Annotated in this window: 52 protein-coding genes, 2 pseudogenes, 1 riboswitch and 2 other annotated features (2 of these 57 only partly in view); of the genes and pseudogenes, 11 read left to right on the top strand and 43 right to left on the bottom strand. The window is 34.4% G+C overall.

The genetic code is table 11. The annotated features are described in order from the left end of the window. The 6 genes from thrS to B5P40_RS16810 all read right to left on the bottom strand — a co-directional run. Positions 1–702, bottom strand: partial view of a threonine--tRNA ligase gene (gene thrS / locus B5P40_RS16780; RefSeq protein WP_113709495.1) — the 5' end (the start) only. Its footprint begins 1,218 nt before the window's first position; 702 of the gene's 1,920 nt are visible here — the first part of the coding sequence; the start codon lies at positions 700–702; the stop codon falls past the left edge of the window. A gap of 44 nt (positions 703–746) precedes the next feature. Beyond that, positions 747–969: a binding site (T-box leader), on the bottom strand. A 37-nt stretch (positions 970–1,006) separates the two neighbouring features. Further along, positions 1,007–1,230, bottom strand: a binding site (T-box leader). 121 nt (positions 1,231–1,351) lie between these two features. After that, complete coding sequence (locus tag B5P40_RS16785; RefSeq protein WP_002085707.1) at positions 1,352–2,059, bottom strand: pseudouridine synthase; 708 nt, start codon at positions 2,057–2,059, stop codon at positions 1,352–1,354. A 444-nt stretch (positions 2,060–2,503) separates the two neighbouring features. Then, positions 2,504–2,869, bottom strand: a complete 366-nt coding sequence (locus B5P40_RS16795; RefSeq protein ID WP_002031902.1) for a VOC family protein — start codon at positions 2,867–2,869, stop codon at positions 2,504–2,506. 99 nt (positions 2,870–2,968) lie between these two features. Beyond that, a complete protein-coding gene (locus B5P40_RS16800) occupies positions 2,969–3,598 on the bottom strand; it encodes a YdbC family protein (protein WP_002127296.1) in 630 nt (209 codons plus the stop codon). A 12-nt stretch (positions 3,599–3,610) separates the two neighbouring features. Continuing rightward, on the bottom strand, positions 3,611–3,880 hold the full coding sequence (locus tag B5P40_RS16805) for a PhzF family phenazine biosynthesis protein (RefSeq protein ID WP_113709496.1): 270 nt from the start codon (positions 3,878–3,880) through the stop codon (positions 3,611–3,613). Between the two features lie 156 nt (positions 3,881–4,036). Continuing rightward, positions 4,037–4,855, bottom strand: a complete 819-nt coding sequence (locus B5P40_RS16810) for a nucleotidyltransferase (protein WP_113709497.1) — start codon at positions 4,853–4,855, stop codon at positions 4,037–4,039. Positions 4,856–5,290: 435 nt separating this feature from the next. Beyond that, a riboswitch (glycine riboswitch) is annotated at positions 5,291–5,410 on the top strand. A 107-nt stretch (positions 5,411–5,517) separates the two neighbouring features. On the opposite strand from B5P40_RS16810, the gene B5P40_RS16815 reads away from it, so the two are divergent. Next, positions 5,518–6,885 (top strand): alanine/glycine:cation symporter family protein, encoded by a 1,368-nt coding sequence (locus B5P40_RS16815; protein ID WP_002012784.1) that lies wholly within the window; start codon positions 5,518–5,520, stop codon positions 6,883–6,885. 49 nt (positions 6,886–6,934) lie between these two features. Here the strand turns inward: B5P40_RS16815 and B5P40_RS16820 are convergent, their stop codons facing one another. Both B5P40_RS16820 and B5P40_RS16825 read right to left on the bottom strand, forming a co-directional pair. Then, on the bottom strand, positions 6,935–7,465 hold the full coding sequence (locus B5P40_RS16820; protein WP_002085719.1) for a DinB family protein: 531 nt from the start codon (positions 7,463–7,465) through the stop codon (positions 6,935–6,937). 14 nt (positions 7,466–7,479) lie between these two features. Next, complete coding sequence (locus B5P40_RS16825) at positions 7,480–8,247, bottom strand: DUF3891 family protein (RefSeq protein WP_002031912.1); 768 nt, start codon at positions 8,245–8,247, stop codon at positions 7,480–7,482. Positions 8,248–8,451: 204 nt separating this feature from the next. Between B5P40_RS16825 and B5P40_RS16830 the strand changes: the two genes are divergently transcribed. Then, entirely contained in the window at positions 8,452–8,724 is a 273-nt protein-coding gene (locus B5P40_RS16830) for an HU family DNA-binding protein (RefSeq protein ID WP_002012780.1), read from the top strand. A 43-nt stretch (positions 8,725–8,767) separates the two neighbouring features. On the opposite strand, the gene B5P40_RS16835 is transcribed toward B5P40_RS16830, so the two are convergent. From B5P40_RS16835 to B5P40_RS16885, 10 genes are all read right to left on the bottom strand, one after another. Next, positions 8,768–9,310, bottom strand: a complete 543-nt coding sequence (locus B5P40_RS16835) for a hypothetical protein (RefSeq protein WP_002012778.1) — start codon at positions 9,308–9,310, stop codon at positions 8,768–8,770. A 36-nt stretch (positions 9,311–9,346) separates the two neighbouring features. After that, on the bottom strand, positions 9,347–10,096 hold the full coding sequence (sfp, locus tag B5P40_RS16840; protein ID WP_078176585.1) for a 4'-phosphopantetheinyl transferase Sfp: 750 nt from the start codon (positions 10,094–10,096) through the stop codon (positions 9,347–9,349). Between the two features lie 64 nt (positions 10,097–10,160). Next, entirely contained in the window at positions 10,161–11,603 is a 1,443-nt protein-coding gene (locus tag B5P40_RS16845; protein WP_078176584.1) for an MDR family MFS transporter, read from the bottom strand. Beyond that, complete coding sequence (locus B5P40_RS16850) at positions 11,603–11,827, bottom strand: MbtH family protein (RefSeq protein WP_000184075.1); 225 nt, start codon at positions 11,825–11,827, stop codon at positions 11,603–11,605. Before B5P40_RS16850 ends, B5P40_RS16845 begins: the two co-directional genes overlap by 1 nt. Next, positions 11,824–18,984 (bottom strand): amino acid adenylation domain-containing protein, encoded by a 7,161-nt coding sequence (locus B5P40_RS16855; RefSeq protein ID WP_113709498.1) that lies wholly within the window; start codon positions 18,982–18,984, stop codon positions 11,824–11,826. Before B5P40_RS16855 ends, B5P40_RS16850 begins: the two co-directional genes overlap by 4 nt. Positions 18,985–19,017: 33 nt before the next feature. Continuing rightward, entirely contained in the window at positions 19,018–19,911 is an 894-nt protein-coding gene (locus B5P40_RS16860; RefSeq protein ID WP_002012770.1) for an isochorismatase family protein, read from the bottom strand. A 24-nt stretch (positions 19,912–19,935) separates the two neighbouring features. Next, positions 19,936–21,552: a (2,3-dihydroxybenzoyl)adenylate synthase gene (locus tag B5P40_RS16865; protein ID WP_113709499.1), complete on the bottom strand. Its 1,617-nt coding sequence runs from the start codon at positions 21,550–21,552 to the stop codon at positions 19,936–19,938. A gap of 12 nt (positions 21,553–21,564) precedes the next feature. Further along, the gene (gene dhbC / locus B5P40_RS16870) at positions 21,565–22,764 is read right to left on the bottom strand and encodes an isochorismate synthase DhbC (protein ID WP_113709500.1); all 1,200 of its coding nucleotides are present in this window, start codon (positions 22,762–22,764) and stop codon (positions 21,565–21,567) included. A gap of 26 nt (positions 22,765–22,790) precedes the next feature. Next, positions 22,791–23,576 carry a 2,3-dihydro-2,3-dihydroxybenzoate dehydrogenase gene (gene dhbA, locus B5P40_RS16875; protein WP_002031923.1) on the bottom strand — a complete coding sequence of 262 codons (786 nt, stop codon included), beginning with the start codon at positions 23,574–23,576 and terminating at the stop codon, positions 22,791–22,793. Positions 23,577–24,205: 629 nt separating this feature from the next. Beyond that, positions 24,206–25,408: an L-lactate MFS transporter gene (locus B5P40_RS16885; protein WP_113709501.1), complete on the bottom strand. Its 1,203-nt coding sequence runs from the start codon at positions 25,406–25,408 to the stop codon at positions 24,206–24,208. A 693-nt stretch (positions 25,409–26,101) separates the two neighbouring features. On the opposite strand from B5P40_RS16885, the gene B5P40_RS16890 reads away from it, so the two are divergent. Next, positions 26,102–26,287, top strand: coding sequence for a YkvS family protein (locus B5P40_RS16890; RefSeq protein ID WP_002012762.1), 186 nt, complete (start codon positions 26,102–26,104; stop codon positions 26,285–26,287). Positions 26,288–26,350: 63 nt separating this feature from the next. Here the strand turns inward: B5P40_RS16890 and B5P40_RS16895 are convergent, their stop codons facing one another. Next, a complete protein-coding gene (locus B5P40_RS16895) occupies positions 26,351–26,650 on the bottom strand; it encodes an ArsR/SmtB family transcription factor (protein WP_002012759.1) in 300 nt (99 codons plus the stop codon). 336 nt (positions 26,651–26,986) lie between these two features. On the opposite strand from B5P40_RS16895, the gene B5P40_RS32825 reads away from it, so the two are divergent. Further along, entirely contained in the window at positions 26,987–27,160 is a 174-nt protein-coding gene (locus B5P40_RS32825; protein ID WP_002031929.1) for a hypothetical protein, read from the top strand. 160 nt (positions 27,161–27,320) lie between these two features. Here B5P40_RS32825 and B5P40_RS16900 read toward each other — a convergent pair whose 3' ends face one another. The 4 genes from B5P40_RS16900 to B5P40_RS16915 all read right to left on the bottom strand — a co-directional run bounded on the left by B5P40_RS16900 (position 27,321) and on the right by B5P40_RS16915 (position 32,261). Continuing rightward, positions 27,321–30,410: an AAA family ATPase gene (locus B5P40_RS16900; RefSeq protein ID WP_113709502.1), complete on the bottom strand. Its 3,090-nt coding sequence runs from the start codon at positions 30,408–30,410 to the stop codon at positions 27,321–27,323. After that, positions 30,407–31,564 carry an exonuclease SbcCD subunit D gene (locus B5P40_RS16905; RefSeq protein ID WP_002012752.1) on the bottom strand — a complete coding sequence of 386 codons (1,158 nt, stop codon included), beginning with the start codon at positions 31,562–31,564 and terminating at the stop codon, positions 30,407–30,409. Before B5P40_RS16905 ends, B5P40_RS16900 begins: the two co-directional genes overlap by 4 nt. Positions 31,565–31,579: 15 nt before the next feature. Continuing rightward, positions 31,580–31,819 (bottom strand): DUF2584 family protein, encoded by a 240-nt coding sequence (locus B5P40_RS16910; RefSeq protein WP_002085739.1) that lies wholly within the window; start codon positions 31,817–31,819, stop codon positions 31,580–31,582. Between the two features lie 184 nt (positions 31,820–32,003). Further along, positions 32,004–32,261 carry a hypothetical protein gene (locus B5P40_RS16915; RefSeq protein ID WP_002012747.1) on the bottom strand — a complete coding sequence of 86 codons (258 nt, stop codon included), beginning with the start codon at positions 32,259–32,261 and terminating at the stop codon, positions 32,004–32,006. Positions 32,262–32,611: 350 nt separating this feature from the next. On the opposite strand from B5P40_RS16915, the gene B5P40_RS16920 reads away from it, so the two are divergent. Together B5P40_RS16920 and B5P40_RS16925 are read left to right on the top strand one after the other, a co-directional pair. Further along, the gene (locus B5P40_RS16920) at positions 32,612–33,664 is read left to right on the top strand and encodes an enoyl-CoA hydratase/isomerase family protein (protein WP_002065275.1); all 1,053 of its coding nucleotides are present in this window, start codon (positions 32,612–32,614) and stop codon (positions 33,662–33,664) included. Between the two features lie 159 nt (positions 33,665–33,823). Then, complete coding sequence (locus B5P40_RS16925; RefSeq protein ID WP_100248442.1) at positions 33,824–34,456, top strand: LysE family translocator; 633 nt, start codon at positions 33,824–33,826, stop codon at positions 34,454–34,456. Positions 34,457–34,550: 94 nt separating this feature from the next. On the opposite strand, the gene B5P40_RS16930 is transcribed toward B5P40_RS16925, so the two are convergent. The 8 genes and pseudogenes from B5P40_RS16930 to B5P40_RS16965 all read right to left on the bottom strand — a co-directional run bounded on the left by B5P40_RS16930 (position 34,551) and on the right by B5P40_RS16965 (position 44,183). Further along, positions 34,551–36,011, bottom strand: coding sequence for a CoA-acylating methylmalonate-semialdehyde dehydrogenase (locus tag B5P40_RS16930; protein WP_016126890.1), 1,461 nt, complete (start codon positions 36,009–36,011; stop codon positions 34,551–34,553). 39 nt (positions 36,012–36,050) lie between these two features. Next, positions 36,051–36,941 (bottom strand): NAD(P)-dependent oxidoreductase, encoded by an 891-nt coding sequence (locus tag B5P40_RS16935; RefSeq protein ID WP_002012741.1) that lies wholly within the window; start codon positions 36,939–36,941, stop codon positions 36,051–36,053. A 16-nt stretch (positions 36,942–36,957) separates the two neighbouring features. After that, positions 36,958–38,667, bottom strand: a complete 1,710-nt coding sequence (locus tag B5P40_RS16940; protein ID WP_044439787.1) for an acyl-CoA dehydrogenase family protein — start codon at positions 38,665–38,667, stop codon at positions 36,958–36,960. Between the two features lie 155 nt (positions 38,668–38,822). Further along, positions 38,823–39,731, bottom strand: coding sequence for a methylisocitrate lyase (prpB, locus tag B5P40_RS16945; protein ID WP_078176577.1), 909 nt, complete (start codon positions 39,729–39,731; stop codon positions 38,823–38,825). A gap of 18 nt (positions 39,732–39,749) precedes the next feature. After that, positions 39,750–41,186, bottom strand: coding sequence for a 2-methylcitrate dehydratase (gene prpD, locus B5P40_RS16950; RefSeq protein ID WP_002085755.1), 1,437 nt, complete (start codon positions 41,184–41,186; stop codon positions 39,750–39,752). A 98-nt stretch (positions 41,187–41,284) separates the two neighbouring features. Next, entirely contained in the window at positions 41,285–42,406 is a 1,122-nt protein-coding gene (gene mmgD, locus B5P40_RS16955; protein ID WP_078176576.1) for a citrate synthase, read from the bottom strand. Between the two features lie 415 nt (positions 42,407–42,821). After that, positions 42,822–43,048, bottom strand: a pseudogene (locus B5P40_RS16960) (HesB/YadR/YfhF family protein). Further along, a complete protein-coding gene (locus tag B5P40_RS16965; RefSeq protein ID WP_002031843.1) occupies positions 43,029–44,183 on the bottom strand; it encodes an MFS transporter in 1,155 nt (384 codons plus the stop codon). The pseudogene B5P40_RS16960 and the gene B5P40_RS16965 overlap by 20 nt, the downstream one beginning before the upstream one ends. A 235-nt stretch (positions 44,184–44,418) precedes the next feature. Between B5P40_RS16965 and B5P40_RS16970 the strand changes: the two genes are divergently transcribed. Beyond that, on the top strand, positions 44,419–44,697 hold the full coding sequence (locus B5P40_RS16970; protein WP_078176575.1) for a hypothetical protein: 279 nt from the start codon (positions 44,419–44,421) through the stop codon (positions 44,695–44,697). 82 nt (positions 44,698–44,779) lie between these two features. Here B5P40_RS16970 and B5P40_RS16975 read toward each other — a convergent pair whose 3' ends face one another. Next, positions 44,780–47,299, bottom strand: a complete 2,520-nt coding sequence (locus B5P40_RS16975) for a PBP1A family penicillin-binding protein (RefSeq protein ID WP_113709503.1) — start codon at positions 47,297–47,299, stop codon at positions 44,780–44,782. A 466-nt stretch (positions 47,300–47,765) separates the two neighbouring features. Between B5P40_RS16975 and B5P40_RS16980 the strand changes: the two genes are divergently transcribed. Beyond that, complete coding sequence (locus B5P40_RS16980; protein WP_002085762.1) at positions 47,766–47,975, top strand: KTSC domain-containing protein; 210 nt, start codon at positions 47,766–47,768, stop codon at positions 47,973–47,975. Between the two features lie 67 nt (positions 47,976–48,042). Here the strand turns inward: B5P40_RS16980 and B5P40_RS16985 are convergent, their stop codons facing one another. The 4 genes from B5P40_RS16985 to B5P40_RS17000 all read right to left on the bottom strand — a co-directional run bounded on the left by B5P40_RS16985 (position 48,043) and on the right by B5P40_RS17000 (position 50,748). Then, on the bottom strand, positions 48,043–48,255 hold the full coding sequence (locus B5P40_RS16985) for a YqaE/Pmp3 family membrane protein (RefSeq protein ID WP_002085763.1): 213 nt from the start codon (positions 48,253–48,255) through the stop codon (positions 48,043–48,045). Positions 48,256–48,555: 300 nt separating this feature from the next. Next, complete coding sequence (locus tag B5P40_RS16990; RefSeq protein ID WP_002035373.1) at positions 48,556–49,215, bottom strand: DUF6944 family repetitive protein; 660 nt, start codon at positions 49,213–49,215, stop codon at positions 48,556–48,558. Positions 49,216–49,373: 158 nt separating this feature from the next. Then, entirely contained in the window at positions 49,374–50,084 is a 711-nt protein-coding gene (locus tag B5P40_RS16995) for an SDR family oxidoreductase (RefSeq protein WP_002085764.1), read from the bottom strand. Between the two features lie 325 nt (positions 50,085–50,409). Next, on the bottom strand, positions 50,410–50,748 hold the full coding sequence (locus tag B5P40_RS17000) for a hypothetical protein (protein WP_113709504.1): 339 nt from the start codon (positions 50,746–50,748) through the stop codon (positions 50,410–50,412). A gap of 212 nt (positions 50,749–50,960) precedes the next feature. Between B5P40_RS17000 and gerPF the strand changes: the two genes are divergently transcribed. Next, positions 50,961–51,176 (top strand): spore germination protein GerPF, encoded by a 216-nt coding sequence (gene gerPF, locus B5P40_RS17005; RefSeq protein ID WP_001141569.1) that lies wholly within the window; start codon positions 50,961–50,963, stop codon positions 51,174–51,176. A 285-nt stretch (positions 51,177–51,461) separates the two neighbouring features. On the opposite strand, the gene B5P40_RS17010 is transcribed toward gerPF, so the two are convergent. The 5 genes and pseudogenes from B5P40_RS17010 to B5P40_RS17030 all read right to left on the bottom strand — a co-directional run bounded on the left by B5P40_RS17010 (position 51,462) and on the right by B5P40_RS17030 (position 55,474). Next, positions 51,462–51,797, bottom strand: a complete 336-nt coding sequence (locus tag B5P40_RS17010; RefSeq protein ID WP_002085766.1) for a YolD-like family protein — start codon at positions 51,795–51,797, stop codon at positions 51,462–51,464. Between the two features lie 93 nt (positions 51,798–51,890). Then, positions 51,891–52,163 (bottom strand): annotated as a pseudogene (locus tag B5P40_RS17015) (zinc ribbon domain-containing protein); the annotation flags it as partial. A gap of 565 nt (positions 52,164–52,728) precedes the next feature. Beyond that, positions 52,729–52,950: a hypothetical protein gene (locus tag B5P40_RS17020; protein ID WP_002012623.1), complete on the bottom strand. Its 222-nt coding sequence runs from the start codon at positions 52,948–52,950 to the stop codon at positions 52,729–52,731. Between the two features lie 532 nt (positions 52,951–53,482). Next, positions 53,483–54,334: a peptidylprolyl isomerase PrsA gene (locus B5P40_RS17025; protein ID WP_078176573.1), complete on the bottom strand. Its 852-nt coding sequence runs from the start codon at positions 54,332–54,334 to the stop codon at positions 53,483–53,485. Positions 54,335–54,478: 144 nt separating this feature from the next. Next, entirely contained in the window at positions 54,479–55,474 is a 996-nt protein-coding gene (locus B5P40_RS17030) for a glycoside hydrolase family 25 protein (protein WP_044441169.1), read from the bottom strand. A gap of 567 nt (positions 55,475–56,041) precedes the next feature. Here B5P40_RS17030 and B5P40_RS17035 point away from each other — a divergent pair. After that, positions 56,042–56,236 (top strand): hypothetical protein, encoded by a 195-nt coding sequence (locus tag B5P40_RS17035; RefSeq protein WP_002085768.1) that lies wholly within the window; start codon positions 56,042–56,044, stop codon positions 56,234–56,236. 352 nt (positions 56,237–56,588) lie between these two features. Here B5P40_RS17035 and B5P40_RS17040 read toward each other — a convergent pair whose 3' ends face one another. Further along, complete coding sequence (locus B5P40_RS17040) at positions 56,589–57,092, bottom strand: MepB family protein (protein ID WP_078176572.1); 504 nt, start codon at positions 57,090–57,092, stop codon at positions 56,589–56,591. Positions 57,093–57,312: 220 nt separating this feature from the next. Between B5P40_RS17040 and B5P40_RS17045 the strand changes: the two genes are divergently transcribed. Further along, positions 57,313–57,525, top strand: coding sequence for a hypothetical protein (locus B5P40_RS17045; RefSeq protein WP_002012629.1), 213 nt, complete (start codon positions 57,313–57,315; stop codon positions 57,523–57,525). A 92-nt stretch (positions 57,526–57,617) separates the two neighbouring features. On the opposite strand, the gene B5P40_RS17050 is transcribed toward B5P40_RS17045, so the two are convergent. Further along, positions 57,618–57,671 carry the end of an ABC transporter permease gene (locus B5P40_RS17050; RefSeq protein WP_063219592.1) on the bottom strand. Its footprint extends 504 nt past the window's final position, so only the last 54 of its 558 coding nucleotides appear in the window; the start codon falls outside the window, past its right edge — the gene reads right to left on this strand; its stop codon occupies positions 57,618–57,620.

The raw sequence follows: 57,671 nt of genomic DNA on the forward strand, positions 1-57,671 counted from the left end.
CTCTTCTAATTTTTGTTGAGAAGAGAAAGCAACACCATATATACGCTGAAGCACTTGATTGTTACTATCGCCTCGCCAATATGCACCAGAAACATGAGTTAATTGAAATGCTTTCAAATAACCAGTAGATGGCAAATGTGGTCCTCTACATAAATCTACAAATTCACCTTGTTTATACAGTGTTACACTTTCCCCATTAGGAATTGCTTCTAAAAGCTCTAATTTCAAACTATCATTCATTTCTTGAAACAATTCTTTTGCTTCTTCTCGAGAAACCTCAACTCGCTCTATCTTTACATTTTCATTTATAATATTTTTCATTTCTTTTTCTATTTTCGGTAAATCTTCTACGTTTACACTACTTTGAAGATCCATGTCATAATAGAATCCATTTTCAATGACTGGCCCTACACCAAGGTTTACATCACCATAAATTCTTTTTACAGCTTGCGCTAATATATGTGCCGCAGAGTGTCTTGCAATTTTTACCCCTTCATCTGAATCCATAGTAATGATTTCAACTTTCGCACTTTCTTCAATGTTTCGTCGTAAATCAAAAGACTTATCATTAACTTTTCCTGCGACTGCTTTCTTTTTCAAACTACTACTAATTGCCCCAGCAATTTCTTCTAAAGTAATGCCTTTCACAAATTCTTTAACGCTACCATCTGGAAATTTAATTTCGATCATCTGTTCTTTCATTTTTCATCTCTCCATTTCATAATAAAAAGCACACTCATCCCTAAAATAGGGACGAGTGTGCTTTTACCCGTGGTTCCACCCAGATTCCCATCGCAAATATACAATGGCTTCTTTTACGGTAACGTCGTTTACACGGCACTAGATACTTGATTTCCCCAGTGCAGCTCTAAGGTGGTAAGTTATTTTACTGCGTTAGGAAGTTCTCAGCTTTTCTTCCTTCTCTGTATAACCGTTTAAAATAACTCGTGTCCTTTTCTTCGCTTATTATGAAATAAAATATAAAAAAGCATATTCATCCCTAGTAAATAGGGACGAATATGCTTATATTCGTGGTTCCACCCAGATTCCCATCACAAAAAACATAATGGCTTCTTTTGCGATAACGTCGCTTACACGGCACTAGATACTTGATTTCCCCAGTGCAGCTCTAAGGTGGTAAGTTATTTTACTGCGTTAGGAAGTTCTCAGCTTTCCTTCCTTCTCTGTATAACCGTTTAAAATAACTCGTGTCCTTTTCTTTGCTTTTGTAACAATTACATTTATTGTTATTTAATATATCCTATTCATTTTATTTTTACAAGTGTTAAAAATATATTTTTTATTCAAAAAAAAGAAACCAAAAACATTTTTTGGTCTCCCCTTCTCTTTTTTACCAATCTTGTGGTTCGTAATTTAAGTCTGAAAATAGGCGTTTTTTCTCTTTTTTCGATAAATCTCTCCACTGTCCGACTGGTAAATTATTCAACTCAATATTCATAATTCTCGTACGTTTTAACGTGTATACTTGATAACCCAAAGCTTCACACATACGGCGAATTTGACGATTTAGCCCCTGTGTTAAAATAATTTGGAACTCATATTTTGATAACTGTGTTACTTCACAAGGAAGTGTTTTTGTATCTAAAATTTTAACACCTGCTGCCATTTTTTCTAAAAACTCCGGTGTAATCGGCTTATCTACTGAAACGATATATTCTTTCTCATGTTTGTTTTCAGCACGTAAAATCTCATTAACGATATCGCCATCATTCGTTAACAAAATTAAACCGTCTGAGTCTTTGTCGAGACGTCCGATGTGATTAATTCGTAAAGGATGATTCACTAAATCGATAATATTACCTTTTACTGCTTTTTCACTTGTACATGTAATACCTACTGGTTTATTTAAAGCGATATACACATGGTCTCGAGCAATACGAAGTTGCTCTCCATTTACTCGTACGTCATCACCTGGATTTACTTGGTCACCAATTTTTGCAACCTTACCGTTAATAATTACTTTTCTCTCGTTAATTAACTTATCTGCTCCACGTCGAGACGCTTTTCCAGCTTCACTAATAAATTTATTGATACGCAAGTTAGGCACATCCTTTTCATAAAAAATTTCAAGCTCACACTGCTTCTACCGTACAATACAAAAGGGTAAGCCTCCTATTATAACTTAAATATATTAACATGAAAGGGTATATGACGTCTTCACTTAATTACATGTTTACACGAAAATAATTGGTCCTCTTTTCCTTTTCACCTCAAACTGTTTAGCAGTCAATAGATCAACCCTTGAATATAACATCATTTATTTACTTTTTTCATAGATAATATACCGATATAAGTTTGATTAATCATGCCTAAATAACTCACAATATGTGAAAAATAAAAAAGAACCCTTTTGAAAATAATCAAAATGGATCCTTCTTCAACTAAACGAATACTAGTTTTTATACAAAAGTGTTCAATAATTATAATCTTTGATAGAAAACATCGTTCAACAAACAAAATAATCTCGAACTCCCCTAATTTTTTACGCTTCACTATTTTCTTCACATACTCCAAAAAGTAGCCCTTGATTATCTATACAATAAGCAAAGTAACCCATATTAGGAATAGCAGTTTTAGGTACAACTACTTGTCCACCATTTTCAATAACTTTATTTATGTACTCATCAACTGAAGGTACTTCAATCGAATTAGTTGTCCTAGTAGCACCATCAGGTGATTTCATTAATCCACCATCGATACCAGGTCTATCACTCTCACCTGTAATTATGAACCAATAGTCATGTGGCCCAGGCATTTTTTCAAACTTCCATCCAAAACTATTTGTATAAAATTGAATAGCTTCTTCAGGGTTTGGGACTTGCAATTCAAATCTTAAAACTCTACTCATTTAAATATCTCCCCTCTTATTCTTGTACAAAGTAATTGCACAAGGACTAATGTTCTGTATTGAATTTTTCGAAACTAGCTACTTTAATAAGTTCTAACTTTATTTAGAAGCGGCAACAGACCATTCTTCCTTCCGAATAACTCTCTTCCCATTTATATTTTCAACATACTCATTTACATTTGCTGACTGATATAACTCTGGGAAAATTTCTTTCATATAGAGTTCGTGTGCTATTTCATCTTGCCAATACGTTAATACTATGTAACGATTTTCAGTCTTTAAAGACTTCCCAACAACTCCACCTAACATTCCTTTTGCATTTTCCATTCCTTTATTCCAAATTGTTTCTTGCGTATGTAAAAAATACTTTTCTTTTCCTTCTTTCACATCGCAAATTGCAACTCTTACAAATGACCCTTGTGCAGTTACGTCTTTCAAAGGAGTTTCTGTTATATCATACAACGTTTGAAACATTTCAATATTACAGGAAATATATGTGCCTTCTTGATTACTATTTAAAAAAATTGTATCATGAGCATCATTCATGAATGATTGATATGCATTTCTATCTTCCCATAAAGTATATACACACGCTTCCCCTTCATTCCACCCACCAAATTGTCCATAGAATCCGTCTAAATACTGTAAATCACGCCATTTTTCTTGCGCATCAGAAAACAATTCCCTTTTCTCTTCTTCCACCTTGCAAAATATTGTTTTTAATAGCATTTCTAATCCCCCTTATGATACGGTCCATTTCCCACTTGCAATACTTTCTATTTTTCCACCAACGCAAACATTAATTTTACTCTCAATCACCTCTGCTTCTATATGTATTAGAGAATGGCGATTTATCTCATCCCCTTGTCCAACATGCATATTTATCTTTTTCGTTCCAAGATAACGATATTTTATAAGATACGCCGCTAAACATCCATTTGAGCTTCCTGTTGCCACATCCTCTGTGATTCCATAATAATCTGCAAAATCACGGACATTAAGATCATTGATTTCCCAACTAGAAAATCCCTAATTTTCCATAAATAACGCAAGTTGATTACCTGAATACTTGCCTTGCGAGAATACATCCACAATGTAAAAATCCCAATATCTCTCCTCTCTTCTATTCTTCAACACAATCTGTTTACATAATGAAATTATAGTTTATTAAATTTGTATATTTTTCAAAGAATCCTCTGCTTTTTCTATCAACCAATCACCAAACGTATCTAAAAATGATAAGATTTCTTCTATATCTTTTATCGGTTCAATTACATATTGTAGTGCTTTCCTCATATTTTTTTCTTGTTCGGGAAAATGCTTACTAAATAACTCATATGCTGGATATAAATCCCTGGAATACAGCCCTTCTCTATCAATTGTTAATGCTAGACCTGCCCTGACTACAATCTTCATGATCCAACGACAACAATCCTCTATATCATCCACGTCCTTATTATGAATTAACTCTTCGTGTGTTTGTTCAATTTGTTTCCGCAAATGAATGAGATGTTCATACGCTATCTCCTGACTTACTTTATATTTAGGTAAATATAATTTTACGTCTTCACCTAATATACATACACTATGTGTCTGAATCATAAATCCTATAAAAGAAAAATCCTCTGAGTTTATTACTTCTTTTTCACTATAAAAACTTAACTCCACTCCTGATATACAATTAAACTGCTGTGTAATTTGGACTTCTAGCTCCTTTCTCCAGCTTAAGTCAATTACTTGAGGATTCTTTCGAACTAATATAATCATATCTACATCTGCAACCCCTTCTATCCCAATCCCTCTTGGAATAGAACCCCTTATATAAACACTGTGCAAATCATCCCGCAAAAATTGACAACAAGTATCCTTTATTTCTTGTATTACCTCCAAAAACACAGGCTGAATTTTATTAAAATGTGCATCGTTTATAATAAATCCTTCATCATCCACAGAACAAAAACGCCCTATTTTTTTTATTCTTGGCAATTTATCAACTCATTTCCCTATAAAATATTGGTTTATTCCACACATACAACAATTATAATTCAAATAATTCAGAATTGAAAATTTGAAAGTAAGACATAAATAATCCTACATTGTTACGTCCTATCTCTTTTATCACCATTCATTTTTCGAATATATAATAAGTAATCTCTCCTGAGATCATAAAATAGAAGATAAATTAGGAATACCAAAAAAATAAGTTTATTTACTATTTCAAAATAAAAAATGATTGCATTTCACTAATTGTATATCTATAATGTTTTTATTGATTCTATACAGAATCAATGCGTTTAAGTTTTTAATTTTATAATTCGGATGAACCATTCAGGAGAAGGTCTATTGATCTACCGACGGGGCAAAAAGTTGCTGAACCAACTTTGAAACTCTCAGGTCTTGTTTACAAGTAGAACTGCATGGGGACGAATCTCTGGAGAGACTCCCTCTCGCTTAATATAGCGCGGAGGAAAACGAGCACCGAAGGAGCAAATCCGCTAATCTAGCGGATAATCTCTCAGGTAAAAGGACAGAGACAAGCGAAAGAAAATGCCGATTTGTATCGGTTTATTTTTCTATCCCTTGTTTCTCCAGAGACCATTTCATTTCCTTGAAGTGGTTTTTATTTTTTCTAAAAAAGGAGAATACAGATGGAGACAGTAAGTAAAGTATTAGAACAAATTAATCAGTATGTGTGGGGGTTACCAACTTTGTTGCTACTTGTTGGAACTGGTATCATTCTCACAGTGCGCTTAAAAGGTTTACAATTTAGTAAACTAATATACGCTCACAAACTAGCTTTTAAAAAATCAGAGGATACATCATCTTCTGGAGATATTAGTCACTTCCAAGCACTGATGACAGCTATGGCTGCAACGATTGGTATGGGAAATATAGCAGGTGTCGCAACTGCTGTGACAATCGGTGGACCCGGCGCAATCTTTTGGATGTGGATTACTGCTTTATTTGGAATGGCAACAAAGTATGCCGAAGCAATCCTTGCGGTGAAATACCGTGTTAGTAATGAAAATGGTGAATACTCCGGTGGACCAATGTATTATTTAGAACGTGGTTTAGGGAAAAAATGGCTGGCTGTTTTATTCGCTATATTCGGCACAGCTGCTTCTTTCGGTATCGGTAATATGGTTCAATCTAATTCGGTTGCAGAGGCAATGCGAATCAATTTTTCTTTCCCTCCTGCATTAACTGGTATACTCATGTCATTCTTAATCGCTATCGTTATTTTGGGCGGTGTAAAAAAGATTGGTAGAGTTACTGGATATATCGTTCCTATTAAAGCATTCTTTTATATAATCGCTGGCCTTATTATTATTTTCTATCACTTTGATCAAATTCCAGAAGCATTTTCACTTATTTTTTCTGGTGCATTTCAAGGTACTGCAGCTGCTGGTGGTTTTATCGGAGCAACAGTTGCATCTGCAATTCAAATAGGAATGGCACGTGGTGTATTTGCTAACGAGGCTGGTTTAGGAAGTGCTCCTATTGCTGCGGCTGCTGCCAAAACAGATTCACCTGCAAAACAAGCTTTAGTTTCTATGACTGGTACTTTTCTAGATACATTTATTGTATGTACAATTACGGGGCTAGTATTAATTACTACAGGCGCATGGAAATCAGGTAAAACTGGTGTTGAAGCTACAACATTAGCATTCCAATCCGTATTCGGTACTGCTGGTAGTATGATTCTCGGTATCGCCATTATATTATTCGCCTACTCTACTATTTTAGGTTGGTCGTATTACGGAGAGAAGTGTGTAGCTTATTTATTCGGACAAGGTGCTGTACGATATTATAAAGCAATCTTTATCGTTATGATTGCAATAGGTGCTAATTTAAAGCTAGGTGTCGTATGGACATTTGCCGATATTGCAAATGGACTTATGGCGATTCCAAACTTAATTGGTCTAATCGGATTAAGTGGTATTGTTGTCGCTGAAACGAATCGCTTTTTACAAGCAGAGAAATTGAAAGAAAGTCATAAAAAACAGGCAAGTTAATCACTAAAAAAAGGAATGGCTCATTTATAATAAGCCATTCCTTTTTTCTCTATTTCAATTCCTTTCCCTCCTGAACCATATGTAAATAAAGTACAAAATCCATCATTGTAGATGAATAACCAAGTTGACGGATCATTGCTGTTATATTCCCTCTATGATATGTACCATGATTTACGACGTGTTGCACTAACTCTAAAATGGAAGTGTCTAATGCACCTGCATATGGGTTCTCAATAACAAATACAGTATTTACGTCTTGTATTCTACTTAAAAATTCTTTATATTGATTTGCCATGTTTTCAAACATTTTTTCTAATTCATGTAACGATTTAGTTTCGATTTGTTTTCGTAATTTTTCTCGGTCTTGTATTACTTCACTCATACTTTTACCATGCAATATGTGTAACCACACTTGATCTGTAATATAAATATGTACAAAAGTATCCTTAATTGATGGGAATACACTCTGTATCTGTTCATTAAAAATTGTCTCATAGTTTGGTAACTCTTTTAGTCGGTTGAATAATCGTGTATTAGCCCAAGCATGGTAATCAAACTGTTTTAACATGTAATCTTTCAATCTAAATCTCCTCCTTATTGTATGAAACGAATGTTTTGCTTCTTCATTTCCGATTCTCTATCAGCTTTTACAATCCCTTTTTCTTTAACTTCATGTTTATTTATAGTTTTATATTTTACATATGTATAAAATTCCGTTTTAAATGGAAACGATGTAATTTGAATTGTTTCTTCATCCACCCATTCAGCTTGAATAGGCTTCTCCCCCTTACTATTAAACATTTCTGTTCCTTCAAAACCCTCTTTAAATAAATCAATTTCATCTTTCTTTTTTACACCAGGTTTATTCATACATACATATAAAGAAAGTTCATCACAAAACTTTAATAATCTATAATGTTTATCAAACATCGCATATTGTTCTTTTGTTAACGTTTTCAAAATTCTTTTTTGTCGTTCCAATTCATTTTTATAAAAAGACACCATCTCTTCATCTTCCTCATTTAATGAAAATGATAAAAAGTGCTTACTACAAAGTAGCGCCCCGTATGGATTTGACTCTTCAATTGCATTCAAACCAATCGTATAAAAAACAAAGCGTAATGAACTTGGACAATCCATAAATGTATATGGAATATTTTTAGTATCATTCAAAATTGGTACTTTATCAAGCTCTATCCATCCTCTATCATGCTCATATATAGCATCAATTGTCTCTTTTAAGTATATTTTATCTTCAAAAAAATCTTCTATTATATGTCTTGCAATTTCACCAGCTAAAAAACCATGATCATGTTGACGAATTAATATACTTTCTTTCTCATTCTTTTCACGAAAAATCATCCGTATATTCCCCCTCATCCTCATATTACAGCTTGTTGTATGCATCAATTCTTAATTAATCCCTAAATATTAGCAGGGATTCAGTTTCTTTCAACGAAATTAACATAAATATACAGCATTCTTTCTAATCACAAAGTTAGCTTTATCTTTACTAACCATTATACTAAAACATTCATTCTAAAAAATTTTTTATGAGGTGAAAACATGAACAAAACAGAATTAGTTAAAAATGTAGCACAATCAGCTGATATTTCTCAAAAGGATGCTTCTGCAGCTGTACAATCCGTATTTGACACAATTGCTAATGCATTACAATCTGGCGATAAAGTGCAACTAATCGGCTTTGGAACTTTTGAAGTGCGTGAAAGATCTGCTCGTACAGGGCGTAATCCGCAAACTGGAGAAGAAATTCAGATTGCTGCTGGTAAAGTTCCAGCATTTAAAGCAGGAAAAGAATTAAAAGAAGCTGTTAAATAAACAAGAAACCAGCCATTTTATAGGCTGGTTTCTTGTTTATTGTTTATTTAAGCAGTTCCTTTATATTCTCTGCATGATACACTTCACAAATATAAAATACACATTTGCAGTTACTTACAATTTGATATTTTCTAGTTGGATAAACATTCGCCGCAACAGAACATCCATCAAACAATTCGATAATATTTCCAGATGGCTGATATCCTTCATATAATACGTTTCTTCTTACTTCCATCTTTTCTATAAGGTTTTCAACAGGAATATTTCCACTCTCTAATTCACTCTTTATTGTATCCGGTAAAAACGAAGTGTCTGCAAAAATTAGATTTTCAGATAACACCTTACCTTTATAACTAACATTAGATACGCGATAAAGAAATGTTCCGTTTTTATCAAAGAAATTCTTTGCTTCTTTCGGAATGTATTGTCTATCAAGCGCTTCCTGTTCAAGTACATCAAACTGAACTGTATCTTTTACAAGTTTTTCTAAAGCTAGAATAGATGACGTATTTCTAGAAAACAACATATCTTTAATTGCCTGTACATTATAAGTTAATTCAGTTTTTCTATTTTCCGCTACTAACATGAGGAACACCTCTTCTATAAGAAATTTTATTAAAAATTAACGATGATTTAATAGCAATCCCGCGTCTAACTGCGTAATTTCAGTTACTTCTTTACTAAATATTGCAATGGAAGCCATATAATCTAAACTAGGTCTTACATCTTCCATCATTGTATTTTCTGCTAACTCTTGTCTATCTTTAAAAATCAACAATTTTGGAGGGTCATTTGGAGCTGATACTGTAATTTCTACTGGTGGAATGAATAGTCCTTCACCTGTCGCTTTCAGCACTGCTTCTTTTCGAGTCCAATATGTTAAAAACCCTTCTAGTCGCTGCTCATCAGGTAATTTCATAACTTGTGCTATTTCAATGTCTGTTAATACGCCCTCTGCCATTTTCATAACATCTATATTTGGATTCATTTGCTCAACATCAACACCCACAGGTGCAGATTTAGTAAATGCCACAACAACCCACTCACCCGAATGTGAGACTGATATTTGCGGCATCCCTTCTGGTAACTGTGGTCTGCCATGTTGTAATTTACATACTGGGCACATTCGATCAATTGGCACTTGAACTGGCGACATAGAAAGTACCTTTCCAAGTACTAATCTACTAATTACACAACCTATTATAAAACGCGCACGGTCTGCCGAATGATGATATGAATTTGCTTTCTCTCGCTCTACATCATTTAGTAAATTGTAATGCCATGATTGTAAATCTGAAATTCTTGCCCACCATATTTGACAACTATTCTCATTAAGGGTTGGTACAGAATCTACAACTTTACTCTCTATCATGTAAACTCTCTCCTTTTAAATGCCAATATTACTTTATTTCAAAAGAGTATTAGCATGCTGCAACTCATTCATTTACAACTTCTTTCTCTTTTTGTAATACAGATAACGGCTTTTTATTCTTCTTTGACATTACCTCTTTATCAGAAATACGTAAAGAAAATAGTAATGCTATGAGTAAAAATATTGCTGATCCAATTAATGCTGCTTGATATGGTAAAAAATCTGACTGTGCATTATTCTGTACGTTATTACTTCCAAAACCAGATAGTATACTAGCTAAAACAGCAACTCCTATTGCAGATCCTAATCGGTTTTGCACATTGAATATAGTAGTTGCTCTCCCCATAGAAGGTGGTGCAATATTGTTAAAAGCAGAAAATTGAACCGCACCGACAGATTGACCTAAGAAAATACCAATGCCAAACAATAGTGCCCGAATTTGCCATGGATTCGTATCATGATTTACAAAACTTAATAAAATAAAGATAACCGCCGTACTTACTAATCCAATAGAGATTACCTTTCGAGCTCCTAATTTCTTATATGACCATGGTACAATCTGCGAAGAAATCATTAATCCAATCGCCTCTGGGAATGTAGTAAGACCCGATTCCAGCGCGGAAACTCCTATTACATTTTGATACATAAGCGGAAAAATAAATAACATTCCTAGTAAACCAGCTGATGAAAACAACGAAATAAGACTCATTTTTCTAAAGACCGGTTCTTTTAATAAGTGTAAATCTAACATCGGTTGCTTTACTTTAAGTTCTACAATAATAAACAATGTAAGTAATACAATCCCAGCTATCCCAATACTAATTATTTCTGGAGAAACCCAACCTTTTGACGGTCCTTGACTGAGTGCATAGATGAGCATCGCAAAACCTGGTGCTGAAAGAACAAAACCGAGAGAATCAAAACGACCAGCCGATTTTTCAATATGCTCTGCTAAAAATAGAAGTCCAAATAGCAACGCAATGATACCAAACGGCAGATTAATATAAAATGCCCAGCGCCAAGACATTTGATCTACAAAGAAACCACCAATAATTGGTCCGATCGCTGGTGCTACAGCAATTGGAAGTACAATAAATCGAGAAATTTTTGGTCTTTCCTCTGGTGAAAATGTTCGGAATAACATCGCCATCCCGACTGGTGTTAAAAGTCCGCCACCAGCACCTTGAATGATACGAAAAGTGTTTAATGAAGTAATATCATTAGCAATTCCACATAGTGCAGATGCAATTGTAAAAACGAAAAGGGCAGTTAAAAATACTTTTTTCGTACCAAAGCGATCTCCTAACCAACCAGAAATCGGAAGGAAAATAGCTAAGCTAACTAAATACCCAACATTTACAGTCCCCATTGCAGATGGGGGCACTTGCAGTTCTTTGCTTATCGTTTGCAGTGCTACATTCACAATCGTTGCATCCATCGCAGCCATAAACATCGCTGTTATATAAACGATGCTTACAACTACTTTTGGATTTATTTTTACTTTCATTATTGTTTTCCTACTAATATTTTTTCGCTAATTTGATTTTTTTTCGGCTCTAAATCATTCCAGTTAACTTCAACGTATTCTAAGCAAACTTGTCTGCTAGCTTCTTCATGTACGACATTCCATCCAATTGGTACATCGAGAAAGGCAGGCCAGAGAGAATACTGGCCCTCCTCATTCATTAATACTTTATATGTGTAATTATCATTTTCAAATGGATTCGTCATACTTTACTTACCCCTTTCTTATTCTGCAAATATTTCGCTAGCACTTGTCCAATTTCTGTAAGTGGACCTGGCTGACATAAATCTTTATGTCTACAATCAATGTCATGCTGCACGATTTCCCCGTCTAAATAATTTAGCCACGTATTTGGAGAAATAGGATCAAACCAGTCTGGTATAACAGTAGATCTAAAGAATAAAATATCCCCGTTATAAACTTTTGGCACATATTTCCCTAACAACCCTACTGAATTTACATATGTTTCTTTCAAGTTTAAAATAGTCTCTTCCTCAAGACTTGCTAATGCACTTCCATCTTTGCGAAGTATTGCAACCGCACTTTCCATAGTAAGTGGTTTACCATCCATGTTATCTGGATCATATCCACCTAAAGCAAGTAATGCGATTAACGCTTCTTCTTCAGTAGGTGCTTCCGTATTCGGTAAGAAGTGACCAGGATACGAATCCAGCATAACGAGTAATTCTACTTCTTCCCCTTCATTTTGAAGTTGCGCCGCCATAGCATGAACAACATTTCCTCCAAGCGACCATCCGAGTAAACGATATGGTCCGTGAGGCTGTATTTCACGAACGTGTTTTAAATAATCCGCCGCCATCTCCTCTAAGCTTTTTGGAAGTTCTTCATTTTCAGCGATACCACGTGCTTGTACACCATAGATTGGATAATCTGTTCCTAAAGATTTCATAAGTCCTGCATAGCACCAACTTAATCCACCTGCTGGATGTACACAAAATAGTGGTAATTGATCTCCGCTTGCTCGTAATGGAAGCAACACATCAAGTGCACTTTGACCATTCCCCATTTCAAGTCTTTCAGCAAGCCCTGCAACAGTAGGTGCTGCAAATAAAGTTCCGATATTTAGTTCAACTCCAAGTGCCTCTTTAATGCGACTCATCAGCTGCACTGCAAGAAGTGAATGACCACCAAGATCAAAGAATCCATCATCAATTCCAATTTGAGACACACTTAAAACTTCTGTAAACAAGTCACATAACATTTCTTCTTGCGGTGTTCTCGGTCCGCGGCTAGAAGATGATGCAATAAATTCTGGAGCTGGCAATGCCTTTCTATCTAATTTACCGTTTGGGGTTAAAGGTAACTCATTTACTACTACAAAAGCGTATGGAACCATATAATCTGGCAAACTACCTCCAACATACTGACGCATTTCATTCGTATCGATCGTTTCATTATTTGATGCGACGATATAAGAAACTAATCGTTTATCCCCTGGTTGATCTTCCCGTACAATAACAGCTACTTGTTCAACTTTAGGATGTTTCATTATTACCGCTTCTATTTCCCCTAATTCAATTCGGAATCCACGAATTTTAATTTGATGATCTGCACGTCCTATATAATCTAACGTCCCATCTTGACGCCAGCGCGCTAGGTCTCCTGTACGATACATTCTTGTACCTGGCTTACCAAATGGATCTGCGATAAAACGTTCAGCAGTTAATCCTGCTCTTCCTAAATATCCACGAGCGAGCCCTGCACCTGCAACATATATTTCTCCAACTACTCCAGGTGGCATCGGTTGTAAATAGTTATCTAATACGTATACTTTAAGATCCGGTATACTGCACCCGATTAAACTATTTGCTCGTAAAGATACGATACTTTCATCTAATTCAATATAACTAACATGTACCGTCGTCTCCGTTATTCCGTACATATTAATAAGCTTCGGTGCGTTATAAGGATGACGACTATACCAATCTTCTAATCGACTTAGTTCAAGTGCTTCTCCGCCAAAAACAACATATCGTAAAGATAATTTTTGACCAACCTCTTCATTTTCACGATCTGCTTGCATCAATTGATAGAACGCTGATGGAGTTTGGTTTAAAACAGTAACCTTTTCCTTAACAAGAAGCTGTAAAAATTCTTTCGGCGAGCGACTTACAGTATGTGGTACTACAACTAAACGCCCTCCATATAATAAAGGTCCCCAAATTTCCCAAACCGAGAAATCAAAAGCGTATGAATGGAACATCGTCCACACATCGTCTGCGTCAAATTGGAACCAATGATCAGTTGCGCCTAAAAGTCTTACTACATTTTGATGAGGTATCATAACCCCTTTCGGTCTACCTGTTGAGCCTGACGTATAAATAACGTAAGCAATATGTGAAGGAGATAACGGCTTCATGCGCTCCATTTCATCTATATTGTCTTCACTATATTTCTCAATTTCTTCTATTACGTTCACATCATCAACTAAAATCTTTAGTGCCTCATCACATTCAATTTCCACATCTGAATTTGTTAAAACACATGATGGTTTCGCATCGTGTAGCATAAATGAGATACGATCTGACGGATAATCCGGATCTAACGGAAGGTATCCCGCACCAGCTTTAAGAACAGCAAGTAAGCTTACAACCATATTTAAAGATCTCGGCATCGCTAAAGCAACAAGTTGATCAGGACCGATTCCTTTCGCTATTAACAAACGAGCTATTTTATTCGCTTTTCTATTTAACTCTTCATAAGTTAGCTTTTCATCTTCAAAGACAACAGCAATAGAATTTTGATTTACATGAGCCTGCTTTTCAAATAATTGTGGCAATGTCATTTCAGGTACAATTTGAAAACCACCATTCCACTTTTCTAAAACTGTATTTCGCTCTGCTAAAGTTAATATTTCTAATCTACCAATTGATTGATCCGGATGTTTCTCTGCATCATCTAATAATAGAATGAATCGTTCTATTAGTTTTTGAACCGTTTCACGTTTATATAAATCGGTACTAAACTCTAACAATCCGTGTAAGCCGTTTGGAGTACCATCAACTCTGTTACTCTCGCTAATTTCAAATGTTAAATCAAATTTTGCAGAACCAACACTTTGAATTTCAAGGCTCGCTTCTAAATCCGGTACATTAAACGTTGCTTCTGGCGTATTTTGGAAAGCTAACATAACTTGAAACAGCGGATGACTATTTCGAGTTCGTACTGGGTTTAACACTTCAACAAGTCGTTCAAATGGAACATCTTGATTTTCATAAGCTGCAAGGTTTACCTGTTTCACTCTATTTAATAATTCTTTAAAACTTGGATCTCCTGATGTATTTGTGCGTAACACTAATGTATTTACAAATAAACCAACTATATCCGTGAGTACATCGTCGTTTCTTCCAGCAATCGGACTACCTAATGGTATATCAGTTCCAGCACCTAATCTTGTAAATAAGGCACTTAGTCCTGCTTGCAACACCATAAACAAACTAACTCCATTTTTACGAGCGAGCTCCACTAACCTACTATGCATACCTTCATCTAAATGAAAATGAATTGTTTCCCCGCGATAACTAGTTTCAATTGGGCGCTGGTAATCTGTAGGTAACTCTATTTGATCTGGTAAACCTTTTAACTCTTCTTTCCAAAAATCTAATTGTGTTGAAATAATACTGTCTGGTTTTGTTTCATCACCTAATAGCTGTTGTTGCCATAGTGAATAATCTGCGTATTGAACTGGAAGGGTTTCTAGTTGAACACTATCACCTTGACATCGTGCTTTATAAGCCGCTGTAAAGTCTCTCGTTAACGCTTGTAATGACCATCCATCTCCTACAATATGATGCAAAAGAATTAGTAAAACATGTTCGTTTTCACTCACTTTAAAAAGTTGCAAACGAATTGCTGGTTCGATATCAAGATTAAAGCTATATCTTACAGCTTCAGACAGTGTACTTTCTAATTCATCCTTACATGTATTTGTTATAATCATTTTTAAATTCAATTTATCCATTTCTAGAATTCTTTGATATGAACTGCCAAGTGAATTCGGGAAAATCGTTCTAAGTGTTTCATGTTTCTCAACTACATCATAAAAGGCACCTTGCAGTGCTTCCTCATTCAATTTTCCAGACATACGAATGACTAACGGAATATTATAAGTAGGACTTGGACCTTCTAAACAATTTAAGAACCATAACCTGCGCTGTGCAAACGAAAGTGGAACTTCATTTGGCCTACTTACTTTCTTAATAGCTGGTCTTGCGCTTTTTGCACGATCCAACTGGTTCGCTAATTCAGCGACAGTTGGTGATTCAAATAGCTTTCCGATTCCTAATTCTACACTTAACGTTTCACGAATTCTTGCCATTAAACGAGATGCAAGAAGCGAATGGCCACCCATTTCAAAGAAATTATCATCTATACTAATTCGCGAAACACCAAGTACCTCAGCAAATAAATCACATAATATTTCTTCTTTCGGATTTCTAGCAACTCTCTCATTGTTCATTCCATTAAAATCAGGAGCAGGTAATTTCTTTCTATCAACCTTACTATTTGGTGTTAATGGTAATTCTTCTAGCACAACAAATGCCGATGGCACCATATAATTCGCTAAACTTTCTGAAACATAAGAACGAATTTCCGAAAGATTAATTGGTTCCTTCTCTTCGGCAACGATATACGCAATGATTCGTTTATCATTTGGACGATCTTCTCGTACCATTACCACTGCTTGTTGTATATTTTCATGTCGTTGTAATACCGTTTCAATTTCAGCTAATTCAATTCGGAAACCGCGAATTTTAATTTGATGATCCGCGCGACTAATGTACTCTAACACACCATCCTTACGCCATTTCACAAGATCACCTGTGCGGTACATACGTGCTCCATCTTTTCCATAAGGATTTGCAACAAACCGTTCAGCCGTTAACGCTGGTTTTCCTAAATATCCGTTCGCAAGTCCTTCTCCTGCAATATATAATTCACCGATAACTCCAGGTGGAACAGGCTGTAACCCTGCATCCAAAACGTACACTTCTGTATTCCAAATTGGTCTTCCAATAGGAGGTATACCATTTTCACTGTCATCAATATTTATGAAAGTAGACCAAATAGTCGTTTCAGTTGGTCCATATAAGTTAGTTATAGAGCAACCTAATTCTTTTAATTTATTTGCTAAATGTGCCGGAAGAGCTTCACCGCCAACGAGTACGTTTAGCCTTTGTAACCTCTCTGGATATTCAGTTATTAACGCCTGCCAGAGCGTCGGTGTAGCTTGCATAATTGTCGCTCTTTCTTCTTGTAACAATGTCGTTAACGCAGAAGGCTCTTGGATTACCTCTTTTTGTGCAATTGTTAAACTTGCACCACTAATAAGAGGTAAATAAATTTCTAGAGCAGAAATATCAAACGCAAACGTTGTAACTGCTAATAAATGATCGTTTTCATTTAATGAAAACATATCTTTCATAGCTAATAAGAAGTTACTTAAACCTTTCATAGGAACAATTACACCTTTTGGATTTCCAGTTGATCCTGAAGTGTAAATTGTATAAGCTTGGTTTAAAAGTGATTCATCATTTTTAAATGGTAAATTCATATGAGAATATGTTTTTAACGCTATTTTCGTTTCTTCGCTATCTAATACGATTTTTTTAATATCATTTTCTATAACTAAATTAGATGAAACAGATGAATGTGTTATGATACAAGCCGGATTTGCATCATTTACTATATAATGAATTCGCTCGGCTGGGTATTCTGGATCTATCGGTAAATACGCTGCACCAGCCTTTAGAACTGCTAGCATACTAACTACCATTTCTATTGATCTTGGAAATACTAAGGCTACAAACTGATTTACTTCTATTCCTTCTTCTAATAAATAGTGTGCTAGTTCATTCGCTCGTTCATTTAGCTCTTTATACGTAAGTTTTATCCCGTTACAAGTAACTGCTATTTTATTTGGATTTTTTTGTACTTGTTTTTCAAATAATATAGGTAGATTAATTAGCTCTTCAGCTTTCTTCGTTTCATTCCATTCCAATAAAACTTTATGATTTTCTTCAGGAAGAGTAATGTTTATTTTTCCAATCGGCTCGTCTTTGTGATAATTATTTATCACTAATTCTAATAGATTCATAAATCTTTCTTTATGCAATGCTAGTTCCGTATCGCTATATACTTCCGGATTCGCATCAAAATGAATCATTAACTCATTTTCATCGAAGCGCTTATATACATTAATCGATAAGTCATCGACAGGTCCTGCTGATAAATTATGTGTAATACCACGATTTCCAGCAAAGTTAAGCCCGTAATCAAAAGGCATAACATTCACTAACGGCCCAAACAACCTTTGATTTTCACCTAGTAACTTTAAGTCTCTTCTTAATTCCTCATGACGATATTTATGATGACGACGTACGTCTCGAATTTCTTTAGAAACTTGCTGTATTAATTCTGCAAAAGTTATATTTGGAGTTAACTTTAGACGAAGTGGAACTAAATTCATTACCATGCTAGGTGTATGAATAGATACAGAACCAAGACGCCCCATCATCGGTAAACCTAAAACAATATCATTTGCACCTGTTAATTTATGCATATAAATACTTGTTACAGCTACAACAAATTCGGGCCAACTCGTTAACGAAATATTAATATCTTCTAGTAAAGTTTTCGTACTAGCATTTGATAAATAAGCAGTTTCTCGTAAAAATCCATTTGATGTTCTCGGCGCTCGTTCTGCTAAACTTATAACTTCCGGTTCATCTGCAAACTTTTCTAGCCAAAAAGTACGATTTTCCTGAAATTGTTTAGATTCACGATACTCATTATCTTCTTGTACAATTTTTGCAAGAGAACCAAATGGCTTTTCATTCTTATTTGTTTCTTCTATAAGTGATGTATACTCATTCGCTACCTTTTGGCTAAGAAGTGAAAATCCATAGCCATCCATCACAATGTGATGGATGCGCTGATACCAAAAGAAACGATTATTTTCAACTTGAATAAGTGCTTCAGTAAATAATTTATCTTCTTTTAAATCTATCGGTACAGATAAATCATTTTTCATCCATACTTTAGCAGCTTCTTCAGGATTTCCCTCTTTACGAACGTCAATAAAATGCATATGAAACGTTGACGATTCCTCAATAACTTGCCATGGGCCAATTTCATCCTCTTCGAAACGAACATGAAGTGCTTCTGCTTCTTTTACCACTTTACGTACAGCTAACTCGAAAATTTCATGATTAATATTTCCTTTTATTTCTATATATTCCCCAGTATTATAAATCGGATTAAGCGGATCTAATTGTTGCGCAAACCACATACCAAACTGCGCAGATGATAACGAATGACGAATCTTTTGACTATTAGGCATTCTTTACTACCCCTTTATTATGTAGTCTATTTGTTACAGCACTTGTGCTGCTTGTGAAGATAGTAAACGGTACCAATCATCAACAGTTGGACGTTCTGCTAAATCTGCAAAAGTGATTTCTTTCCCTTCGCGACGCCATTTCTCTACTAAACTCATAATTCTGACCGAATCAAGTCCTCTATTTAATAAGTCTTCATCAACTTCAATACTCTCTACTGGCTCACGGAGTAGTTGTGCAACTAGTTCATGTACTTTCTGTAAAGTGATTCCTTCACTCTCATCGCTTTTTACACTTTGTAAATCTTTTAATAGTAAGTTTGTTGATGTCGTTACTGCACATCTATTTGATGCATACTGCAATGCTTGTTTATGATGCTCTAGTGAAAAATCAGCAACTGCATCTGCTACAAAAAATGGCTCTATACCATCCATAAATGCTTCACAAGCTGTTAAAAGGCAGCCAATATGCGCATAAATACCGCAAATAATAAGTTGATCTCTTCCCTGCTCATTTAAAATTTCTAATAGATTCGTCTTTTTAAATGCACTATATCTCCATTTGGTTAGGAATATATCATCCTCATCTGGAGTAAGCTCATCGACAATTTTCTTTTTATCTGGTCCAGCAGGAATACCGTCACCCCAAAAATCTTGTAATAACCCTCGTTGTTCTAACGTTTGTCCACCAGGTTGTGCTGTATAAACAACTGGTATACCAAGTTCCTTACATCTTTCTCTTATCACCTTAATATTTGAAATGAGTTCTACTTTTGGCGATTCTTTATCGCTATATGCATCAAGAAAATATTCTTGCATGTCATGGATTAGAAGAACCGCACGTTTCGGATCTGGCGTCCAATTCACTTTATTTTTTGGTAGTTCTGATTCAATTGGCATTTTATATACTGAAATAGATGGGATAGCCATCTAATCACTTCCTTCCGATTTTTATTATTGTTTTACTGTAATAAGTTTTTCAGCAATGACTTTACGTAATTCTTTTTTGCTTACTTTTCCAACACCTGTTTGTGGGAATGATTCAATAAATTCAATTCGATCTGGAATCTTATAAGCTGCTATACCACGTTCTCTTAAGAACATTTTTAATTCGTTTGCAGTTAGGACTTGTCCACGAGCGATAACAAAAGCGCAAGTGCGTTCTCCTAAATAATCGTCAGGCATAGATACAATTGCTACATCATGTACTGCATCATGTGCTAATAGATGATTTTCAACCTCTTCCGCAGCAACCTTCTCACCGCCACGATTAATTTGATCTTTATCTCTTCCTTCTACAATGATGTAACCTTGTTCATTTACTTTCACAAGATCTCCTGTACGATAAAATCCATCCTTTGTAAATGATCGTGCATTATGCTCTTCCGCTTTATAATAACCACGAATTGTATATGGCCCTCTTGTTAATAAACTTCCTACTTCACCGGGTTTTACATCGTTATCATTTTCATCAACAACCCTTACTTCATCGAATGTAGACATCGGTCTACCTTGCGTATGAATAATGATTTCTTCAGGATCATTTAATCTTGTGTAATTTACTAAGCCTTCTGCCATACCGAACACTTGCTGTAACGTACATCCAAATGTAGGGCGAATACGCTTCGCAACTTCGGCACTAAATTTCGCACCTCCTACTTGAATAACTTGCAGGCTCGATAAATCGTCGTTACGGGAAGATGCTGCATCAAGCCAAATCATTGCTAATGGTGGAACGAGCGCTGTAATCGTAACTTTTTCTTTTTCTATAAGAGCAAATGCCTCATCTGGACTACCTCCAGTTGCCAATACTACTTTTCCACCCGCATAGAAAGTTCCAAATGTCCCTGGAGAACTCATCGGGTAATTGTGTGCTACTGGAAGAACTGCCATATAGACACTTTCTGCATTTAAATTACAAATTTCAGCGCTAACACGTAAACTATAAATATAGTCATCATGTGTTCTAGGAATTAATTTAGAAAGTCCTGTCGTCCCTCCTGATAATTGGAGAAACGCAACATCACTTGGCTGAACTTCTGGTAATGGAACGGAATCTATATACAGACCACTTATGTTCACAAACTCTTCTTCTTCCCCCACTACGATTACATGTTGTAAAGCGGGAACTTTCTCTTTCACTTCTCTTGCTAGTTTTCGATAATCAAAGCCGAGAGCCTTATCTGAAATAACGTAAGCACTCGCTTCACCAAACTCGCAAAAATAACTAATTTCACTACTGCGATGAGAAGGTAGTGCAAAAACAGGAAGTGCTCCAATGCGAAATAGCGCAAAGCATATTTCGAAAAACTCTATACTATTAGGTAACTGGATTACAACTCGGTCCTCTTTCTTTATTCCTAAATTCAGTAAACCTGAAGCTAAGCGATCTACCTTTTTATCAAGTTCACTATACGTTATATGCGTATTACTACTTACAACCGCAATTTGATCCCCATATTTTTCAGCGCGTTCTTTTAACATCGAACCAAATGTTTCTCCAAGCCAACACCCTTCTTCTCGATAGCGATTGGCAAATTCTTTTGGCCATTCCGTATAACCTATTAACATTCTTTCTTCCCCCTATTTTTCATTCAGCGAATTATCTCTTAACCCTAAAGCCTTCAACATTGTTTGGAACTTAGCTGATGTTTCTGCTAACTCATCTTCTGGCTTTGATTCAGCAACAACTCCAGCACCTGCAAATAAGCGAAGTGTATTCTCTTGCACTTCAGCACATCGAATTGTAACAATCCATTCGCCATCTCCATTTAAATCGCTCCACCCTAACATTCCTGTAAAGAATTCACGGTCAAATGGCTCAATTTTTTGAATAGCCTCTCTCGCTTCTTCCATTGGAGTTCCGCAAACTGCTGGCGTAGGATGAAGAGCAATTGCTAATTCTAAAGAAGACGTATTTGGGTCCTTTAGTTCACCTTTCACTTCCGTAGACAAATGCCACATTGCTTCACTATGAATAACTGAGGGTTTTTCTGGAACATGTAATATATGACAGTAAGGGCGAAGCGCAGCGGCAACCGCTTCAACTACTACCGCATGTTCATGTAAATCTTTTGGAGAAGAAAGTAATTCTTCTGCCCTTCTTTTATCTTCTACTGGATCCTCACTTCGTGGTCTTGAGCCAGCCAACGGATTAGAAATTACTTGCATACCATGACGTGAAACAAGTAATTCAGGACTTGCTCCAATTAACGTCTTACTGTACTCGTTTTCATCTTTCGGCAAATTAACAGCAAATGTGTAGCCGTGCTTATTATGTTCCGCTAATTCACGAAGTAGTTTTTGTTGATCAATTTTCTCGGAAGACTTAACATCCAATGATCTGGATAGAACGATTTTCCTTAAATCTCCGTCCTGAATTTTTGCTATTCCTTGCTTCACACCATCCATATAAACTTCAGGAGCTGGAACCGGTGTCATTTCAAATGTCAGTTTCTCATTTCGTTTTATCTCATTTGTCGTCTCTAACTGTAAACGCTCAGTAATTCTACTATGTTCTGGTACGATAAGTTGAACTTCTTTTCTACGATCAAAGGGCAAAGCACCAACAACGATAGGATTCGGATTTCCGGCTTGTTTTGCATTACTTAATACCGCTTGTACAAGTTCTGGAAAGCTTTCAATTTCACGATGTTTTACTGTAGTAAACTCTTCTTCTGCTAATATTGTTCGAGTTGGTGAAGCGAAAAAGAATGAAGATTCTGTCTTATAATCTTCTAAAAGTTTTTCTGACAGTTCCTTTACGGCTGTAAGTTCATTCATAGTATAATAACCTCCTGAATTTTTTATTAAACTCCTAATGTAGCTCCGCCATCGACACATAAATTGTGCATTGTAATATGACTCGCTTTATCAGAAGCTAAAAACAATACTGCTTCAGCAATTTCTGAAGGTTGTGCAATTTTTTGTAACGGAATACCGAGTCTATATGTATTTTGAGAACCAGCAATTATATTTTCAGCTCCATTCTCATCAGCCCATAGTAATCTTTGCATTTCAGTTTCAGTAGAACCAGGAGAAACTAAGTTGCAGCGAATATTGTATGCTGCAAGCTCTAACCCTAAACACTTCATAAACATTGTCGTTGCGGCTTTTGATGCAGCGTACGCAGCCATTTCCATTCTCGGAGTATTTGCCGCATTTGAACCAACTGTAACAATTGCCCCTGACCTTCTTTGCATCATATGTTTACTTACTGCTCGAGACATATAGAAAACTCCTGTAGAATTTACAGAGAAGGTTTTATTCCAATCTTCATCACTTAAAGAGTGAATTGGTCCCATACGTAATACCCCTGCAACATTTATTAATATATCTATTGGTGCTATATCATTTTCAATACCGTTTACCATATCTTCAACAGCGGTACTATCACTCACATCTAAATGAAATGTTTTCATACGTGTTTCATTTAATTCATTTTCATTTAAGATTACGTTTAACCCCTCTTCATTTTGATCAACCGCAATAACTGTAGCTCCTCTTTCTAAAAACATTTTGGCAACAACACTGCCTATACCTTGAGCTGCACCTGTTACTAAAACCGTTTTTCCATCAAATTCCCCTAAGTTCATTTCCTCTATCCTTTCATTTGAAAATTAATCTAATTAAACAAATAGCGATAATGATAACGATTATCACTATCAATGTAAAAAATAATACACTTACTAAACTAATTGGTCAAGTGTACTTTTCATCAAAATATTATTCATTGATAATGTTTTTCATTTAATATTCTTACATCGAAATGATAATCTTTCTCAATAAACTTGTCAACCTATTTTTATTTTTCAGATAAAATATTTTAGTACTTCTCAATACAATTACATCTAAAAGCATTAATAAGTACTTACATTAAAAAATTTAATTCGTACTCCTCTTTTTAAAACTGAAGAAGATAAACTGTAGATACCTTCATTTACAAAGCCTTACCAAAAACTCAAGTATATATTTTCTCAACATTTTTCTGAAAATATCGAGAAAGTATATCTTGCAATTACCAATGCATGTCGTGTTTATAATTTAAGATTTAATAAGTATTTCGAATATAATATATCAATTTATGATATTCCAATATAATCCAAACGGATACTTTACTCATTTTTTTGCCTCTAGAAAATTCCACATGTTGTAATTCATAAAAAAGCACCCTATTAAATAGGGTGCTTTTTAGTAAACATAGTGTTAAAGAAGATTTATATACTTACGCTACACTGCGATACTCTTCTTCTTTTTCTTTTTTCTGCTTAGGCACTTGGATTAAAAGTGCGATAATAAATGATACGACACATAATACGCCGATCACCATGAAAGTTGGTTTGAATCCACCTAGAACTGCACCGATAAAGGAACCAGCGAGCGCTCCAAATCCAAATCCTTGATACACAATTCCGTAGTTCTTACTATGGTTTTTCATACCGTAGAAATCACCAACGATAGCTGGGAAAATAGTGATATTTCCACCAAAGCAAAACGCTACACTTGCTACACATACGAAGTAGATACCATAATTTAAATCTACGAAACTTAAAACCAAGACTGAAGCTGCCATAGCAACAAATGTACCAGTAACGATTTTTAAACGGCCGATTTTATCTGATAACGGTCCTAAAATAATACGACCTAATGTATTGAAGATTGCAACCATAGCCACCGCATTAGCTGCTGTCGCTGCGCTAAGCCCTACAAGTTGAACACCAATGTCTTTTACCATACCAATTAAGTATAAGCCACTCATACATGATGTAAATAACATAATAAATAATAAGTATACTTGTTTTGTGCCTAACATTTCTTTCGTTGTATATTCCTCAGTTTTTGTTTCATGAACTGCTCCTTGATCTGCAGCTTGATGGATTAAACAAGCGCCAAGGACAATCATAGCTGTAACAATTAAACCCCAGTATATAAACGCTTGTGATACACCAACTGATTCAATTAACTGTGCGTTAATATATTTAAAAATTAAGCTACCCGAACCATATGCAGAGACAGAAATACCAGCAATTAAACCTTTACGCTTTGGAAACCACTTTATTAAATTGGATAATGAAGTGATATATGCTGTACCATCTGCATAACCTACAACAACCCCTGCTAGTAGATAAAGCAATATTAATGAGGAAGCTTGTGAACTAAGTATTAATCCTAGTCCTAATGCTAGTCCAGCTATCATAATAAGTTTTCGAAGTCCCCACTTTTCTTGCAATTTACTCGCAAATAAAGTTGAAAACGCTAAGGAAAGACTAGTAATTGAGAAAGTTATAGCAACAGCGTTTAGACTCCAACCATATTTACTAACTAAAGGCTGATTGAATAAACTCCATGTATATATCGTCCCAAGTCCCATTTGTACTATGACTGTGCCAAGGACAACAAGCCATGGATTAACATTTGATTTTTTCATATCATTCCGCCTCCTCTTTCTATTTCAATGCTATTCGCTAAATATGCTTTTTTTATTTTTATTTTCGCCACCTCATTCGACTTAACAACTTCATTGTATAGGATGTTTTCGTTCATGTAAGCACTTACAAGACGGAGCGTCAAAAATATGGAATCAGTTACAGAAAACGAAGGGTGAAATACAAAAAACTACTTGTTAAATACGTAGTAGTTTTTATAATGTTTTACATCAATACGACTTATGTGTGTTTTCATATCCTCTTTTATACAAAGTTATGCGCCCTGTTACACCATGGCTGGACTTCAAAATTTTGATTATCCTATACAAACAAAAAAACACCATATTCTTTTTAACTCTCCAGCTTTATAACATGTTGCGTCTATATTTCTTAATACAAATCATTTAATAGTCTTGTAATCTGGCTTCTCGTTACAATGCTTGTAATCAAAAATCCCACCACTTCCACTTCCGTATATCTTGTTTTTCTAACGAAACATACAAAATTACAACGTTTTTTACAATTTTCTACATAAAAATAGAAAATATATAATTCATTTACATAATGTTGCACTTTAATTTTTACTAAACAACAAATATTTTATTGATAAATAAAACTAAACATTCACTAATATATCTATACGTGGTTTAATATATATAATAAACAAACATTTCTGACTTTTATAAGGAGGTACTATGAAAGCAAACGTAGGCGATACTATACTATTTCAACGAAATAACTTAAAGATCACAGCATCTGTACTAAAACTATACACTGAATCGGTCTTAGTTGAAGTCACAGATGTAAGCGGTGGTACTTTTGAATTTGACCGAACAATTGTAAATCATAAAAACTATAAAATTTTAAATGCAAATAAATAAAACAATACAATACAAAATAGCCCCTGCTTAACAGCGGAGGCTATTTTGTATAATAACAATTCATTAATTTACATATCCTAAAACACTAACAATCTTGCTTGCTTTTAAATTATTAATATAATAATAAATTTCTAACCCTCTTCTCTCAGCTCTTAGCACTTTACCTTTCATTTTTGATAAATGCTGCGAAACAGTCGATTGAGGAATATTCAATATTTCTGTTAATTGTGTTACATTACAAGTTTTGCGTGCACTTAATTCATTTACAATTTGTAATCGTATTGGATGCGCCATTATTTTTAAAATATCCACATCTTCTTCAGTTACTAAACTTTTTTTTATCTCGCTCGTATATGTTGTCATAAGACATTCCCCTTTTATTTGAATTCCTTTTTATTAAAATCTGCTTCTAAATAAAATATTATCTCTAAATATACAATTAAGACCCTTATATAGAAATAATAGGATTTTGATTATTTAAAAACAGCAATACTATACAATTTCATCTATTTGGTACATATACATAATACAATTTCAATTTGTGCTCTATGTGAAGTTAGCATAAATTTATAATGAAGATTTTTCAAACAATTCACATCTAACTATATACTTCCTCATAATACTATCCAGTGATTTTAACATATTTTAGGCATTTGTATATACTATTGCAAAACACATTCTTATTGAGGGGGACTTTATATGCCAACACCGTTACAAGAACAAGTTGAAGAAGCTCGTGAAACGTATGTCAGTCGTATTATTTTAGTTGGTGGTTCAGCTTTATTTTTAACAGGTGGTGTTATATCTGCAATTTCAGCCTTTAAAAGTTATAACCGTTTGGCAAATACGCCACCTTCTTCAAATGATTCATAATTGCATCATTCATTCCTTTAAATAATAAAGATGCCGCCTCTACTATAGAGACGGCTTTATATAAAAACATTATTAAATTCATTTGAACTTAATTGAAAAAACGTTATAACAATTTGGTACAATGTTCAAAGTAAGGATAGATACTTTCAATTTGACAAGCTTATTTCACCACAAACCTCGTCTGACTACACCCATCCTTCTGCTTCGTTACCTCTAATACGGCTGGCATTGCGTTTTTCAGTTCTTGAACGTGTGAAATTACACCGATAAAGCGACCTGATTTTTGCAAGTCGATTAGGGCGTCAACTGCTTTCGTTAATGACTCTTCATCTAATGAGCCGAATCCTTCATCGATAAACATCGTTTCGATGGAAATACCACCCTCATACGCTTGAATTACATCTGCCATTCCAAGTGCTAAGCAAAGTGATGCGTTAAATTTCTCACCGCCAGATAATGTTTTTACATCTCGGGTTTGACCTGTATATGCATCATATACATCTAATCCTAATCCACTTTGTCGATTCCTCTTTTCAACTCGTTCGCTTCGTTTTAAATAAAATTGTCCATTTGATAATTTACGTAGTCGTTCGTTCGCAATTTGAACAATTTGTTCTAAATACTCAATTAAGATGTAACGTTCAAAGGATATACGACTATCATTATCCCCTTTCATTACTTCATATAAATCAACAAGTTCTTGGAATGCTTTTTCTTCCTCATGAATTTGTTCATCAATTCGTTTAATATTTTCATGTAAATCCGTAATATATGATACGGCGTTTTGAGCACGTTGTCGTTTTTCTTTAATAATATCAAGGCTAATTTCCAATTCTCTCACTTGCTCATCTAATGAAGAAATGTCCATATACTCTTTATCTTTTAAGTCTGCTTTTAATTCGTCAATTTGTTTTGTAAGTACTTCTAGAGATGAGTAATAACTTTGGATTTCTTGTTGTAACTTATCCATCTCAGCATCATTTAATTTGGATTCTTTATATGTTAATTGATCTGTAAATCCGCTTTGTTCTAGCTCTTTCATAAAGCGTGTAAACGTCTCTTCTTTCTTCTCTTTTGCACTATTAAATTGATTAGAAGCATTATCATGTTCTGCTTGAATACGTATATTTTCATTTTGCCAATGTTGATACGCCTCTTGTACTTTCTCCCATTCATCTTCCATTAACCTAAGTTCTTCCAGAGCTTGGTCAAACTGTACTTTCCAAGCTTGTACCGTTTGCAAGCTTTCCGGAATATTTTGCTTATCATGTTCATATGACGTACGAAGCTGCATACACTCCATTTCAGTACGGTGCTGCACAGTTTCTACTTCACGCTTTTGTTTCTGGAGTTCTTCTACTTTTTCTTCTACGCTTTTTATATTTACAGCAATTTGCTTACGCGTTTCTTCACTTGCTTTTAACGCATTAACTTCTGCTACTAATTGCTTTCCTTTTTGAACGAGCGCACTATATGTTTCTACTAATTCTTCTGAGCGATAGCCTCGCTTTAGCACTTCTTCTATCACTTGTTCATATTGAACTCGATAGAAATTCCACTTTTCTTCTAATTGAACATGTAATTTTTCCGCAATATTTTTCTTTTCTCTTAGCTCATTTAACTCTTTTTCATCAATTGCATTACTTTGCTCTGTAGCTTTTTTCGGGTGGTCCATACTACCACATACTGGACAAGATTCACCATCATGTAAATGAAGAGCTAATATACCAGCTTGTTCACTTAACCAGCGGCGTTCAATATTTTCATATGTACTAACTGCCTGTTGCATCTTATGAAACGCACTTTCTTTTTCTAGCTCGTATTTTTGTTTTTCTTGCCATACATCATATGCCTGCTTTAATACTTTTGCATCTTCTCGCATATTCGTTAGTTCTTCTACTTTAGCTACATATTGTTCAAGCGCTGCTTCTAATTGCTGTAATTCGCCAGACATTCTTTGTTTTTCATTTTTATGCGCTTCTAGTTGTTCATCTAACTTTTGCATACCTTCTTTTAATTTTCCTATTTGAATTTCAGCATTTTGCAAATTTAACTTTTTCTCAGCTAATGATGCAATAATTGGCTGTAACTCTTCTAGTCTTTGAACTTGTTTTTTAGCATCTTCACGCTCGGATGCCTTATTCTTTAATGCTTCATATTTCTCCTGAGCAAGTGCAAAACTGTTCATTATATGCTCTTTTTTTGCGATTATCTGTTTTAACAAACTTTCAGACTGCTGTTCATATTGCATCGCTTCCTCATACCATTGCTCAAATGGTAATAATCGCTTCGCCTGTTCCGCATGTTTAAAAGATTTTTCTTTCATTTCGATTACGGCACGGTTTTCTTGTAAAATACTGTACTTCTCATTCTTTTGTTCTAAATCTTTGAATTTCTCATTTACAGCTTTTGCTGCATGAAAACGTGCCTCTGCTTCTTTTAATTGTTTCGTTTTGTCATTTTGTTCTAAGTGTAATTGCTCAACCTCTGCATTGTACCAAACTGTTTCTTGTTCTAATGCCTCTACTACTTGATGTGTATTTACATGCTCTTGTTCCACTAATGTCTCTAATAATGCCCCATCACGTATTGGTAATTTAAATACATTACGGAAATATAGCTCACGTTCTTTTTGTTTTTCTTGTAAGACGTCTTTCCATTGTTTGCGCTTTTGATCTAATATCTCACGCATTAATTTATAACGATCTGTTTTAAAAATGCGGCGTAGTATTTCTTCTTTATTTTCCGTTTCAGATGTTAATAATTTTCGGAACTCTCCTTGCGGTAACATGACAATTTGGCTAAATTGATGTTTACTTAATCCAATTAAATCTTCAACTTTTTTATTTACATCCGTTACATGAAAACGATCGACACATGGAACTTTTTCCTCATCAATTACTTCATATAATTCGACTGCATGTCCTGTAATTGTTTTATTTCCTTGTTTTTTATGGCCCAGTTGTCGTTTAATTTCATAACTTTTTCCTTTTAATTGAAAAGTTAATTCCACACTTGTATAAACATCATCATCAGCAAATTGGCTACGAAGCATGTTTGTATCACTGCGCTCTTCTCCACTAGCCTCTCCATATAATACATAACAAATCGCATCAAAAATCGTTGTCTTTCCAGCTCCTGTATTTCCAGAAATAGCGAAAATACGATGCTCACCAAGATCTTTAAAATCGATTACTTCTTTCTGTTTATATGGACCAAACGCGGTCATTATAAGCTGAATCGGTCTCATCCTCGCTCACCTTCCCGTTCTTGCACTGTTTGCAAAACATCTAAAAATAGACGTTCTTTCTCTTCTGATAAATCTAGCCCTTTCATTTCTTTATAAAATGCTTTTAAAAGAGATAAATCATCCGTTTTATGTCTTGAAACAGTTACTTCATTTTCATCTGTGAACTCTCGTCTTTGAATAGATCTTTCAACATGCATTGCATTTGGGTATACAGAACGTATTTTTTCCATTGGCTGCAAGACAGGATTTTCATCTAATAATTTCACAAATACATAATCTTCACTCACTGGATGAAGCAATAAATCGTCTATTTTCGCTTCTACTGTACGCATTTTACGACGTGGTGTAAGTAAACGTTTTTCAATTGTTGTTTCACCTTTTTCATCCAGTTCCACAATATAATATCCTTTTTTATGCTTTTCTTCAGAAATAGAATATGCAAGTGGTGAACCTGAATAACGAATTGTCTCATTACGTACAAAATGCGCTTGATGTAAATGGCCAAGCGCCGTGTAATGAAACTTATCAAAATAATGGCTATTTACATATTCAGCACCACCAATTGAAAGTGGTCGTTCCGCATCACTCGTATTTTCCTCTGCCTCTCCTGAAGAAGTTACAAATGCATGTCCTACAAATATGTGTCTCGCTTCTTTATCCATCGTTTCAGAGAGTTCGTTCATAAAAATACGCATCGCATCATCATGAGAACGAACATCTTCATTTTTCAATATATGTCTAACAATACTTGGATCTGCATACGGAACGAGATGGAAATGAACCTCTCCGTATTCATCATTTAAAACAACAGGATTGTATGGAAACTGGAATTGTCCAACAATATGTAATCCTTGTTTTTTCATTAAATTACTACCAAAATGTATGCGGTCCGGACTATCGTGGTTTCCTGCAACTGCAATTATTGGTGTTTGTAAATCAATAACTATCTTTTGTAATACATCATTTAATAAGTCTACTGCTTCTGTAGGTGGAATTGCTCGGTCATATAAATCTCCTGCAATAATTACAGCATCCGGTTTTTCCTCTTCAACAGCTTGTACAAACTGATCTAACACAATTTTTTGATCTTCAGTCATATATACACCATGAACAAGCTTACCTAAATGCCAATCCGCTGTATGAAAAAACTTCATATTACCCTTCTCCTTTTAGTTTACTGATTGTAGTGAAACAAGCTGATAGTTTAGTGTAGTTTTTCCGTTCTCCCATTCTAACTTTTGGACAATTGCACTACCGATTCTTTCTTCGTTTGATTTATATAAAGGCAATATTTCTTGAATAGTAAATAGATGATAACCATCTAAAATTAATTGAAATAAATTATCTTCTATATGTAATCTTACTTCTTTTTCATTTGAAATAATTTTTGTATGCATCTCAAATTTCATGCTAGATACAACCCCTTTTTTCTAATCTCTACATTTTAATAGTATAGTGGTCATGCAAGATTGACAAGTAAATACACCGCGATGTACATACTTTTTTAATTATAAATATTTTATGTTTTTTTATATGAAATACGGTATGTGAAATTATTAATCTACAAAAATAAAAATGCCCTTTCAGGCATCCTTATTTTTGTAAGTACTCTTTCATAACGTAGTACAATACAGTTATTAAGACAATCGCTACAAAAAACGCAAATACGGCCACAACATACCCATCTTTATTTAATAAAAAGCATATGGAAATAGATATTATAAAAATCGGAAACACGAGACGTACCTTAGCCTTCACTTCTTCTGTCGTATCTGTATGATGAAAATACTGTGTAATTCCTACCATAAGAGATGACAAAATAATAACCGACAATAGTAAAGGTCCTGGCATTCCGATCTCTCCTTTCTCTATTTCTAATTATATACAAACCCCGCGCTCTTTAAAAGTTAGATAATTCAGCCTTTTAACTTTTTCTACATCAACTCTTTAATTTACGCCACGTATACTAACTCAATATAAGTTATACATATAATAGCGCCTTCAACACGACATTTTCAAATAATAGCACTTACAGTAATGTTGTAATATTCCTCTTCATTCTCTGAAATCCTGCAAATATAACTCGTCAAAATATGCGATAAATACTAACACTAAGCACCTAATTTAGACAAAAATTATAGAGGACATTTCAGCATGTATCAAGAAATAAGAATAGAAAGATAAGTAAGGGAGGATTTATAATGACTGAACACGTTTTATTTTCTGTTAGCGAAAACGGCGTTGCATCTATTACTTTAAACCGTCCAAAAGCACTTAATTCTTTATCCTATGACATGTTACAACCAATTGGGCAAAAACTTAAAGAATGGGAGCAAGATGAGCGTATTGAACTCATCGTTTTAAAAGGAGCTGGGACGAAAGGTTTTTGTGCAGGTGGTGATATTAAAACGCTATACGAAGCACGTTCTAACGAAGTTGCATTACAACATGCAGAGCAGTTTTTTGAAGAAGAATATGAAATTGATACATTTATTTATCAATACAAAAAACCAATTATCGCTTGTTTAGATGGAATTGTAATGGGCGGTGGTGTCGGTCTGACAAATGGAGCGACGTATCGAATTGTAACAGAGCGTACGAAGTGGGCAATGCCTGAAATGAACATCGGTTTCTTCCCTGATGTCGGTGCTGCTTATTTCTTAAATAAAGCGCCTGGATATACTGGTCGATATGTTGCTTTAACAGCATCTATTTTAAAAGCTCCTGATGTATTATATATTAACGCTGCTGATTACTTTATGACATCAGATTCATTACCAAATTTCCTTACCGCACTTGAAAATGTAAATTGGAAAAAAGAAGATGTACATACTCATTTAAAAGAAGTTATTCGTACATTTGCAACTGCTCCAAACTTAGATGGTAATCTTTCTTCTTCAGTAGAAGAAATTAATTCGCATTTTGCATTCGATACAATTGAGGGAATCATTCAATCGTTAGAGAAAGATCAAAGTCCATTTGCCCAAACAACGAAAGAAAAGCTATTATCCAAATCCCCTGTTTCATTAAAGGTAACATTAAAACAGTTTATTGATGGCCAAGAAAAGTCAGTTGAAGAATGTTTCGCGACAGATCTTATACTCGCTAAAAACTTCATGCGACATGAAGATTTCTTTGAAGGAGTACGCTCCGTTGTAGTTGATAAAGACCAAAATCCAAATTATAAATATAAACAATTAAGTGATGTTTCAGAAGAAGATGTAAATCGATTCTTTAACTTACTTAACGCTTAAACAAAGAGGCCATATATTGTAGCACACTCTCAGCTACTCTATATGGCCTCTTCTTTTTAGTTAAATAATTTTAAATATAATTTAATTTTATTTAACTAAAATGTATGTTAAACTAACGTTAATCGAATTTTCTGAAAACAACAAAGGAAGGCGGATAACATTATGGAAAATTTTTTTCTGTTTATTATTATGTCTATATGTCTTATTATTCTACCCGGTCCTGATACAGCAATGGCTACGAAAAACACATTGATTGCCGGCAAAATCGGCGGCGTAAAAACTGTTTTTGGTACTTGTGTTGCGCTTTTAATTCACACTTTAGCTGCTGTAATTGGTCTTTCAGCACTTATTGTAAAGTCTGCTCTTTTATTTTCTATTTTTAAATATGTTGGTGCTGTATATTTAGTCTATATTGGTATTAAAGCCCTTTTAGCAGTAAGAAACACAGAAGACTTAAATACAGATGACGTTCCAATAAATAATGACAATAAACATACTTCTTGCTTTCGCCAAGGGTTTCTTACAAATTTACTAAACCCTAAGGTTGCAGTCTTCTTTTTAACTTTTTTACCACAGTTTTTAAATCCAAATCATAATACATTTATACAACTTCTCGTTATGGGACTTACTTATCTCATTTTAACAGTCATTTGGTTTGCTTTTTATATATTTTTAATTGATAAAATTAGTGCCTTTATGAAAAAACCGAAGACACAGCGTTATATTCAAGGGATTACAGGAATCGTCTTAATTGGGTTTGGTATTAAATTAGCCTTTGAAAGAAATAGTTAACATAATACAAACGAAAATACACTNNAGTGTATTTTCGTTTGTATTATTTTTATAATGAGTGGGAATGCACCCCACTCATTATCATTTTACTTTATTAAAACCAGCGCTCAGTTACAACTTTTTTACGTGTATAAAATTGAACGCCATCCGTACCATTTGTACCAAGATCTCCAAAGAATGAAGCTTTGTTTCCTGCAAATGCGAAGAATGCCATTGGTGCTGGAACATTAACGTTTACACCAATCATACCAGCATCAATATTGTCTCGGAATGTTTGTGCATGTTTTCCATTTGACGTATAAATAACAGCACCATTCGCAAATTTCGATTGATTTGTCAGCTTAATACCTTCTTCTAAATCTTTTACTCTTACAATACTTAATACCGGAGCGAAAATTTCATCTTGCCAAATTTTCATTTCTTGATTTACACCATCAAAGATTGTTGCACCAACAAAGTAACCTTCTCCAACTTCTTCATTGATTTTACGGCCATCTACTAGTAAAGTTGCTCCATCTGCTACACCACTATTAATATAGCCTAAAACACGTTCTTTATGAGATTCACGGATTAATGGTCCAACATAATTATCTTCGTTGAAACCGTCACCTACTTTTAACTTCTTCGTTTCCGCTACTAATACATCAATGAATTCATCAGCAATTTCATCAACTACTGCTACTACTGAACATGCCATGCAGCGCTCTCCACTACTTGCAAACGCAGATCCAATTACACCTTGTACTGTTTTTTCAAGATTGCAATCTGGCATTACAATCGCATGGTTTTTCGCACCTGCTAACGCTTGTACACGTTTACCATTTTTTGTACCAGTTTCATATACGTAGCGTGCCACTGGCTCAGAGCCAACAAACGAAACTGCTTGAATATCTTTATTTTCTAAAATACTATTTACAACATCTTTTCCGCCTTGTACTAAATTTAATACCCCTTTTGGAAAACCAGCTTCATAGAATAACTCTACAAGTCGCTCAGCTAAAAGTGGCGTTCTTTCAGATGTTTTTAATACGAATGTATTACCGCAAGCAATTGCAAGTGGGAACATCCATAATGGAATCATCATCGGGAAGTTAAACGGTGTAATACCAGCAACAACTCCGATTGGGTAGCGCCAAATCGATCCATCAATTCCACTAGCAATATTCGGAAGAGCTTGTCCCATCATTAAATTTGGTGCTGATGTTGCAAGTTCTACCGCTTCAATACCACGCTGTACTTCACCAGTTGCATCCGTTAGCGTTTTACCGTTTTCTAGCGTAATGATTTTTGCAAGCTCATCTTTATTTTCTTGTAACAGTTGTAGATATTTGTATAGTTGTCTTGAACGATTTGGAACTGGCACTTTAGACCATGTTTTGTATGCCGCTTTTGCCGCTTCAACAGCTTTTTCAACATCTTCTTTTGGAGAAAGTGGAACGTAAGCGATGATTTTTCCAGTTGCCGGATTCGGAACCGCTTCTACTTCCGTACCAGTAGATTCTACCCATTCGCCATTAATATGATTTTTCACTCGTTTAATTTCAGTTGTAATCATTATATTCTCTCCTTTTTTATCATGGTTTTTATAAGTGCACTATTTTTGATTAGAAATTAACTGTTCGCTAACTTTCTTATATAAAGCAGCCATATCGTTTTCACCATATCCTGCCTCACTCGCTTCTTCATATACGTTTAATAGCATCTCACTTACTGGTAAGTGAAGTTCACTTTCTTTAGCTAACTCTATCGCAAATCCCAAATCTTTCTTTAATAAATTTACAGTAAAGCCTGGCTCATAATTTTCTGATGCAATGAAACTTTTATAATTACGCTCATAAATTCTACTTTGACCGTAACTTACATTTAAAATATCAAACATTTTATCTAAATCCATATTGTTCTTTTTCGCTAATGTTAAAGCTTCACTCACACCAGCTGTATAAAAACCAATTAATAGATTATTAATTAATTTAACAGTTGTACCACTATCAATCTGCTCACTAACGTGGAAAACATTTGCTCCAAGTACTTCCATGACAGATTCAGTTTTCTCATATACTTCTTTCGATCCACCAACCATAAACGTTAATGTACGGTTTTCTGCACCAATTACCCCACCGCTAACAGGTGCTGCTAAAAAGTCTACTTTCTTTTCCTTCGCCGATTCCTCTAATTGTTTGTTTAATTGTGGAGATACTGTACTTGTATCAATTAAAGCTACATTCGAGTGGCTATTTTCAAATAATCCTTCTTCCCCAAAATATACCGCTTCCACAGCACGAGGTGAAGGCAAACTTGTAAAAATCACATCGCATGTCTCTGCTAGTTTTGAGATTGATAGGCCGATAATTCCTCCTTCTTTTTCAAAGGAAGCTTCCGCCTCTTTATTCAAGTCCACTCCATATACTGTGTAGCTAGATTTAACTAAATTTTTAGACATTGGAAGACCCATGTTACCTAAACCGATAAAACCAATCTTTTTCATATCGCTTTCCTCCTATTTACACAATATATTTCCCGCGATTTATAATAACTTTCGCAATATCTCTCTTTTTCGTAAATAAGTTTGAGTATAAAGGCACTAATAATTGACGGATTTCAGCTAATATTTCTTGTCTATTTTGTTCTTCTGTGACAGCTGCTGAAAGAATGGAAATCGCAGCTTCTTCTACTTTACGATATCCTTCTTCACAAATAACACCTGTTATCATTTGCTTCGTACGCTCTTTTTCCTCACCATTTTTACTAACTGCTTTCCTCGTACGTAAAAATGCTGATTCCATGACGTACACGTCCGTCAACATATTTGATAATACGCGTGAATATTCTTGCTCTTGCTCAATTTTTAAACCTGGAGTTTTAGAGAGCGTTTTCAAAGATTGTTTCAACAATTTTTTCGCTAATAAAATGTAACGATGGTTTCTTTCTACATTTGCCACATCAATTTCTACTTCAGCATCTTCTATTTGCTCGATTTGCTTCATTAACATTTTTGCAACTGTTAATCTATTAATTTCATTCGTTCCTTCAAAAATACGACTAATCCTAGCATCACGATATAATCGTTCTACTTCGTATTCTTGCATATAACCGTAACCACCATGAATTTGTACAGCTTCATCTACGATATAAGCAAGTGTTTCAGAAGCGTTTACTTTATTCAGTGCACATTCAATTGCAAATTGAGACATTTTTTTCATAAGATCTTCATCACTCTCATGAATTGCTTCATCAATTACACCCGCTGTACGGTAAGCTGCACTTTCTGCTCCATATGTAGAAATAATCATATTGGCAATTTTCTCTTGAATCATCGTAAAATCTACTAATTCCGTTTGGAACTGTTTTCGCTCTTTTCCATATTGAACTGATAAACCGATTGCTTGTTTTGCTGTTCCAATATTTCCAAAAGCAAGTTTTAGTCTAGCGAAGTTAAGAATATTAAGAGCTACGTGATGCCCTTTCCCAACTTCCCCTAAAATATTTTCAGCGGGGATGACAACATCTTCTAAAATAAGCGTCGCTGTTGAAGATCCTTTAATCCCCATCTTCTTTTCTTCTAATCCTATTGATACACCTTCACATGTTCTTTCGACAATAAACGCTGTCATTCCTTTATTTGTCTTCGCAAAAACAACGTATACATCTGCCATATGAGCATTTGTAATCCACTGCTTCTCACCATTCAACTTCCAAGCAGTACCATCTTCATTCAATACTGCACTCGTTTTTGCACTTAATGCATCAGAACCAGCATTTGGCTCAGTTAAAGCATAAGCCCCAATCCATTCTCCCGATGCGATTTTCGGTAAATATTTTTCTTTCTGTTCTTTCGTTCCATAATATATGTAAGGCAATGTACCTACACCGGCGTGTATATTAAAAGAAACGCTAAATGCACCCGCGTAACCCATTTTCTCTGCTACAAGACCTGAGACAGCCTTTCCTAACTCGAATCCGCCATAATCTTCTGGTACCTCAATACCTAATAATCCAAGTTCCCCAGCTTTCTCAAATAATTGACGAGAAACTTTATAGTTATGTTGTTCAATATTCTCAATTTGCGGGACAATTTCTTGTTTAACGAATTGTTCTGTCGTTTTTGCAATTAAATCTTCATCCCCTGAAAAATCTTCTGGTGTAAAGAAAGTATTATTCACATCTTTATTGAGTGAAAAAAATTCATCCCATGGTAACTTCGTTTTCTCCATCTGAATCCCCCTATCATTTCGGCCTTCGTTGATCTTTGCATATGCTCGTCTACGATGAGTGGAATATCTTATTATTGAAAACAGAAGGCGATGATTTTTCACATCAAGCAGTTCGTTTTGCCAAAGATGTATTTTCATCGCCTAAATCCTTCTACCTATTGATCTTCAGATAATACTGTTTTTGCAATTCCAGTATCTAACTCTTCAAAGTCATGATATGAAATTGTTTCATATAATTCACTTCTCGTTTGCATATTAGAAAGTGCATCTTTTTGAGAACCTGTTTCCTTAATTAGCGTAAACACATTCTCATATGCTTTTGCAGCAACACGAAGTGAAGTTACAGGATAAATTACCATTTGGAAGCCCATATTCGCAAATTCCTCTGCACTATAATATGGTGTTTTTCCGAACTCAGTCATATTTGCTAGTAAAGGTGCATTCACTTTGCTAGTAAATAAACGGAATTCTTCTTCCGATTGAAGCGCTTCTGGGAATATTGCATCTGCCCCTGCTTTTACATATGCATTCGCTCTTTCAATCGCTGCATCTAATCCTTCCACGCCGCGAGCATCTGTGCGTGCTACAATATATAAACTTGGCGCAACTTCTTTAATCGCTTTAATTTTTTGAACTAATTCTTCTGTAGTAACAAGTTTCTTACCATTTAAATGTCCACATTTCTTTGGTAATTGTTGATCTTCAATCTGAACAGCCGCAACTTTCGCTTCCACCATTTCTACAGCTGTTCTCGCTACGTTTAGTACTCCACCAAATCCTGTATCAATATCAACAAGAACTGGTAAATCTGTAGCTCTAACTATATCCCTTGCTCTCTCTGCTACTTCAGTAGACGTCACGATCCCTAAATCTGGTAGTCCTTTACTTGCAGTGTAAGCAGCTCCCGATAAATATAGAGCTGAAAAACCTGTATTTTTCGCAACAAGAGCCGCCATTGCATCATGAGCACCTGGAATTTGCAAAATTTCATTTGCTTCTACTAAAGCTCGGAAGCGATTCGCAAGCTCCTCTTGTGTTGACTGTTTATTCACAACCCAAGCCATTCTAAATTCCCCCTATTATTAAATTAAGAATAGATCTACAAATTCGTTTACATTCATATTTTCTAGTTTTTCTTCATTTAGACAAGCTTCATGGATTTTTTCTTGTTGCTTACTAGAATAATGACCTGCCATATTTGCAGTGAATTTTCGAACAACTTTTGGAATTGCTTCGTCTCTACGGAAACGGTGGCCAAGTGGGTATTCACATTCCACATTTTCTGTTACAGTACCATCTTTAAAATGAACTTGAACAGCGTTGGCGATTGAGCGCTTGTTCGGATCAAGGTAATCTAAACTGTACTGTTTGTTTTCAACAACAACCATCTTATTACGTAATTCATCTACACGTGGATCATTCGCTACTACATCCTCATAATCATCCGCAACGATATCTCCTTTTAATAAACCTATTGCCGTAATGTATTGTAGGCAGTGATCGCGATCAGCTGGGTTATTTAATGGACCTTCTTTATCGATAATACGAATTGCTGACTCATGAGTTGTAATTGTAATACGATCAATTTCATCTAATCTTTCTTTAAGTTCCGGATGTAATTTCACTGCACATTCTGCAGCTGTTTGTGCATGGAATTCTGCTGGGAATGACACTTTGAATAATACATTTTCCATTACATAAGATTCTAGCGGTCTTGCTAATTTTAATTCTTGCTTGTTAAATAACACGTCTTGGAATCCCCATCCTGGTGCAGATAATGCCGTTGGGTAACCCATTTCACCTTTTAATGCAGTCATTGCAAGATGAACACCGCGGCTCGTCGCATCACCTGCTGCCCATGATTTACGTGAACCTGTATTTGGAGCATGACGATATGTACGAAGACTAGAATTATCAATCCACGCATGTGATAATGCATTAAAGATTTCCTCACGCGTTCCGCCAAGCATTTTTGCAACTACTGCAGTCGTCGCTACTTTTACGTATAATACGTGATCAAGACCAACACGGTTTAAACTGTTTTCTAAAGCAAGTACACCTTGAATTTCATGTGCTTTAATCATCATTTCTAGTACTTCACGCACTTTTAATGGTTCTTTTCCTTCTGAAATACGAACGCGGCTAATATAATCTGCAACAGCTAAAATTCCGCCTAAGTTATCAGATGGATGTCCCCACTCTGCTGCAAGCCAAGTATCGTTATAGTCTAACCAACGGATCATACATCCGATATTAAATGCGCCTTTTACTGGATCTAGCACATAAGATGTTCCTGGTACACGTGTACCATTTGGCACGATTGTTCCTGGTACAACTGGTCCTAATAATTTTGTACACTCTGGGTATTGTAGTGCTAAAATTCCACATCCAAGTGTATCAAGTAATACGTAGCGAGCCGTACTGAATGCCTCTGCACTTGTAACCTCTTTATTTAATACATAGTCCGTAATTTCTTCTAATAATGCATCTTTTTGTTTAATTTCATTTGTTTTAATCATGCTATTCTTCCCTTTCTGTCGAAAATTCGTTATTATTAATGATGGGTGTCGGTCAAACACCCATCTGGCGGGCGGCGCTAACAACTCCCCAGTTGTTTTTATTTACTAAATGCATATCGCTCGCCAATATAATTTACACGTGGACGGAACAAACGATTGTTCGCATGTTGCTCAATTACGTGTGCACATAGCCCTACTGTTCTAGAACTAAAGAAGATTGGTGTGTAAAGTTGAATTGGAATACCAAGCATCCAATATACTGGAGCAGCATAATAATCAAGATTCGGATAAATTCCTTTTTCCTTCTCCATAATTTTTTCTCCAGCTTCACACATTTCATATAGTGTATAATCGCCTTTCACATCACATAACTGCTTTAATGCTTCCTTCATCATAAGTGCTCTTGGATCCATCTTTTTCATATAAACACGGTGTCCAAAGCCCATAATTTTTTCTTTGTTATATAGTTTCTTCTGTAATAACTCTTCAAATTTCTCAACATTACCAGCTTCTAAAAGCATGTACATAACCGCTTCATTCGCACCGCCATGAAGACTTCCTTTTAAGGATGCAACTGCTCCTGTTAAAGCGCCGTATAAGTCGGATTGCGTTGATGCAATAACGCGTGCTGTAAATGTAGAGTTTGGCATTTCATGTTCACTATATAAAACAAGGGAACGATCAAAGATTTTCTCTTCAAGTTCAGTTGGTTTCTTTCCAGTTAACATATAGAAGAAATTCGCACTATATGACAATTCTTGAAGAGGCTCAATTGGTTCCTCATTATTTAAAATATGGTAGCTATTCGCTACAATATTTGGCACTTTACTTAAAAGCTTGTATCCTCGACTTTTATTCACTTCTAATGAGCGGTTTTCGATATCACTATCATAACCAGCTAATGCAGACACACCTGTACGTAGCCCATCCATAGGATGCGTTTCCTTAGGCAATGCCTTTAGAACATTGAATACACCTTCTGGCACTGCATATTCTTCTTTTAATTTCTTTTCAATTGTTGCTTTCTCATCCTCATTCGGTAAACGTTCTTCTAATAAAAGGTGCACAATGTCTAAATACTCTTTTGTTTTTGAGAGTTCGATTAAATCATACCCTTGAATTACAATTTCACCTTTTACTGTGTCAAGAAACGAAATTTTCGTTTCCGCTGCTACTACACCATCTAATCCCGGGGAAAATTTTTCTTCAGCTTTCATCATTATTTCCTCCAATCCTAATAGATCTTCGTGCACATAACTGTAAGCCTTTACAATAATATGAAACTACATTTCTATTTCAATGTATCAGAGTTTTTAGAAGATTTCAATTTATTTTATAATGATAAGTTTCCTATACTTTTACCGATGTAATAATACAATTTTTCAAAAATAACTTTCATCTTTTATAAAGAAAGGACAAACATCCTTTTACAATTTTTTAAAACGAAATATAACAATTATCCATATAATCCCACTAAATATACCTTTAATCCCTTTTTCTTCAACAAACATAAAAAACCGAGCTGCACTCATGCACAGCTCGGTTTTTTATAATATTTATTTCATATTCCCATAAATATAATTCTTATATAAAATTTATTTATTTTTAATAAAATTATTATTTTACATAATTAAATTAAATTTCTTCCGTTTCTTTACGATAGCTTACAACTAATTCATAGTTTTGAAAGTACGAAAGATCATCAAAATCTATAAAAATAAACTACCGTCTTTCTCAACTGACACTATTTCCCGAACTGATTTCTCAGAAACAATCCCTAAAGAATATCCGGGCTGAATTGAGCTATTTCCTCCGTACCTTACAATACATCAAATAGATTCATCATGCTTTATACGCAAAATCTTTTTTTCCTAATCGTTGTTTTACAAAAATGACAAATATAATTAAAGCTATTAATCCTGAAATTGCACTACCTGCGAATAAAATACGGTAACCAAACATTTGTGAAACAACTCCAAGTAAAATCGCACCTAATCCAATCCCTAAATCAAAAGCGGTAAAGAATGAAGCGTTAGCAACTCCTCTTTTACTAGGATCAACAATTGTCAGCATCGCTGCTTGTAAAGCGGGCTGTGCCGAACCGAATCCAACACCATATAATGCCGCTGCAATCATTACACCTATCAAACCATTTGAAATCGTTAGTACAACTATCGCTAAAATAGTAATACATAGTGCCGGAAGTATGATAAAAACTTCTCCATACTTATCTAATAGTTTTCCTGAAATAGGTCGTACAATTGTTAAAGCAATTGCATATACAAGAAAGAATGTCCCAGGATTCACATCAATTGATGACGCGAATAACGGTAAAAATGTTGTTATTCCTCCATATGCAAATGACAAAAAGAAAACAACAACCGTTATTGATAAAACGGATTTTTCAAACAGCTGAATTTTCCCTTTTTCTTTTTGTGGCGTGAATGGCATTTTCGTTATTAACGATAATACGACTGCCATAAAGGATAAAAGAGTTGCTAACAAGAATAGACCATGAAATGAATAATTTTGTACAACCCATAATCCAATCATCGGGCCAATTGCCATCGCGATTGTCATCGCCATACCATACCAGCCCATCCCTTCACCACGACGTGAATCTGGAATAATATCAGTTATCGCTGTTCCAACTGCTGTTGTAGAAACAGCCCACGTCACTCCGTGAATAACGCGTAAAACAGCTAAAAGGACAATAGTCGATGCTAAATTATACGAATACATCGTTATCCCAAAAAATATGAGTCCGAAAATAATAAAAGATCTTCTACCATATTGATCTAACATACCTCCAATAATCGGTCGTATTACAACTGCCGCTATTGTAAACATTCCCATCATCAGTCCAACTTGCGATTCATTTCCACCAATCTCTTTAATAAAGAGCGGGAGCGTTGGAACAAGTAAATAAAACCCCGTAAATAAAAATAACATCGCGATAGTCATTTGTATAAATGATTTCGTCCATAATCGTTCCATTAAAATCCCTCCATAAACACGTAAAATATTACAATCAACACATCAATTGTATATTTTTCATGTTCCCTTGCCCTCCGCTAATAGACGTATCTTTTCATAATAAATGGTCTATCATCAATTTAAGTTGGTCTTACGACTTTATGCCTATGTTTTACGCAAAAAACCTATATATGTACCTTTATATGTTCTAGAAGAATATACTATTTTATTATTAAACTTAGGAGTGATCGTTTTCATGTGGGTATCACCAAGAATAACCGCCGTTGTCCCATCAGCTCCCTCAATACATGTTCCTGTCGTTCATACAGCTAGTTCCGATGTTGGTATCGAACTTCCTGCCGCTTGGCAACAATATCAATCGACTGACCAATTCACCCCTTCATTTTGGCATCATGGTACACACCCGAGTAGTACTACTTTTTATAGCCCTAGTTATCCAATACCGCCAACTCAAATTTTTTATCATTTCCCATCAATTTACTTTCAAAATTTCTATGGTACTTTTAATATTTAAAAATAATATTACTCTTTATAATACAAAAAGCACCAAAGAAACCGTTTTTCCCGGTACCTTTGGTGCTTTTAAAATGCATTATTTATTGTCCATTATTGGAAGGAGCCTCTCCTGTGTTCCCGCCCGTAGTTGGTGGGGTTGGAGTTTCTTGGCCGCCTCCAGTGGTTGGTGGATTTGGAGTTCCTTGGCCACCTCCAGTGGTTGGTGGATTTGGAGTTCCTTGGCCACCTCCAGTGGTTGGCGGATTTGGAGTTCCTTGACCACCTCCAGTGGTTGGTGGATTTGGAGTTCCTTGGCCACCTCCAGTGGTTGGTGGATTTGGAGTTCCTTGGTCACCTCCATTAGTTGGTGGATTTGGAGTTCCTTGACCATTTCCATTGTTTTGTTCATTTTGCTTATTCTGTTCATCTTGTTTCTTTTGCTCTTCTTGCTTCTTAAGCTCTTCTTGCTTCTTAAGTTCATCTTGTTTCTTTTGCTCTTCTTGTTTCTTAAGTTCTTCCTGTTTCTTTAATTCCTCTTGATTTTTCTCTTCTTCAGTTTTTTGCTGTTGATCTTGTTTTGGTTGTTCCGTTGTATCCGGTACGCTAGTATTTGGAGATGAATCACGTTTTTCACCTTTTATACGCAATTCACTACCTTCTTGAATAACACTACTTGGCATTTTAAAGCGTGATTTATCTGTAGCCATCTTGCTCATCATTTCTTTAAAGATCAACTGTGCAATTTTCGTATTTTTACTACTAATATACTCGTCTTTACCATCTTTCGTATATCCAGTCCATACTGCCATCGTATATTGCGGTGTATATCCTGCAAACCAACTATCACGAGTTGCACTTTCTGGAATTCCATATTGTGCTAGTTGTTTTGAAGAATAGTTAGTTGTACCTGTTTTACCAGCTACATCTAAAGAGGCCACATTTGCCGATGTACCAGTACCTGATGTAACTACAGAACGAAGCATATCAGTAATCATATATGCTGTAGAATCCGCCATAACTGGTTTTGGTTTTTGTCCAAAACTTTGTGACTTGCCGTCTGGATAAACTACTTTCTTAACAAAATGCGGCTTCGTATACTTACCGTCATTCCCAAATGCCGCATAAGCACCTGCAATTTCAGTTGGTGACGCTTCATTTGTACCGATCGCTGTTGATTCTGTCGGTGCTACATTAAATGTAATACCTAATTTCTCAGAGAACTCTTTCGATTTACTAATACCTACCTCTTTAGCTGTTTTAATAGCTGGGATATTACGTGACTTTGTTAGTGCTTCACGCATTGAGATTGGCCCTAAATGACTTCTATCTGCATTTCTCACTTCTTGGCCAGTTGAATACTTAAATGGAGAGTCATCGATTTGATGATACGTAGCCCATTTTAAATATTCAATAGCCGGTGCATAATCAAAGATTGGCTTCATAGTTGAACCAGCTGCACGATCTAATTCAATCGCCATATTATGCCCTTTAAATACTGCTTTATTTTCACCACGACCACTACCTATAGCACGAACTTCACCAGTCTTTGTATCCATAAATGTGAAAGCCCCTTGGAACTTATCGTTTGGATAATTAATAATATTTGCATTTAAAAGCTGATCAGCAAAATCTTGCGCTTTTGGATCCAAAGTTGTATAAATTTCTAAACCGTCAGATCCAATATTAACATCTGGTATTTCTTTTTCTACTTCTTTCACAACTGCATCCATAAATGCAGTATGTGGCATCGCTTGTAGTTCAGCTGCACTCTTAATATTTTTATCCACTGGTACTTTCGATGCTTCTTCCATTTCTGCCTTTGTAATATAACCATGTCGATTCATTAAGTTTAGTACAGTATTTCTTCTTTCTGTTGCCCTTTGAACATTTTCTTTTTTCGTTGGGTCATAGTTATTCGGTGCTTTTGGTAAGCCAGCTAGCATCGCAACTTCTGGTAATGTTAAATCTTTTAATTCTTTACCGTAGTAGTTTTGTGCTGCTGTTGCGATTCCATATGAACGGTTTCCTAAATTAATTTTATTTAAATACATCTCTAATATTTCATGTTTTGAATATTGTTGTTCTAGCTTATACGCTAAATATATTTCCTGAACTTTACGTTTTGACGTTTTTTCCATCGATAAGAAGTAGTTTTTAATAACTTGCTGCGTTATCGTACTACCACCTTGAGAGCCATAATCTCCCTTAAGACTAACTAAAACTGCACGAGCAGTACCTTTAAAATCTACTCCGCTATGCTCATAAAAACGCGAATCTTCTGTTGCTAAAAATGCATTTTCTACTAATTTTGGGATTTGATCATACGTAACATTCGTCCGCTTTTCTTTCCCATATTCATATACCAAATTCCCGTCTTTATCATAAATTTTTGAGGATAACGGATTAACAAGTTTTGCTTTCTCAAGTTTTGGTGCATCCTTAATCATTACGAAAAAGGTAGCAACCCCTGCCACTAAACCTACAATACCAAGTAGTAAACAACTGATTAAAAATTTACGAAAAAACGATGTTTTACCTTTTGGTTTTGTTTTTTTAGAAGCTGGCTGTTTTTTCTTTTGAACTTGTCGTCGCTCCTCTCGAGAACGATAATTTTCTGACATGTTACTTTCTCCTGCCTTTCAATTCTCCCGTTGATTTACTTGAAAATATTGAGGTCACTTTCCCAAATACATTTAATCAAGAAAGTATATTGACCTGGAGCATTCAATATTTTCCCAATTCACAGATTATACATTTTAGAATACTTCTTATACAAACTATTTTCACTTCTATTTTTTCTAATAATACTGCCCCTTAAAGCATAGAATGTAAGAAGTGAATTTTTAATACCTCGTATAAATAATATACCTTTTTTTCAAATGGTCAATATTTTCTTATTTATAAATCAAAGGTGAAATAAAAATAGCACAACGATATGTACTTCGTGTGAACTTCCTTATAATTACGTATAACAAACATTTAATATATTGCATATAAGTATAATACTCCTTTAATTATTAGGATTTCAACACGACAATCCCCTTCTCTACAAGAAACCATCTAAAATGAAAAATAAGGAGTTGCGTAATGATGAAGCTATCTCCCGTTATTTCAAAAAAATTAGTTGCTGTTGGCTATAATCCTTTTTCTATGATTTTACGTATTCAACTAAAGAATGGTATGTATGATTTCTTTAATGTGCCAGAAAGCATTTACACCGGTTTATTAAACGCACACTCTAAAAGTTATTATCATAATACTTATATTAAAAATTCTTACCGCTATACTAAAATTTAAACTTGATTGGCATACAAAAAAGAAAGGCGAATCAAATCCCCTTTCTTTTTTGTATGTCAATCGCAATTTACCTTCTATTTCTTTTATTAATTTCATCATACGCTTGAACTTGTTTTTTAAGTCGCCTGTCGGCTTTTTTATCATGTACGACAAGAACTGCGTGTATCGCTCCTGGAACCCAAAAAATTAAGGTTAAAATGAAATTAATAATCGCTTGAAACGGCTTTCCGCAAAATAAAACAGCTACCGGCGGAAGTAAAATTGCTAATAAGTACATCATGTCTGAAAAACTCCTTAATGTTTATTTTTCGATTCTTCCCCATCCATCTCCTACACTATCAAACCTATGAAATCATGTTATTTCTAAAAGCGTATATAAGAACTCATCATTACAAAAATCACATATAATAGTATAACTAAATGAGAAGCCTCTCACTAACGTTAACAAGTTATTTTCACCTGTTCATTTATATGTATATTCTACGCCTATATGAAAAAGCCTACAAAAACAATTAACACATCCATCTTGTCCTACTTCTAAAATTGAAATACTCCAAACTTCATTGAAATGAGTATTTCATCACCTTTTCTTAGATTCCAATCGTTGTTCCTCTACTATTTCGGTTAATCCAATTGCTGAAATTACAGTACCTATTGCCTGTATCCAAATACCTATTAGCCCTATTATACGTTGATCTTCTTTATCTATATTACTGTCTTCTTTTCCCTTTTCTTCTTTTGGTATATTTTTAATACCTTCATATGCTTGTAATCCCGCACCTAAACTTTGCATTGAATTCCCTAATACGATAATCCACTGTATTCCATTTATCTCATTCAATGCTACTTCTACTCCTAAAAAAGCGCCAATTGATTGCAAACTATTTCCAGTAATTATAAGGAAATCATTTTCTTTCATTTGTTCATTGAGATTAAAATACGTTCCTATTACATTTGAAATATTACCTAAAGCTAATAACTCAATCCCCGTTTTCGCTAGCGCTTTATTTTTATTATCTATAGTTACCTCTTGCTTCTCACATTTATCTTCATCTTTCGCATCATTAGTTGCTATAATTTGTAATATATATCCGAGAGCTTGTAATGAACTTCCTACAATAACGAGATCCGACTCAATCTTTTCTTCCCCTGCAAACCCTCTAGTTGTTCCAATTGCTGCTATAAGATTTCCTCCTACTTGAAACCAGGCACCTGTCAATTCTAAATCGCGTAGGTTCATTTCCCATCACCTATATTTAAATTTTCTAGTACATTCAAAACAAACAAATATCACCTTTAATTCATTATTCTATTTTTCATATGTAATTTTGTGCATCACATAATGTACTAATAATACAAAAGAGCACCTTTCAGGCGCTCTTTTTGACAAGAAGTTTCTCAATGAATGTATGCCGGACATGTCAATGACTCACCGTTTTTATCTATTGATATATTTAATATATAATGAATTGCTTTATGTGACCACATTTCAGGTGTAGGAGATTCTTTTACATATTGAGGTGCACATAAGTGAAGCATTGGAGTGCTAATACTGCCACCTGGATCTAAAGCAACTACTGCCATACCATTTGGTAGTTCCATTGCCATTGACTGCGTGATACCTTCAACAGCAAACTTCGAGGCACAATATGGCGCAAGTTCAGCCTCGCCTTCTCTTCCCCAACTAGAGCTCATGTTAATAATAATTCCTTCTTTCCTAGCTATCATCGCCGGGACGAACGCCCTAATGACATTTACTACCCCGTTCACATTTACACTCATTACACTTTCAAATTCTTGTGCGGTAACTTTCCATAGAGGTGCATTTTGATTAACAATCGATGCATTATTTATTAACATATCGGGAGCCCTATACTTATTAAGAATACGACTTGCCCATTTACTAACTTGGTGATGATTTGAAACATCAATTATTTGAAAATCATGTGAAGCACCGTAATATTTATTAAGCTCTTCAATTTTATTTTTTGAGCGTCCACACCCTGCTATGTTCCACCCCAATTCATGAAACCTATCAACCATTGCACGTCCTAACCCTTGCGTTACTCCAGTAATAATTACAAGTTTCCCAATGTCGTTTCGCTCCAACTTCATCTCCTCCTTTCCATTAATATTACTCTTTTTATTCTTATTCAACTTCTCACTTAAGTATCAATTCATTTCATACTTTAGAAGTATTTTTGATATTACATATTACAAACAAAAAGAGTAACCATCATAGTTACTCTTTTTGTTTGTATCGTTATTATTTTTAAATTGTATCTTCTATTCCCTACATTTCTCACATCGATAAATATAGGTTACACCTTAATGAAAGTATATTTATGTTTACGGTTCGATTTATCCAAATACTTTTCAATCCACTTTTTCAACTTAACAGAGCCCACCTCTATCAATAAATTTCCACCTAGTCTTATAACATACTTTTATTTAAATTCTCAATCTCATTTTGCAACTTTTTAAATTGCTCAAAATGCATTGTTATAGATTGAATACTATTCCTTTCAACATTTTGCTTTACTAATAAAACGCCTGTATCTTGAAAAATTGCTTCAAGTTCTTTCCTTATAGATACTTTCGTAATATATGCGGTTTTAATTGCCGATAAAATTGCTATTTCATTAAACTTTAATTTTATTTCATTAGGACAAAATGCTTCTTCGATCAATGTGACATCATTACTATAAATATAAGCAATAAGTTTACTTGATTCTGCATCTGTTAAATCCACTGTTTTTATAACATTATCCATTACATTTTGCCTCCTTTAATTCCGTATATATTAATTATTCGAATTTATTCTTTTTAAAATTCAGCTCTTCATTAATTTTAACATACTTTTTGCTCGATTGATTAAACAAAGCTTCAAACATTTTTCTATTCCGGAATATTTGTCAAATGAACCAATTAGACTATACCTTCATATAGTAATGCAAACAATTACTTATAAAGCAGGTGAAAATTATGCCCTCAGTTGTTGGGAATTTAGTTGTACAAAATAGTAACGGATCTTTCAACTTAGGTGATTTCTACAATGTTTCTCCAAAAGAGAATACGAAAGCTTATAACGGCTCTGGCGCATCTAACGTTGGTTTCGTAGTGAACACTTTTAGTGGGGTTAGCGCGACTAATACATTTGATTCTGATCTAGCAGATCAAAACCAAGTTGGTACGGCCTAACCAGATCTGTAATCATTTTTGTATAACATTTTAAAATTTGTCTATACTATACTCAGGCTGATACACAGCTATCATTGATTTTTTGAGTGCCAATCTTTTTCTCCCTTTCCCTGGGACTAAGCAGCTAGCTTGCAGCTAGCTGCTTTTTCATTTAGTTCTTCACCTCTTCAAAAAATTAGGTTTTAACAGGTAGCCTGACTCACAGCCGAATTTTGAGGTGTGAATCTGCCTGTCCGTAAATAGCTAGATAAATTAAAGAAGCTAAACTTCAAAATTCAGCTTCTTTTAGGTTACATCAATTATGTCCATTGCAGAAAATATATATGTTTTATAAAATGCATCTGTACATTTTACAATTTGTTGAATTGGATTTATATGAACCACTGTCATATAACTCGTAAGTATGTATCCTTCTTCAAAATATGTCACTAACATCTCTTCTTCAGACAATAATGAAGTTAATAATTTGTCTGAAATGCTGTCTTTCGCTTCATTTGTTATTAGCGGTCTTTGGACTTTTAATTTCTCTCCAATAATTTTTTTCATACTTAATAATTGTTCCGACATTACTGTAAACGGAACCCACTCTCTTCCTTTTTCCTGTATCTTTACATAATTCATTTTCTTTACTCCTCAATTTTCTATATCTATCCATTCTTGAACTACCCCACTTTCACTTCGTTTAGAAGTGGGGGATTCCTAAGTAAAGAGTTCTTAGGCTATCTCCACAGTCCTTGCGGTTAGAAGCCTTATCGCTTCATTCTTTAGATTGATACTTGCGTTAATATCCCTATCATGGTGTGTACGACAAGAAGGGCAGTCCCATTTACGTAGGTTTAGATTTTTAACGTCTTTGTTTTGATATCTACAACAAGAACATAATTGGCTTGAAGCAAATGTTTTCGATACGACAATGACTTGTTTGCCGTATCATTTTGCTTTATATTCCAACATGGTTCGAAACTGTGACCATGATACCTCACTAATTTCACTTCTAAATACACTTTATCCATCTCTTATTTATATGTAGCGTAGCTTTCCAATTCAAAACTATTTATGAATTTGTAGAAATATCCACTCCGAAAGAACATTCGTTCTAATTATACACGAACGAACGTTCTTTCGGAAGTGCAACATGTAAATTTTTCAAACAAAATGCAACTTTAATATATGAAGTTTATTCATACTCATTTATTACTCCCTTTTATTAATCAAATTTCTTTGCACTTCCTATCGCATCATAGAATACGTGTAGCAACAATAAAAGCGACTCCACCTAATGTGAAGTCGCTTTTATTGAACTAATTATATTTCTAATTTTACTTTTCTATCCTAACTAACGTTCTTTCTGTAATACAAATTTCAGCTACATCTCATTAACCATCCTTCAACAAAAGCATACACTTTTATTATGAACGAACTCACAAAGCTTTAGAAACTTATGATGTAAAACAATTCATTCCTCATAAGTTTCATACATATCGACAATTACTACCATTTATCCTGCTATTTGCAGGCAGTAAGATTCACACTCATCAATTTTTCACTTTCTTTATTGAATATGCTTGGGTTGCATTATAATATGTAATTCTCTCTCTGTTTCTGTTTTTTTCGGATTCCGATAATATTCCAGTTTATATTCTAATACTTCATACTCAACCATCCCAATCTTTATCCCTTTTGTTTCTTTTAATACAGCTAATAGAACGCTTATATTTTCATTAGATGATTCAAAAATTTTCCCTCCGCCTTCTCTCTTAAAAATAACTTTCATATATTCTCCCCCAAATTAATTTAATAATCTAGTAAATATAAAAATATTCATCCTATTTTAATAAAGTGAAGGCTAATAATCAGTGGGGGTTTTACGAGCAGTAAGACTCCCACAAATAGCGGGATAAATAATTCTTATCATCATTAAGAACATCCTTTTGTACTAAATGTTCAACATGTCACTTCCTATAAAGTTAATTTATACTCCAATAAATATGATATGTACCATTCTTTAAATTTTGTCCTCAATTCACTCTCCACGAAAATATATTTAGTTTATATTTAACAAAATTAATTAACTAAAACATTATCATTTCAACATTTTGCGAATTTAATTGCTTATTCCTTTTATCTACATCCAAATTTTCCTATTGTAATTCTTAATATTTAAATGTAATATTGTATTGTCTTACTATCTATTTATAACTCACACACTAACGCGAAAAGGGAACTCTATATGAGTTCCCTTTTCTATTGAAAACAAAAAAACAGAAATATAGCATTATGCTAAATCTCTGTTTTTCTTCTAAACCTTATTTCTCATCTAAGAATTTAAATGTATCTTTAAATTCTTTATCTGTTACTTTAATATCTGCTTCTTTCAATAGATCATTGATTACTTTTTGTTTCCATTTACCTGTCGCATCTTGCAGTCTTTGTTGTTCTAAATCTTTTCGAATCGTATCTTTTACTTCATCAAATGGTTTCAATTCTTTTTTATCCGTCACTTTTATTATATGATAACCATAAGATGTTTTTATTGGCTCACTTACTTGTCCTGCATCTAATTTATACGCAGCTTCCTCAAACTCTTTCACAGTTTGACCAGGAGCAAAACCAGCTATTTCTCCGCCCTGTTCCTTTGAACCAGTATCTTCCGAATACTGTTTCGCTAAAGCAGTAAAATCTTCACCATTATTTATTTTCTCTTTTACTTCTTTCGCAGTTTTTTCATCTTTCACTAAAATGTGACTTACCTTCATTTCAGGTTTATGGTTATCTTTCACATCTTTATCTGTGACAGTCGCTCTAATCGCTTTCTCAAGTGCAATTTCTGGCTTCATTCTCTCTTTTAATTCATCTTCATTCTTTAATCCTACTTGCTCTAAAGCCACTTTAAACTTGTCACCCATTTGTTCCTTCGCTGCTTCTACTTGTTTTTTAGCTTCTTCATCTGAAACTTTATATTTATCTAGCAATGCCTTATTTAACATCATTTGAGATAAAGTACTTTTTCCATATGTTTGCCTTAATTCTTTACTTAACTCTTTCTCTGTCACGTTTCCTACTTTTGATGTTGCAACATTTTCTGAGGAACCACACGCAGACAATGTGAGCGCCACACATGCAATAATAGTTCCCATAAATAGCTTTTTCTTTTTCAATTCAAATACCTCACTTTGATAAATGTATATTAGGAACTATACAGCGCTATTGTGAAATCAATGTGTTTTCTGCAAGTATTTCTCTTCATGCCAGAGACAAGCTTTATTAAATAAAAAAGCCGGCATAAAGCCGACTTTTTAACATCATTTAATCTGCACATGTTCTTCTTTGATCCATTTGTTCCCACCTATATCTATATATCCATCTTGACGATTCCAAATACGATAAGGGACCTTCCCATCGACCGCACCTGTATCATTCCCGTTTGGCCCATCGTACGTTCTAATTTCATATCCAGGTGTGTACTTTGAATATGCATAGAACCATTGTACATTAAAATGTTCTAACTTAGCCCACTGTTGTTCACCACCTAAACAAATCATATCTTTTTCGCCACCTCCCCAATAACCTTTATAGATTAAATATGGGATTTTTTTCGTAAGTCTTCCTATAAATTGCGGATTCGCAGGATTTTCATATAAATTAATGCCGTATCCATCATCATATTTTGAAACTGCAATACCAATTCCACTTGGTTGCTTACTGTCTCCAATACTAGATTGATTTGTTTGATTTGAACCTATAAACCAAGAAAGATTTTTATTCCCAATTAATTGATTCAAATCACATTTTCCAATACCAGGAACATTTCCTGAATCAGTATATTGCCAAATATCACAAGGATATGCTGGTTTATTCCCTCCATAACGAGGAATCCAAATAAAATCAGCATCAATATTGCGAGCTCCAAATGATACATACGTGTGATGTCCTACATATAAACCAATTTTTTTTGCACCTAATCGGCGTAATTCATCAATAAATGCTTGAGTCCCGCCTTGCATATCTACCATTGTTTGAACTTCTACATCTGCCACCCAAAATTTAGCGTTTTTATCGCCACGATTCCAAAAATCTTGCGCTTCTTTTTTTGCATCTGAAATAGATATAAAACGGCAAAATGCATAATTCCCAAATGGAATACTACGTTTCTTCATTTCTTTCACATAACCTTGATACATAAAATCGACCGTATTCGAACCATCTTGAACTCTAGCAATAACTAAATCGAGCTGAGACGCTGCAATATCCCAATTAATATTTCCATTCCATTTCGAAATATCTACAATATAACCCATTACTAATCAACTCCTTTTTATTATCTTATTCAAAGCTTGTTTTATTGCTAGACCCATACGCCTAATAGCAAGCTTCTATAAGACAAATAAATATATTTTCATCATTTTTTAAAACTAAATAATTTCTTTTTATCCATAATAAATAAGTCCTTCTTTTTTTTCATTTGTAAACGATAAACTTGCGTTTATTTCATACTAAATATTGGGATAAAACTATAAATAATGTACATACTACATATAAGCAATTTTTGCTTATACTCATGAATGACCTCCAAGATTTTTCAATCTCCCTGTAAAAAGGCAGCTAAAAAAAGCTGCCTTTTTACAATTTATTATATAGAGACAAGTTAATTAACGCTTATTCCCTCATATTAGTCTGTTTTTAAGCTTTTTATAAACATGATATATATTTTTTCACAACACTATTTTGATACGTAATAGAAATTACATCAACTCATACAGTATATGTAATAATCAACTACAATAAAAATTACATATTATATTAATATGTCTTCCTAATTAAAAGGAAATAAACATATAACCTCTGTTATGTAAGGAGTTTATTTAATGAAAAAAATCCCTATCGTATTCAAAGTTCCCCCGAATTCAAAGCTAAAAGTTACATTCTATGGTCCTTGTAACGAAGTAATTACAAATGTATCTTTAATTAATCAACTACTCACCCCTACCTGCCAAACTGTATCTCAATATCCAGACTTCAAGAAATATATAACTGAAGTCCGATCATTATCAAATTGTTAATCGTATAATTTTATGATTTATCATTTCGAACAGTACGATAACAAAATAATAAAAAGAGCCGCATCTTTCAAAAGAAACGGCTCTTTTTCATTTCACAAAACATGACTTCATTAAAAAACTAAAATAACTCATTAATTGATATTCTGTTGATATTTTGTTGATATTTTACACATATTAATGAAATGCGCATATATTATCGTATGGAGATTCTCCACTCATAAAACCTATCTTTTTTTGAGCATACTTTATTTGTATGCTCCTTTTTTATTCTTTACTTAACGGCTTACCCTGTTAATATTTCCAAATATCATCTGAACGAACATTGAATATTTCAATTTTTTCTTATTATGTGCTATGAATATAAGTTTAATAATTTATCTGTAGCTACATTTTCAGTATCACTTAAATCGACAAAATAATGAAGTTGCCACAATTGACTCTTCTTAGCTTGATTACTAATAGGTTTATCCCAAATAGGGTAAACCCTCATAGCCATTTTCCCTTTTTGATTTTGAGTTTTTAATATTTTTTCTTTTAGAAGAATCTCTTTTGGAAAAATAAATTGTCCTAGTTTATTATCCGCTATACAAGTGATAACTAAAAAGTTAGGAGCTGAATCATAAGAAAATGCCTGATTGCTCATAGAGGCATTCTTCTCCCAAAAAGAAACAAATTGTCCAATCTTATTAGGCGTAATTTTTGATACCCTAAATCGGATGCTTCTATTATTTAGCTGGAATACCCCTCCTGCATATTCTGAATTTTGCTTTTCTTCTTTTCGTTTAGTAATTAATAGATTATTAGGTTTGTAAATCATTTCATCTAGTTTTTCAATTATATTACTAAAATTTGTCATGTAAACGCACCTTTTTTATTTTACAGTATACCAAGAACATTCGTTCTTGTATATTAAACTTAAACAAATGTTGGCTTTGAATAGTCTTTCAAAGATTATTTTATCTACTCCATCCATAACTTCAAATTTACTTTTATAGTATTTATTACATTACTCTTCCAATTCCTTGTATTCTTCATTATTTCATTAATATATTAATAAAAAACGAGGTGCATATTACATGAATCCATCCAAAATTGACTTCGGCTCCATAGAGCAACCTTTATTCCTATTAATTTTATATCTTATCGCAATTCTTTTAACACTCGGCATTACATTTAGTATATGTCATTCCCTTTTACTAAATTTAAATGCACCGAGATGGGTAGCAAAACTGTTAGCTATCGTATTAACTCTAGGTGTTGCTTATCAAGTGTTTATGAACTTATTTTAATATATTGCCAATTTAACACCTTTAACTAAAAGGCCCTACCATAAGGTAGAGCCTTTTTAAAAAAAATAGTCCATAAATCACAAACATGTCTTTTATTTTATTGGAGATGGGAATCTTGCAGCTTCAAAATGCGTACTAATAAATCC

Origin of the sequence: Bacillus sp. SRB_8 (assembly GCF_003264205.1) — a bacterium.
In the GTDB taxonomy this organism is placed as follows: Bacteria; Bacillota; Bacilli; order Bacillales; family Bacillaceae_G; genus Bacillus_A; species Bacillus_A mycoides.

Coding starts and splice junctions, on each gene's coding strand:
- B5P40_RS16795 (WP_002031902.1), bottom strand. CDS start 2,869: ATGAGTAGAGTTTTAAGATTTGAATTGCAAGTCCCAAACCCTGAAGAA.
- B5P40_RS16800 (WP_002127296.1), bottom strand. CDS start 3,598: ATGCTATTAAAAACAATATTTTGCAAGGTGGAAGAAGAGAAAAGGGAA.
- B5P40_RS16815 (WP_002012784.1), top strand. CDS start 5,518: ATGGAGACAGTAAGTAAAGTATTAGAACAAATTAATCAGTATGTGTGG.
- B5P40_RS16825 (WP_002031912.1), bottom strand. CDS start 8,247: ATGATTTTTCGTGAAAAGAATGAGAAAGAAAGTATATTAATTCGTCAA.
- B5P40_RS16830 (WP_002012780.1), top strand. CDS start 8,452: ATGAACAAAACAGAATTAGTTAAAAATGTAGCACAATCAGCTGATATT.
- B5P40_RS16835 (WP_002012778.1), bottom strand. CDS start 9,310: ATGTTAGTAGCGGAAAATAGAAAAACTGAATTAACTTATAATGTACAG.
- sfp (WP_078176585.1), bottom strand. CDS start 10,096: ATGATAGAGAGTAAAGTTGTAGATTCTGTACCAACCCTTAATGAGAAT.
- B5P40_RS16845 (WP_078176584.1), bottom strand. CDS start 11,603: ATGAAAGTAAAAATAAATCCAAAAGTAGTTGTAAGCATCGTTTATATA.
- B5P40_RS16850 (WP_000184075.1), bottom strand. CDS start 11,827: ATGACGAATCCATTTGAAAATGATAATTACACATATAAAGTATTAATG.
- B5P40_RS16855 (WP_113709498.1), bottom strand. CDS start 18,984: ATGCCTAATAGTCAAAAGATTCGTCATTCGTTATCATCTGCGCAGTTT.
- B5P40_RS16860 (WP_002012770.1), bottom strand. CDS start 19,911: ATGGCTATCCCATCTATTTCAGTATATAAAATGCCAATTGAATCAGAA.
- B5P40_RS16865 (WP_113709499.1), bottom strand. CDS start 21,552: ATGTTAATAGGTTATACGGAATGGCCAAAAGAATTTGCCAATCGCTAT.
- dhbC (WP_113709500.1), bottom strand. CDS start 22,764: ATGAATGAACTTACAGCCGTAAAGGAACTGTCAGAAAAACTTTTAGAA.
- dhbA (WP_002031923.1), bottom strand. CDS start 23,576: ATGAACTTAGGGGAATTTGATGGAAAAACGGTTTTAGTAACAGGTGCA.
- B5P40_RS16885 (WP_113709501.1), bottom strand. CDS start 25,408: ATGAAAAAATCAAATGTTAATCCATGGCTTGTTGTCCTTGGCACAGTC.
- B5P40_RS16890 (WP_002012762.1), top strand. CDS start 26,102: ATGAAAGCAAACGTAGGCGATACTATACTATTTCAACGAAATAACTTA.
- B5P40_RS16895 (WP_002012759.1), bottom strand. CDS start 26,650: ATGACAACATATACGAGCGAGATAAAAAAAAGTTTAGTAACTGAAGAA.
- B5P40_RS32825 (WP_002031929.1), top strand. CDS start 26,987: ATGCCAACACCGTTACAAGAACAAGTTGAAGAAGCTCGTGAAACGTAT.
- B5P40_RS16900 (WP_113709502.1), bottom strand. CDS start 30,410: ATGAGACCGATTCAGCTTATAATGACCGCGTTTGGTCCATATAAACAG.
- B5P40_RS16905 (WP_002012752.1), bottom strand. CDS start 31,564: ATGAAGTTTTTTCATACAGCGGATTGGCATTTAGGTAAGCTTGTTCAT.
- B5P40_RS16910 (WP_002085739.1), bottom strand. CDS start 31,819: ATGAAATTTGAGATGCATACAAAAATTATTTCAAATGAAAAAGAAGTA.
- B5P40_RS16915 (WP_002012747.1), bottom strand. CDS start 32,261: ATGCCAGGACCTTTACTATTGTCGGTTATTATTTTGTCATCTCTTATG.
- B5P40_RS16920 (WP_002065275.1), top strand. CDS start 32,612: ATGACTGAACACGTTTTATTTTCTGTTAGCGAAAACGGCGTTGCATCT.
- B5P40_RS16930 (WP_016126890.1), bottom strand. CDS start 36,011: ATGATTACAACTGAAATTAAACGAGTGAAAAATCATATTAATGGCGAA.
- B5P40_RS16935 (WP_002012741.1), bottom strand. CDS start 36,941: ATGAAAAAGATTGGTTTTATCGGTTTAGGTAACATGGGTCTTCCAATG.
- B5P40_RS16940 (WP_044439787.1), bottom strand. CDS start 38,667: ATGGAGAAAACGAAGTTACCATGGGATGAATTTTTTTCACTCAATAAA.
- prpB (WP_078176577.1), bottom strand. CDS start 39,731: ATGGCTTGGGTTGTGAATAAACAGTCAACACAAGAGGAGCTTGCGAAT.
- prpD (WP_002085755.1), bottom strand. CDS start 41,186: ATGATTAAAACAAATGAAATTAAACAAAAAGATGCATTATTAGAAGAA.
- mmgD (WP_078176576.1), bottom strand. CDS start 42,406: ATGATGAAAGCTGAAGAAAAATTTTCCCCGGGATTAGATGGTGTAGTA.
- B5P40_RS16965 (WP_002031843.1), bottom strand. CDS start 44,183: ATGGAACGATTATGGACGAAATCATTTATACAAATGACTATCGCGATG.
- B5P40_RS16970 (WP_078176575.1), top strand. CDS start 44,419: ATGTGGGTATCACCAAGAATAACCGCCGTTGTCCCATCAGCTCCCTCA.
- B5P40_RS16975 (WP_113709503.1), bottom strand. CDS start 47,299: ATGTCAGAAAATTATCGTTCTCGAGAGGAGCGACGACAAGTTCAAAAG.
- B5P40_RS16980 (WP_002085762.1), top strand. CDS start 47,766: ATGATGAAGCTATCTCCCGTTATTTCAAAAAAATTAGTTGCTGTTGGC.
- B5P40_RS16985 (WP_002085763.1), bottom strand. CDS start 48,255: ATGATGTACTTATTAGCAATTTTACTTCCGCCGGTAGCTGTTTTATTT.
- B5P40_RS16990 (WP_002035373.1), bottom strand. CDS start 49,215: ATGAACCTACGCGATTTAGAATTGACAGGTGCCTGGTTTCAAGTAGGA.
- B5P40_RS17000 (WP_113709504.1), bottom strand. CDS start 50,748: ATGGATAATGTTATAAAAACAGTGGATTTAACAGATGCAGAATCAAGT.
- gerPF (WP_001141569.1), top strand. CDS start 50,961: ATGCCCTCAGTTGTTGGGAATTTAGTTGTACAAAATAGTAACGGATCT.
- B5P40_RS17010 (WP_002085766.1), bottom strand. CDS start 51,797: ATGAATTATGTAAAGATACAGGAAAAAGGAAGAGAGTGGGTTCCGTTT.
- B5P40_RS17020 (WP_002012623.1), bottom strand. CDS start 52,950: ATGAAAGTTATTTTTAAGAGAGAAGGCGGAGGGAAAATTTTTGAATCA.
- B5P40_RS17030 (WP_044441169.1), bottom strand. CDS start 55,474: ATGGGTTATATTGTAGATATTTCGAAATGGAATGGAAATATTAATTGG.
- B5P40_RS17035 (WP_002085768.1), top strand. CDS start 56,042: ATGAAAAAAATCCCTATCGTATTCAAAGTTCCCCCGAATTCAAAGCTA.
- B5P40_RS17040 (WP_078176572.1), bottom strand. CDS start 57,092: ATGACAAATTTTAGTAATATAATTGAAAAACTAGATGAAATGATTTAC.
- B5P40_RS17045 (WP_002012629.1), top strand. CDS start 57,313: ATGAATCCATCCAAAATTGACTTCGGCTCCATAGAGCAACCTTTATTC.